The following is a 57,671-nucleotide window of genomic DNA, read 5'->3' on the forward strand; positions in this document are numbered from 1 at the left end:
CACCGACACCTTGGTTGATGATGGACCAAGTCTGCCCATTGTCGCTGCTGTAGCTCAAAAAGCCGTCGGTTCCTGCAAAAATGCGATTTCCCCAAGTCCGGAATACGCGCATATCGGCATGGATATAGTTGGTGCCAAAGAAGTTGATCCAATCGGAATACATGGACCAATTCGCGCCGCCATTCGTGCTTTTGTAGTGGGAGAGGCTTCCGGCATAAATTTCGTCGGCATTCATTCCTGACACCCCCAAAGTCATGATTCCAGAGTTCGTGGGATCTGCGGCAACGAATGTGAAGCTGAGGCCCGCGTCCGTGCTGCGAAAAATCCCCGCACTCGATCCCACGTAGACCGTATTGGGCTGTGCCGGAGTCGTCGCAAGAAACGGGTAACCACTGTTTCCAGGAACGGATTGGTTGGTCCATGTTTGACCGCCATTGGTCGTGCGGCGGAGTTGATTGTAGCTTCCCCAATCAAAAGCGTAGAGGATCTGCGAATTGGTAGGATGCTCCACCATCGTGATCATGTTGCCATTGTAGCACGAAGCCCAAGTGTTGCCACCATCGGTGCTGCGTTGGATGCCGCCGTTGGTCGTCACAAAAAAGGTATCCGCCGTGGCCATGATAAATTGACCTGCGTAGGCTTGTTGCTGCGTATAGCTCAACCCGGTCGAATTCCAGGTTTCGCCGAAGTCCGTGCTTTTGAGCAGGCCGTAGCTGTAACCTGCGGCGTGGCGGGTCAAAATCCAGACTTCGTTGCGGCGGTCAGGATGCACTTCAATGTCTACAACGCCCATGGCGGGCAATTCTTGCGTCGTCGAATGCCAGTTGGCACCGCCATCCACTGTTTTCCAAAATCCGCCGCTTCTTGAGCCGAGGTAAACAGTGTCGGCCGTCACGGCGCCACCCCAGACTGCTTCGATGCGGCCAAGACCGGCTGCCCAGCTCGGTGGCAAGATGTTGGTGGCATCAAACGGCCCGCGGAAAGTCCAGCTTCCGACGATTCCAGCCGCTTTGACGGTGGGTTGCGTCGCCTTGAAATTGCCATATTCCTGCACTGCAATGCGTGCATCAAATGAGGACCGTTCACCCGACGGGTAAAATCGCCGTTCAAATTCGTAGCGCCAGCGTTGGTAACCTTTCCATCCCGTACCAGGTCCGGTTCCATTCGCCGCAAACCACGCATCCGCCTCTTGGATCAAGTCGTTGACATTGACATTGGGGTCGTAGTATTTTTGTTTGAATGGCTGCGAAAGGGCCAACAAGGGAATCCCAACCAACAAAGTCAGAAAAATCCGGCGCAACAGTGATTTCATACCTTCGATCGAATAAGCACGAAAGTTAAGGCCAATGCTGCCACCCCGCAAAACCAATGGGCTGATGCGAGACGTTTCGGGGTTATTCTGGGTCAATCGATCTGCACATGCACATGGTCGTCGTGCCGCGCAGCCTTGCAACCATGAAATCGGATCTTCGGCGAATTCAAATTCAACCTCGTCTTCAAATGCGGTTCGATAAAAACTTTGCTGATGGCAGGCTGGGCAGCGAACAATTCGACCATGGTTTGCGTGCGTTTCTCATCAAGCGGGTAGGCATCCTTGCGTCCTTGTGGAACGAAGTTCCCCATGATGCTGTATTGCCATTGACCTTGGGCGGCGCAGATTTCGGGTTGGTTGCGTTCATTTTGTTTTGGCGAGTCGTACACCCCGTATCCCAACCATGACGGACTGCCCGACCTGGGCTTGCCTTCTAGGTCCGTGTAAAGGAATGCGAGGTCCAGCTTTTTGCCGTCGTTGTGGCTCAAGTGTGGCAGCAGCGGGAATCCATCAAAGAAGGGAAAATTGGCATCGAGGTAATACAAATGCGTACCGGGATGCCGGGTTTCGAGGGCTTGGGCAACTTCGAATGCTGCATCCCACAAAGCGGGCCGCACGTAATGGCGATTGAGCAAGACAGTATACCAACGCAGCGGATGCAAAGCGCCATCGCCCCAAATCGGCAAAGGAACCCGTCCCAAAGGCCTTGCAAGCACAGGGACAATCAGCAGGCAAAAGACAAGGTAAATCGCAATTCCGTAGGCCATCCGCGCCAATCGCCGTTTCCAAGGATGGACGATCCGACGCCGGATCCATCCGCTGGAAAATCGGGCAATCAGGTAAGGCAGGCCACCCACTTGGGTGAATACCGTCAGTGCAGCCGTCCAGAGGACAATGCCAGTGATTTGGAGGACTTTGCGAAGGACGGGGTGCATTGAGCAGAAAATTACACCGAATCCGGAACTCTGTGGAGATCCTGAAACAACAAAAATCTCTTCGTCTCCTTCGTGGCTAAACCGAAGGCACTACCTTTGCCCCATGCTGGAAAAACTCAAATCCCTCGAAGCCCAAGCGCGTGTCCTCGATCCCGACGCAGGCGCCCGGGAAACGTTTCGTGATGCGGCTGTCGCACACGGCGAACAATTCCTCGAAAAGATGGACGGCCTGCCGGCCTATCTTTTGACCGCTGACAAGGGCGCGGCCCTGCTCGATTCCCCGATTGGCGAAGCTGGCATTTCGATGGAAGAGGCCTTGGACTTGCTGGCCTACAATGTCGATCGCCCAGGACTGAACCCCGCAAGCGGGGGCCATTTGGGCTATATTCCGGGCGGAGGCCTGTATTTGAGTGCGCTCGGCGACATGCTGGCCGACATCACCAACCGATATTCGGGCGTGTTTTTTGCGAATCCGGGTGCGGTGCGCATGGAAAACATGCTCGTGCGCTGGATGGCCGAGGCCATTGGCTATCCGACGACGGCATCGGGGACGCTGCTCAGTGGCGGTTCGCTCGCCAACCTCGCCTGCATCGTGACAGCGCGCGACGCGATGGGCATCCGCAGCTCAGAAGTCGAGCGCAGCGTGATCTACCTCACCGAGCAAGTTCACCATTGTGTCACCAAGGCCATCCGGATTGCGGGTCTCGCGGAGGCGCAGATTCGCTACGTGCCCATGGACGCGCAGTACCGCATGGATGTAGGCGCCTTGCGCGCGCTCGTGCAAGCCGACCAAGGTATTGGTCTGCGGCCATTTATGGTCGTGGCAAGTACGGGCACGACCGACACGGGCGCGGTCGATCCGGCAGACTTGATCGCCGACGTCACCGAGCAATACAAAATGTGGCTGCACATCGATGCTGCCTACGGTGGCTTCTTCATCCTGACCGACGAAGGCAAGCATGTGATCAAAGGCCTCGAACGCAGCGACAGCATCGTCATGGACCCGCATAAAGGCTTGTTTTTGCCCTACGGCACGGGCGCGGCCTTGGTCAAGGACGGTGCGCGATTGGCGGCATCGCATTATTATACTGCCAATTACCTCCAAGACTCGCTGACCTCCACGGACGAAAGCAGTCCGGCGGATCTCAGCCCCGAATTGACCCGCCATTTCCGCGGCTTGCGGATGTGGTTGCCAATCAAAGTGCATGGGTTGGCACCGTTTCGGGCTTGCATCGCCGAAAAAATCTGGTTGGCCAGGTATTTTTGGGATCAACTTCCGACCATTCCCAACATGGAACGCGGCCCTTATCCGGACCTTTCGGTGGTGCTGTACCGCTATGTGCCGGAAGATGGCGATGCCAATGCCTTCAACGAATTGCTTGTAAAACGGCTTCATGAAGATGGCCGTGTCTTTTTGTCATCCACCAAAATCGAAGGAAAGTTCTACCTGCGTTTGGCCTGCCTGTCATTTCGCAGCCACCTGCACACCATCGAATTGGCGTTGACGATGCTGCGCGAGAACATTGCCAAGGTCAGGATCGAACGGGGCTTGGATTGAATTGCCACCGGGGTTACAGACCAAAAGCGCAATTCAACGTATCTTTGGGCAAGCTGCCTTCATTCGGCGAAATATGAAATCAATGTTTCTCTTCTGCTTCGTTTTGCTCGGCATGGCCTTCATGGCAGATGCCCAAGGCACCGACAAGGCTTTTCAGGCCAAGTTGAAGTCGCTGTACAATGGCACGATCACTACGGTCGAACCGTCGCAGCTCGCAAAATACATCGACGGCAACCAAGCCCCGATCCTGCTCGATACCCGTTCGCCCCGCGAATATGAAGTGAGCCACATCGCCAATGCACGTTTTGTGGACTACAAAAATTTCTCCGAATCGGATGTCGCGAGTTTGGACCGCAACAAACCTGTGGTGGTCTATTGCACAGTGGGTTACCGCAGCGAGCGCATCGGGGAACAGCTCAAGGAAATGGGCTTCAAAACCGTGTTTAACCTTTACGGCGGCATCTTCGAATGGGTGAATCAAGGTCACAAAGTGGTCGATGCCAAAGGAAACCAAACCTTTATGGTGCACGCCTATTCGGAAGACTGGGGAAAATGGCTCAAAAAAGGCGTCAAAATCTACGAATGACCCTCATTTTTGCCCTTTTCAATTGCGTTCACGATTGATCCACAATTTTCCATTTTTAATTATCCATTCTCCATTAAAATGTGCGGATTCGGAACAGATTGGATCAAGGCTGCAGCTGAAAATGCTGCCTCTCAAGACGAGGAAACGCATGTTTTGGACAATGCATTGATCATATTTGCCAAAAATCCTGTTTTGGGGAAGGTCAAGACCCGCCTTGCCAAGACCATTGGAGATGCGGCCGCCTTTGATGCCTATCAGGAAATGTTGGCCCATGTGCGGAATGTGGCGATGCAGGTGGATTGTCACCGAATCGTTTTCTATTCCGATTTTGTAGACGAGGGCGATGCTTGGAGCCGCCCTGTATTTTCAAAGGACGTCCAAACAGGCGCAGACATTGGCGAAAAGATGCACAACGCCCTCGCCTCCACACTGGCAAAGGGTTTTTCAAAAGTCGTCCTGGTTGGATGCGATTTGCTGGACCTGCAAGTACAACACCTGAAGCAGGCTTTCCGCAGTTTGGAATTCCATGATATCGTGATCGGTCCGGCCGACGATGGTGGGTATTATCTCATTGGCATGAAGGCGCCGGACCCATCGCTGTTTTTCGACAAATCCTGGAGCCATGCCAAAGTTTTGACAAATACGCTGGCCGACATCCAAAAACAAGGCAAATCGGTGCAATTGGTCGCGCAGTTGAGCGACATTGACGACGAAAATGACTGGGATGCTGCGCTGGAAAGACAACGGTTGCGCCTCGCCAAGACCTGAACATCCTTTTGAAGGGTGATTTTTTTTCTTCGAATTTGAGCGATAGAAGCGGTTTTTGATTTGCGGCCACCTATACATGGCCTTTACATTGCCCGATTTATCCCGAAAAAGCCCCAAATTTGAAAATGACTGGCACGGGGTTTGGAAAAGGAACCCAAACACTTTAATCCCTCAGTTTGAAAAATAGCACAGTTATGAAAAAGATTCTCCTCGCAACCTTTGCCCTGCTTTTGTGTGTGAAGGTTTTTGGTCAAACGGCAAACGCCATCCTCTTTACAGAAAATGGCGAACGTTTTTATGCCATCCTCAACGGCATTCGCATGAACGAAGAGCCCGTCACCAACCTCAAGGTTCAAGATCTCAACCAACCCAATTACACGCTCAAGGTGATTTTTGAAAACAAAACCCTTGGCGAGATGAACAAAACCCTGTACGTCGAGACAGGAACCGAGGTGGTATATGCCATCAAGCTCGACAACAAGGGCAAGTACAAGCTTGGCTTGCGCAGCCAAGTGCCGATCGCCCAAGCCGCACCCGTCGCGCCGCAGCAGCAAATCGTGTACTGGGGTGCTCCCGTCAATACGACGCCAGTGGTCACCAATACGACCCCCGTTGTCACCAATACCGTTCCGGTAACCGGCACCACCACGACCGTCGTCGAGCAGACTACCATGACCACCACTACGGGTACCGGCATGAATACCAACGTGAGCTCCGGCGGCGAAAACGTTTCCATGAATGTCAATACCGATGGATTCGGCCTCAACATCAATGTGAATGCGGGTGGCACCGGCACCACGACGACTGGCAGTAGCGGCGTTGTGGGCACGACCACCACCACGACCACCACCACGACCACTACGGGCGCAAGCACGGGCGTAGTCACCACGCAGCCGGTTGTTGCACAGCCAGTATATGCTGCGCCTTGCACCGAAATGATGGGTTCCGACTTTGAAAAGGCCAAGGCCTCCATCAAGTCCAAATCCTTCGAAGACAGTAAGATGACCTTGGCCAAGCAGATCACGAGCAAAAATTGCTTGAGTGCTGCCCAAGTCAAGTCGATGATGGAGCTTTTTACCTTTGAAGCCTCCAAACTCGATTACGCAAAGTATGCCTACGACTTTTGCTGGGAAAAGAACAACTATTACCAAGTCAACGATGCATTTGAGTTTGAAAGCTCCATCGAAGAATTGGATGCCTACATCGGCCAACGTTGATACTGAATGAATGAAAAGGCTTCGGGCTTTCTGGGTCCGAAGCTTTTTCATTTGTCAAACTTTCAAAATGCCTTAGATTTGCTTGCAATGCGTAAAACGGATGGAATGCGGCGAGTTTGGGTGGTGGTTTGGGGGATGTTGATCTTCCTCATAGGAGGAGCCGGGTTTGTCAAAGCTGAAAAAATTGGCGGCTTGTGTTTGGTGAGTCCGCCCAACAAGGTCGACGGCAAATGGGTCACACCCGTGAAGCAATTGAACGCCGGCTGGGTTGCGGTCATGCCTTATGCATTTGGGCAAGCCAATTCGTCAAGTCTGCGCTACAATGCCCCAAGCCAATGGTGGGGGGAGCAATTTGAAGGCATCCAGACCATCGTGCAACATGCTAAATCTCAGGGTCTCAAGGTAATGCTCAAGCCAATGGTTTGGGTACAAGGCAGTTGGGCAGGCGGCTTTGACCTCGAGTCAGAGGTGGAATGGAAAAAGTGGGAAGCCAACTATCGCACCTATACGCTGGCCGTCGCCAAGATCGCCGTTGCGGAAAAGGTGGAAATGATTTGCCTTGGAACCGAACTCAAAGTTGCCGTGCGCAAGCGTGCAAAGTTTTTCCGCAGTCTGATCGATGAATTGCGGGGCATTTATACTGGCAAGCTTACTTATGCCGCCAATTGGGACGATTATCTGATCGTCAATCTCTGGGACAAGCTGGATTATATCGGGATTGACGCCTATTTTCCGCTTTCACCCACGGAGTCGCCCACGGTGCAAGAATTGAAATTGGCCTGGATCGATCCGATTCGCAAGATCAGTCAAGTCTATAAATACTACAAAAAGCCGATTCTTTTCACTGAGTTTGGCTACCGCAGCATCGACCAATGCTGCTGGCAGCAATGGCTCCGCGAAAACTTGCCGCACGATGCCTATGTGAATCTCCAGAATCAGGAGAATGCCTACAAAGCTTTTTTTGAAAGTTTCTGGCATCAGCCTTGGTTTGCAGGAGTGTTCTTTTGGCAATGGTACATCCACCATCCGGCAGCCGGGGGGATTAAAAATTCGGATTTTACCCCCCAAAACAAGCCTGCCGCCAATCTCGTTGCGAATTGGTTTGGTAAGCAACAGTCCCTCTAAAAGAAGATTGGTTTCCATTTACCTCAAGGCTTATCTTTGAGGGATCAACGTTATCGATCTAAAGCAATAGAAGTATGCAAAAAACAATTCTACATAAACTCCTTGTGCTCACGCTTCCACTCATTTTCCTTGGAAATATATCCAGGGCACAATGTATTGATTGCGGAACAGGTCTAGACGGTGCATTTTCCGCCACGAGCAATACCACGATTGCCGGTGGACAGCACAATTTCACAACATTTTCGATTTCTCCCGGTGTGGTGGTGCGCGTGACAGGTAGCCAACCCCTTGAAATTAAGGCCACGGGGGCTGTAGTCATCGAAGGAACGCTTGATGTGAGCGGATTGGCTGGTGCAGATGGCGTCACCTATACGGCCGGCGGAGCAGGTGCTTTGGGAGTTGCCGGCGGTGGAAATGGTGGAGGTGGTTCATTTGATGTCAATAACGGACCAATTGCAGCGACTGCGGGAACTGGAACGGGTGCCGGTGGCGACGGATTGGGTTGGTCTGGCGGCGGCGGCGCAGGATATGCCTTTTTGGGCGGAAGTTCCGGCGGTGTTGGCGGGATTGGTGGTTCGATTTACGGTGCGCCCAATCTGGCAGGATTGACTTCCGGTTCTGGCGGCGGCGGCGGCTCCGGGGGCTACAACTGCGGCGCCGGTGGCGGCGGCGCTGGCGGCGGATTTGTGTCGATCTTGAGCTGCATTTCGATTTCGGTGTCAGGAACGATTACTGCAAATGGCGGCAATGGCGGTTCTGATGGAACGGGTAACTGCGGCGGCGGTGGCGGCGGATCGGGTGGCAGCATCTGGCTTGCAGCTCCACAGGTAACCAACAATGGTACGCTCACAGCCGCAGGTGGCGTCGGTGGGGCATCCGCAGTTTCGGGATCGCCTTACTTCGGTGCTGGAGGTGCAGGTTCAGTTGGCCGCATTCGCATTGATTCTCCTGCACTTTCAGGGGCTGGTGTAGTCAGTCCGGCAGTTGGTTTTTCGGGTGCATTCGGCGTGCCAGTGGATATTTCAGCCATCATTGCCACAGACGCAACTTGTTTCGGAGCAAATGACGGCTCAGCTGCCGCAACGGTATCTGGTGGAACGGGTGCCGTAACATTTGCATGGAGTCCTGCAGGTGGATCAGCCGCCACAGCGACCGGACTTGCGCCTGGCTGTTATGCATTGAATGTGACCGACTCCCTGGGTTGCACGGATACTGACAGCATCTGCATCACGGAGCCCAGCCCATTGGCGCTTTCAGTATCGCATTCGGATCAGCCCTGTAACGGCAATTGTGTTGCAACTGCCCAAGTGCTCGCCTCTGGCGGAAGTCCCGGATATACCTATGCATGGAGCAACGGGGACACAGCGAGTTCCATCGGCAACCTCTGTCCAGGTGTCTTTGAGGTGGTCGTGGCCGATTCCAATGGATGTGCCGACACAGCAACCGTAACGATTACCGAACCCACTGCCATCGTTTTGAGTGAAACACATACCAACGCCAGCTTTGGCAACAATGATGGTTCCGGCACGGTAACCGCCTCTGGCGGCACACCCGGCTACACTTACCTGTGGACGCCAGGCGGGTTTACGACGGCTAGCGCATCGAGCTTGGCCCCTGGGAACTATGCTGTCGTTGTGACAGATTCCAATGGTTGTTCAGACAGTATTTTGGTCGTGATCAGCGAATTGGTCGGTCTTCAGTCGGCGACGGGGATTCAGGTTTCGCTTTTCCCGAATCCGGCTACCGATGTTGTGAAACTTTCCGTCGAATTGCAATCCGAAAGTGAAATTTTGGTGCAATGGTTTGATTTGCAAGGGAGGCTGATTTCAGAATCCCTGTCATCCGCCACCCGCTCCATGGAGCAAGCGATCGACATCAGCGGTTTCTCTGTGGGAGTTTATCACTGCCGCATTTCGGCAGAAGGTCAAGTTTTGACCCGGAATTTGGTCGTCAGATAAGCGTTGTTTTTGAATTTTCGGCGCACAAGGCTCAGGTTTTGTGCGCCGATTTTTTTGTCATGCCCTAGAAAAAAACAGGGCGGTCCTGTAGGAGGACCGCCCTGCCATCAATCAACAAACTTAGATCTTTGAACCGTCGAGAGGGTAAATCTTATTGGGTCGGGATTCTGCCTCTAAACCAACTGCACATGGATTGGAAATCCTAATTGCAAAGCTCAAACCGTCTGTTTTCTTGAAACTTGGATTTAACTAAAACAAAATACAAAGAACGACTAAACACTTAGTATAGGTAGTATGAGAAATCAACCAAGCCAAAGGTAAAGGGGGCCGCATAGGTGGCAATGGAAAAAATCCGCAAAAGGTAACGCAGGTTTGCAGCCATGGCCTTCCCAAAGAAGGATGTTTTTCCGTCCGCTGGGCCCGAAAATACAACGGGCATGCCGTCAAGCACGCCCGTTGCCAGGAAACTTTAGCTTTTTTGGAGGCTGCCGCGTTGGGTGAGCCGCCGGCAAAACCATTGTTTACCAGAGTTTTTTGGCCAATATTCTGCCTGGCATCCACAAAAGCGGATTACCGGGATCAGAACACTGCCGAGCGCATTGACAAAATTCTAATTGCAATCAAATAAGGGATTGCCGATCAAATCGAGATGGAAAAATCAGAAGAAAGGTAACGCAGCGCACTTGAAAAAATCCGTACTTTCACCCTTAGAATCGAAAATCAAGACAATGTTGCAACAGAAATCGCTCGATTTTTTGTCAGAACTACGCGGTCACAACGACCGCGAGTGGTTTGACGCCAACCGGAAATGGTATGAGTCTACCAAAAAGGATGTCGAGCAGCTCGTCAATCAATTGATTTCCGGCCTCGCGGAGATCGATAAAAATCTGCAGGGATTGGAAGCCAAATCGGCCATGTTCCGGATTTTCAAAGATGTACGATTCTCCAAGGACAAAAGCCCTTACAAGACCAATTTGGGTGCTTGGATGGCCGGAGGCGGAAAAAATTCAATGCAGGCCGGATTTTATCTGCACGTGGAGCCCGGAGGGAATTCATTTCTTGCCGGGGGTAGCTATATGCCGCCTGCCAATGTCTTGAAAGCCATCCGCGATGCCATCGACTACGATCACGAAGGGCTGCGGGACATCCTCGCAGTACCCGCATTTGTCAAGACTTTCGGCAAATTGGAGGGAGAAACACTGCGCACAGCGCCAAAGGGTTATGACAAGGACCATCCCGCAATTGACCTCCTGCGCCACAAAAGTCTGGTGGTTAGTCACAAAATCAGTGACCAAGAATTGATTTCGGCTAACTTTGTAAAGCGTGCACTTGGGGTTTACAGAGAGATGTTTCCGCTGATCGAATTTTTGAATCGTGCCATCGCCGAGGCGCAACCGGAATAAAATCGGGTTCGCTGGATCTTAAACTTGGTTTATAGCTTGCTCATGTTCAAGAAAAAGGCCGCATTCTTCAAGGCATTTTTGAAAAAGGGAAATCGAAATGGTTCGGTAATGCCGAGTTCCATTTTCCTTTGTAGAAAGATGATCTCCACCATCGATTTCACGCAAGCCAAATGCATTGTTGAGTTGGGCGCCGGGGAAGGTGTAATTACGCGGGAAATCGTCAAAAAGCTTGGCCCAGACACGCAGTTGTTCGTTTTTGAAATGAATACGGAATTCGTAGAGCAATTTTTGAAGTTTGACGATCCCCGCATCCATGTCATCGCAGACTCGGCCGAATTTCTAGGCAAGTACCTTTCTGAGAAGGGTATCGACAAGGTTGATTATATCATTTCTTCCCTGCCTTTGACCATTTTCCCACCCGAATTGAAGGAAAAAATCCTGAGTGAATCAATGCGCGTGCTACGTCAAAAGGGGGTGTATATGCAATATTTTTATTCGACGATCGTCGGCAAGTACTTGAGAACCAAGTTTCGCAACGTACGCATGGCCTACGTTCCTTTGAATATCCCGCCGGCATTTGTTTATACCTGCCAGAATTAGGGGCCCTGTAAATTGTCGAAGGGTCTCGCATCAACAAAAATGCCCGTTCATCTTTTTGAACGGGCATTTTTGTTGGCGTAAAATCACGCTTACAGGGAAGCCATTGCGGTTTTGAGCTCCTCCTCCGAAATCTTGTTGAGATTCATGTTGGCTACGCTGCCAGCTTTGGTAGTGACATTGACGGTGTTCATGTAGGCACCGTCGCCGATGCTGTAGCCAATGGCAACGACCTTCGCCTTCATTCCTGTTGGGATATTGGCAAATGTGTATTGCCCGTTTGCGGTCATCTGTCCTTCAATGACGGAGTTGATGTCCTCAAAAACCAAGAATGCCTTGGCCTTGCCTTCGAGGTTCTTGTTGCTCACGCTTGCCATGACATTGACGCGCTCGCTTTTTTCATTGTAAAATTTGTCGCAGTTGATCCAGCCCAATTCAGTGACTGCGAATGCATTCTTGGCAAAATTCTGGGCTTTCTCCTTTTCCATGTACTCCTCGATGGCTGCCAATACCTGCGGATTGTTGAACGCATCGGCGTTTCCTGCCAAAGAGGCAAACATGTTTTCGCCCGGATCACCGTTTGGAATGATGCGGGGGTCGACATTTACAAATAGCCGATCGCGTGGCGCAGTGAGCAATGAGAGGTCAAATTGCAGCGTCTGGGCGATTTCCTCAAGTGCCAAGCGATAGCAGGGGTTTTTACCTGTCAACGTTTTTGCGCTCGTAACGCGACCCGATTCATCCGTCTTCATTTCGACATAGATGGCGTCGTTGCCCACACAACGATAGCCGGTTTGCAACATAGCGCTCATGTAGCCGGCAACACTATGATTGCCATCCGCAAACTGCATCGTGGTGGGGTTGACCTTGCCATAGTCAAGGAATAGGGGCATCGCAAGATCCTTCCCAAGGTCCATTTTGGACATCGGGCGGGTTTTGCTGCCGGGTGCCTCGGCCATTGGAACCCAGTTCATGGTGCCAGCGACGTCATATTGCCCCTTGAAGAGTTGCATGTCGGGGATATAACCACCGGGAAAGTTTACCAACACCGATTTTCCGGGCGCGAGCTTTACCTTTTTGCCTTCGGCCAAGGCCTCGATATGGATCACGCCGCCCGATACGAGCATGCGGCCGTTGCTTTGTGTAGGTAAGTTGCTCAAGATCAACTCTTGCTTGTTGGCAACCTCTGTGAGCAAAATTTCCACTTCGCCTGTCACGGGGGTCCCGTCTGCATGTACAAAAGCATCCGATGGAATCAGCAACTCCGTGCCTTCCTCTCCGATCAGAACCAGCGGACGGTGGGGTTGCTGAAAGTGATGCGTCTCTGGCGAACGGGTTTTCTCAAGCAACCGCAAGCATTCGTTTTCACGGTCTTGCTGCTTTTGGCCATCGTCCACACCACCACTTGCGGCTTGTGAACCGGGGGGTTGTGCCCAAATCGAAACTGCGACCAGCATAAACAGGCACGAAAAACCTGTCATTCGAAGTCCTTGAGGTAACCAAGCGTTGAAATTTTTCATGAGCGATGGCATTTTACAAACATTGTGAGCTCGGCTGGAAGCAACCAGCATGGACACATAACGCATTCTCCGTCGATAAATTGTGCGTAGTTGAAATTAAATCAATCGATTCGAAGTTACAAGGTCTCTAGCGAATCCATGGATCAAAATGCGGACTTTGTGACATGGTTTGTCCACCTGACGCATCACAGCGCTTCCAGTTTTTGTACGAGTTCCTGTTCGCTGACGCGCTGCATTTCCAATTTGCCGGCTTTCCCTTGTTCGGTTTGGACTCCTAGTTGGCCAAATGAAATGCCGGTGGCAGGATTGGAGGAAAGCGCAATGATTTTTGCGGACATACCTTTGGGAACACGGATGAATTCTGCTTTTCCGTTGGATCCACTTTTGCAAGGCAGGACTGCCCTCAAGGAATCAAACAGCAAGAAAACCGATGTCCCGGGCGGTGCCCCGACGATGGTTGCCTCGATATCTACAAAGTCACTGTTGCGAACGAAGGCATCACAGTTGATCCAGCCAAGATCGGTCGCATGCATCGCATCTCGTGCAAAGTTGCGAATCCGTGTTTCCTCGATTCGTCTTGCCTGTGTCTGATTCAATTGCCGAACCGCATTTCTTGTCGTTTCGTCGAGTTGGATGGAAGGATTGTCGGCCATCGACACAAAAGAAGTTTCATTCTGACCGCCCTTCGAAGGTAGTTTGATGTTCAACTGCACGGTCACCGCCCGGTGCCCATCGATACTTGTCCAAGGCATTCGTGACACAATCTCCACCACTGCCTTCTGAAAGCAGGGTTCGTCGGCCCCGGTTACCTGAATCCGTGTCGGTTTGCCTTGACGACTGAATTCGATACGGACGTCCAATCTTTCGCTGCCGACACAGGGATATTGTTCCTTCAGCATTTTGAGAATGTACTGCGAAGCGAAAGTTCGGGTCTTGGAAAAGCGTTGATTTTGGTTGTCGATGGTTCCCATTTCGGTCATGGGCGTGATCTTGGCGAGCAAGTCAGCATCGTCATAGGTAAAGCGATCATCATAGGCAGGGGCTCCCTTGCCGAAATCCCCGGATTTTTGATTCGTGCGGAATTCAAAACTGTTGTTAGTGTTGGCAGGAGCGCCGGGTGCCACCATCGGGACCCAGTTCATTGCCCCGCTTGTGTCTTGAACGCCTCCAAACAAGATCATATTGGGGTCTTTTTCTTCGAATTGCAGTTCGATGGTCTTGCCAGGGGCCAATTTGAGCGGCTTGCCTTCGGAGGTGGCTTCCAAATAGACAACACCGCCGGAGTACAGGGGCTTTCCGTCGGACACGGTCGGTAGGTTACCCAAAATCAGACCAGCCTTGGTGTTGATTTCTGTCATCGTAAATTCGATGGGGCCGGTGACTGGACTCCCGTTTTCGTGCACAAACGCCGTAGCATCTACCATGGCCACGGTTCCTGATTTGCCATTGACAAACTCGGTCTTTGCGTTTGGGATGATCGCTTTAGTGGTTGCGGGAGCGAATTTGGCCGCGGAAGCAAGTGCCTGGAAAGAGGCTTTTTGCCCAATTTCAGCATCTTCGCCATCCCCCAATCTTTGAGAAGTTTGGCCGAATGCGGTGATCGAACAGGCTGCCAAGATAAGAACGGCAACGGCATGAAAGCACGTCATTCGCAGCATGTTCCAATCGGGGTATTGAAGTTTTTTGTGCATGATGAAGGCGAATTGGCGTAGAATGGAAGTGTAAGACAACCAAGGGGATGGCCCCTGAGCCGTAAAATGGAGAACAAAACCAGGTAACAAGTCCGAGGGCCCCGTAGGATCCTTTGTTAATTGCTGTCAGTATCCGGCACGGGCGGAGGTGCGTCAGCGGGAGCATTGGGGTCCTTTGCAGGGCCGCCACCGGGACCATAAAGCTGCTTCAGGCTTTCAAGGTTTTTCCTTTCCTCGGGATACATGCGCACAAGCCATATATACTTCTGCCGTTTGATCAGCTCCCGAATCATGATTTCCTTGGTTTCTTCTTTGGAAAGCTTGTGATAGTTGAGCTTCGCTTCACCTTTTTCATTCCGGCCCAGTCCTTGGATGGTCGAGACCACGATCCGGATAGGATAGTATGTGCCCTTTTTTACCACATAATCCTCTACCACGGCCAATCCCTTGGTGGTTTCCACGACATTACCCTGTGTGACACCGCTGTAGCGGTTCTCAAGTTTGCAGTAAAGACGGTGACGCGTGAATTGGAACTTGATCTCCTTGCCGATTTTTTCCATCGCTGTCGTATGGTCGCGCATGTTCGGGTCGCAAGGAATCTTGACTTTGTTCAAATCCGCATGCCGCATCCGCAACTCGGTACACGACAAACCCGACATATCCTTGTGCTTGATGACAATTTGAGGATAACACTTCATGCTCAAATCTTGATGTGTAATCCTTACCGCCGGCTTGTAACAAACTGTGCTCAAGCTTTTGTGGCTCACTTTGTAGCGCGGCAAACAAGCAGAGGACAGGTTCTGGTGCTTGACCTTGGGTGTTGGATAACATTTGGACTGGACATCCATATGTTTGACACGCGTGCGTTGGTAGCAATTATTGCTCAGGTCTTTGTGATTGACATTCAATCGGGGATAACAAACCTGCGCGAGGTCCTTGTGGCGCATCCGAATTCTCGGATAACAAGCTTGGTTCAGGCCATGGGTGCTGAATTTTTTCCGGTCCTCACGGAGCTGTTTCTGGGCAAGATTTCCAAATGGATTCCGCGCATCATTCAGGTTCTTGTGGCGAATGCCAATGGTCGGAGGATAGTAGCGATTGAGGCTCCGGTGCCTGGAGTCGATCAATGGGGGACGCATGAGATTGAGCGAACGGTGCCTTGCATTGGCAACAGGCTGCCGCTTTTGGTTCAGGTACTGATGTCTCGATGCGACGTTTGGAGGGTAGAAGCGGTTCAGGTTACGGTGTCTGGCGTTGGCAACGGGCTGTCGCTTCTGGTTTAAATACTGATGTCTGGATGCCACGGATGGCGGGTAGAAGCGATTCAGATTGCGATGTCTGGCATTGGCGACGGGCTGACGCTTCTGGTTTAAATACTGATGCCTGCCGGCCACCACTGGCGGGCGGTAGCGATTCAGGTTTTGGTGGCGCGCACTCGCCACGTTTTGACGGTAGAGATTGAGGTTCCGGTGGTTGGCCCGCGCTGTGCGCTGCGTGTACCGATTCGTGTTGGGATGCCTTGGATTCGCCACGCGTTGCGTGTAGCGGTTGAGGTTTTGGTGCGCAGGCCTACGCGGTCCGCGCATCGTGTAATTGCTCAAGCTCCGGTGGCGTGCCTGACTTGCGCGCTGACTGTATCGACTCAGATTCTGGTGTGTATTCCTGCTGGGTTGCCTTTGGGTATAGCGGCTGAGGCTCCGGTGGGCGGTGCGCTGCGAGCGTTGACTGTACCGGCTCAGATTTTTGTGCCTGCGGCGAGGATCCTGTTGCGCATACCTGCTCAAGTTGCGGTGGGCGCGCGGACTTGCTTGTTGTTGCTGTGCGCGTCTACTCAGATTTTGATGGCTGCGACGTCCAGGGTTTTGTTGGGCATAACGGTTGATGTTCCGATGGTTGCGTGCGGTCGCTTGTTGTTGCTGCGTGCGGCGGCTGAGATTTTGGTGGCTACGCGCAGAGGCCTGCTGTTGCCGCGAGCGTCTGCTCAAGTTTTGATGACCGCGTTGGGCGGCCTGCTGTTGTCTCGACTTGGTGCTCAATGAGGCATGGCTACGGCTGCGCGTACCCTGTTGCATACGCTTTTGGCTCAGCGAGTTGTGTGAAACGCTGCGACCTCCTTGATGCGGACTGCGGCGCTGACTAAGGTTCTGGTGGCGACGTGGGCCAGACGCAGCACTGCGGTAGGACCGTTGACTGAGCGAGCGGTGACGTGGATTGCGCTGGGCTTGCACCCTTTTGCGACTGAGGTCTTTGTGGGTGCGTGATAGATTGCGCTGACGGTAATTGTTGAGGCTTTGCTGCTTGTTGCGCAGCCGGTCGGCGCGTTGTTGACGGCTGTGATTTCCTTGGGGGGTGTAAATACGGGGTTTTTGACGGGCGGATGGATCAATCCGCTGCGCCGTAAGTTCCTTTGGAACTGCCATCGCTGCTGAAATCAGCAGGCAGACAAAGATATATTTGAAAACAGCCTTGATAACCGGCTTCAATAATTACTTGATCTCACTCGTCTTGCGCCAAGATACAACATCCTTTTCAGACCACCAAGGTTTTCCACAAACGGTGTGGATAAAGTTCAAAAAACCACTCTTGCAGCACGCTGAGCGGCTTGGGCCAAGCGTCGTTTTGGTGGCAATGAACTGATGGTTTGGAAGCAAAATATCCCCTCCAACGGTTGATATCCGCAGGAGGGGACATTTGTCAGAAAAATTATTCGCGAATTTCGATCGAGCAAGTTTCCTTGCCAGTGCAAGTGCTGATCAGCTCGCCATTTTTAAAGTATTCAAGTTTACCCCAAAATTCGTGGCATTCGTCGACGCCAGGGTAAAAGTCCACTTCGAAGGTGTCGACGCCAAACGTGTCTTTGGTGACGATGTAAACGTATTGATATAAGAGACCCTTTTGAATCGTTTTTGGGCTTGTGGAGTATTTAAACGGACCAATTTTGCCATCAGAAGGGTCTTCGGAGAGGGCAGCAAATGGGCCCTGAAACCCGTTGGTGCTCAGCATGACTGACACTGCATTAGGGCGCCAGACCGTTTGCGCATAGTTTGCGCCATTGGAGTCCACCAAGTAGGTGGCCTCAAAAAACTGACCGGTTTCCGAGATCGTGATCGTGCCGGATTCCTTGCAACGGTCACATCCTTGCGTGAACAGGATCACGGCAGGAGCGAGCAGCATGAACAAAAACAAAGACTTCAATTTCATAGTCGAATACGTTTTTTGACAGTCAAGTACAGATGCAGCAAAAATCTACTGTAAAGAATGGCCAAAATGCACATTCTCTACCACGATGCCAAATTTTTTGTAGAGGATCCCGTATTTCAATCCCAGGCGTACCTCCACTCTTCGCACCGATTTACCATCACTTCAGGAAACCCAAGAATCACGATTGCTATACAATGATAGTCCAAATTCATGGATTAGTCAACAATCTGAATGAAAAAGTTGGTGTTTTTGTTGGGAATCCTCAATTGTACAACAATGCAAACGGCAAGCCGTTCCACTGTTCATAACGGCCACATCGCCACGCCCGGCAACGCTTAACTTTGTTTTTGGCCTCGACTGGAAGGTGTCTCAAAACCAATTTGTAGAAAATGGATTTCATTGCCCCTGATCTTCAGGCTTATTCAGAGCGATTTACCAGCCCCGAACCCGAAGTGTTGGCGGCCTTGAACCGTGAAACGTGGCTCAAAGTCCCAATGCCCAGAATGCTCTCAGGCCACATTCAGGGACGGATGCTCGCATTCTTTTCAAAAATGCTTCGCCCCCGACGCATCCTGGAAATCGGCACATACACCGGCTATTCTGCCATCTGCCTTGCCGAAGGCTTGTCCTCGGACGGAAAACTCGACACCCTCGACATCAACGCGGACCTGGAAGAAATGGCCCTTCGGTATTTTGAAGCCGCAGGGCTGTCCCAAAGGGTCAAGATGCACATCGGCGATGCCCGGAAACTCATCCCCGATTTGGATGGACCTTACGATTTGGTTTTTATCGATGCCGACAAGGAAAGTTATTGTGACTACCTCGACCTTGTACTGCCCAAAATGAGGGCGGGAGCCGTGATTTTAGCCGACAATGTCCTCTGGAGCGGTAAAGTCCTCGACCCGAAAATCACTGATTTGGAAACCCAAGGACTACGAAACTTCGTACAAAAGGTCGCCTCCCGTGATGATTTGGAATTTGTGCTGTTGCCGGTAAGAGACGGTATCATGGCTGTGATGAAAAAATAAGCGCATGAAAAAAATTCTCACTGCACTTTTTGCAGTATTGCTTTTTGGCAAGGTTTCCGGTTTCAATGAAATTCCGGAAAAGATGGAATACTGCGGAATGGAGCTTGTCATCGACGCAGATGCACGGGCCCTTCTCAGCGAATCCGTAACGAAAATCAAGCGCTACCCGACCTCATTCCAATCCATGGTGGATCGCGGAAATATCTTTTTCCCTTTTGTGGAGGAAGCGCTTTCCCTGCGGGGCGTTCCCGATGACCTCAAGTACATTGTGATCATGGAGAGCGCCTTTGTGGGTGATGCCGTTTCCTCATCCAATGCAGTCGGTTTTTGGCAGTTCAAGGAACAAAGTGGACGGGAATCCGGCTTGGTGATCGATGAATATGTGGACGAACGCAAGCACATTTTTTTGTCGAGTCTCGGCGCCGCAAAGTATTTCTATACCATTGCCCGCTATTTTGACAACTACCTTTTTGCGATCGTCGGCTACAACCGCGGGCCGGTAGGGGCCTTGCCATTTATCGTCAACGATGAACTCGGCAGTAAAAAGGTCAAAATCACCAAAGACACACATTGGTATGCGCTCAAGGCCATCGCGCACAAAATCGCCTACCAAGACGCCATCCACAAAGCTGATCCGCCAATGTGGTTGCAACCGCTGTCGACCAATGGGGAAACGGATGTCAAAAAGCTTGCCGATGCTGCCGGACTGTCCATCGACGATTTCCGCAAATACAATCTTTGGATCAAGGGCGCAAAGCTGCCTGAAGGAAAGTCGTTTATCTACTACGTGCCAAGGCAGGGAAAACAAGATTTGGCGGCCTTGCGTCATGTGCGTGGCAGCGCCGGCAACACCAAACAAATTGGAGGCGGGAATCCTGTCAAGGTGGAGGTGAAACCCAAAGCCAAGCCCGTTGTGGAAACGGAGGCAAGGGATACAAGACGATTCACCTACCTTGAGGCCAATCAAGATCCCCAATTGGGCGCAGAATATGTCCGCGTCAAAAAAGGGGAGAGTCTTGTCGAAATTGCCGTTCGCTACAAGCTGAAGCCCAAAAAGCTCAAGGAACTCAATGGGTTTTCAAACAGCTACCGTCCGCAGGAAGGGGATTTGGTTTACCTCAAAGCCGCAAAGTCGAGGTACTTCCACATTGTGCAACCAGGAGAATCGCTCGAAAAAATTGCTGTTCAATACGCAACTACCGTGGAAAAATTGCGTGACAAGAATCGGATGACAGGCAACAATGTTTTCGCTGGACAAAAACTGAGCCTGAAAAAGAAGGTCGCCAAAGGTTCCAAGCCGACCTTGTTGGCTGCTCCCTCCATCGAAGCGCCCTTGGAAGTGGAGGAAATTACCGAGAAACCTGTCATTGTGCCTGAAAAGAAGGTCGATGTCGTAATTCCCAATTCGGCTGGCTTGCTCGATGATCCGGCTGCTTATCGGTTGGCTGACTTCGAATCCAAATGGGTGACCCATACGGTTGCGCAGAATGAATCCGTCTGGAAAATTGCCAAGAAATATGGTGCATTTGCCGAGGTTGTCAAAAAGGTCAATGGATTGGCCAGCAATGAGGTTAAGCCCGGCACCGAACTCAAAATTCTGCAAGTCTTGGATCGAAAGTAAGCCGGCAGTTGCAGGCTATTTTACGCGCGTGGCCGTGCTCATCCAGCACTTGATCGGATAGCTGTCACCAGACTTCCAGCCTTGGAAGGAAGCCTCCTCGGTGGTCGGGCATTGTTGGAGATAAAGATAGTAGCGCTCATCGGCGACATCGGCATAGCTCGGATCTGATGACTTCAGTGTTTGGCAGAGGTCAATCAAAAGCCAAAACATGGACTTTCGCTCAAATTCGGTCATCACACAAGCATCACTCCCCTCCAGATAGAGGTTCATGAGTTGCACATAGGGTTCGCCCCATCCCGGGAGCAAGTGCATGGCCTCCTGAATATGTGCGCGGGCTTGCCGATATTCCTTTTCTGCGCGGAATGCCATTGCCAACTGCAATTGGTCATGTGCACGCAAGGCCACATTGCTTTCCAATGCAAAAGCTTCCTGCCAAAATTCCCTGCTCTTTTCAAATTTTCGACTGTTAAAAGCCTCGCTTGCGGCAAGCCGGTAAAGCCATGCATTTTTGGAATCCTTCAAAGCCACACCGAGCGCTTTGTCCCATAGGGATTGGGCATCGCATCCCTGGAGGCTGTACAAGATCAAAAACGTTTCGCAACCTTCAGCATTCAGCCTTTCTGTCTCCAGGCCTTCCGCAAAACTCCCGTGCAATTGGTTGCAGTCAGGCATCGAGGAGCGCATTTCCAATCGGATATGGGATTGCACTTTGGCCCACTCTTTTGCCTCTGTTCCCGTGTGGAGCTGTCTCCGCACAATTGTACGGTCAATGACAGCCCAATATTTGGCGGCATTGTTCAGGGTGATCAGGTTGGCTTTGTAATCCCGGGCCAGTGTATGAGCGGCCTCGGTGACAAGGTAGCTTGGTACTGTTTCAGGGGCAGCCGAGATCGCCTCGATGCTCCATCGCAGCACCAGCCTCCCATAAAATTGAGCTTGTGCTTGCGCGAAGAGTGCTTTGCGCAGTAGCCATGGTTGGGGTCCGGAGGGATCATTGGATTGTCCGATGGCGTAGATGCGCAGGAGCGTGTCGGCTTGAGCGCGTGTGCGTGCCGGGACTTGCCGTTCATAGTAGCCGTGCACTTCAGCAGCAACGAGGTAGGTCAGATTGCTGTCCAACTGCCAAAGGTCATGCAGCTTCTGCGGAACGTTGGTTTCGTCGGTCGCGGAACGGATATCTTGGAGGAGCTTCGCTGCGGGCGTTTGAGAATGAAGCCTTGTCGGCAAAGGGAAAAATGCCGTCAAAAGCAGGCCACAAAGAAGATACCATGGATTTCGGAGTGCCACGGTTGCAAAAGTAAGGATTCGCGCCGTGCAATGCCCAAATTGAGCGATATCAGTCGATGCGGCGCTTGATGAACCAGATGTCGTTGAGGTTTACACCCAATCGGAATTGGAAGGTCATTTCCTGCAGCAGGTTGCTTTCCAAGGTCCCACGGCGACTGAGATTGAAGCCGAGATTGATGCGGGAGTAGCTCTGCCCCAGTGGATTGTACAGGCCGATGGGTAGGCCAACGCCTGCCGTGATGCCGATCTCATTGATGGGGTTGCCCGACAAGGTCAGGAAGCTGGAATTGTAAAATCCTCCAAGGCGGTAAGCGACCTTCCGGAAAAACTTCGGGGAAGTCAGCTCAGGGATCCATTCGCCGCCGACGTTTACCCCCATCGAATTGTGGAGGGTATTGGTCTCGTCAAAAAACTTGAATTTTGTCCAATCTTGGAGGGTCACATCCGCACCGATCATCCATTTGTTGGGTTTCGCAAAGGTAAATCCGAATCCCGTTTTGCTCGGCAGTTTGACACTTCCCGTTCCGTCATACAGCGTATCGCGGATGCCACCATTGGTGTATCGGTAGAGCTGTGTGCCTTGCAGGGAAAAACCCGGGTCAAACGTTCCGCCAAGGCGTACCAAGTACCGCTTCGTTTTGATCGAAGTGCTTTCCTTTTTTCCGTCGGCGATGTCCTTGAGCTCTTGGTCCAAGGCTGCGACGCGCTGTGTGATCTTGTCCTGACGCAGCGCCAAACGTGATTGTGCGTCCGTGTTTTCCTTGCGTCGTGTTTTGATTTCGCGCAACAAGTCCTTCCGCTTTTTGTCGAGACGATAGATCTGATCCTGGGATTTTCCGATCTCCTTGGCGTTTTCGCGCTCGTTGGCCATCAACTGCTGCACGCTTGCTTCGAGCGTTTTCTTTTCGGCCTCCAATTCGTCGGCTTTGGCTTGTTTCCCACTTTCCCAAGCATCAATTTTTCCGGATTCTTTTTTCAATGCCTCCAATTCCTTTCCAAGAACGGCATGTTCGGCATTGAGCTCTTTTTTCAGGCCTTCGATTTCTTTTGAGCGCGCCACCTTGGCCTTGATTTTGATCGTGTCGCCATATTGAAGCCCAAATTGCGGGGAAAAGCCTTTGAGGGAGACGTTTTTCTCTGCGGTTCCAGTTTGGATGCTTCCATCGTCATAGTCCGACTCCCATTCGTAGGAATTGGACCCGAATGCATAGCTCAAATTGATGCCTGCCTGTACTCTTCGCAAGAAACGCACACCAAATCCGAAGTAAAGTTGATTCAAGCCCCCTGTTCCGGCGTATTTGGCCGTGAAGGCTTCATACGTGGTGTCGACGAGGATGGAGTCCCGCACCCGCACATCATACCCGAGCGAAGTGTAGGGAGCGATGCCGGCAACGATGCCAAAACCCTTGCGGTTGCTGAAGCCCAACTGCACATTGTGAAAGCCTGATGTACTCAAGCCCTGCTCGTTGATGTTGCTGCTTTGTTTGCTGTAGGTGGCAAATCCATTGAAGTCAAAAGTTGTCAACCGGAGGTCTGCATAGGAGGCTGGATTGAGCCGGTTGATCGAGGATTGGTCATAAGCGCCAATCCCGATGCGTCCCATGCCAAAGTTACGGGTGCCGGAAGTGCTGAAAATGTCACCCAAGCCATAATGCGAGTAAGGCGAAATGGCAACTTGGGAATGGGCTGCTGTGGCCATCCAACTCAAGGTCAATAAAAGCAGCGCAATTCTTTTATGCATGATCTCCAATAAGGGTATTGATGCCGTGTAGCAGCAAATTTGAATCGACAAAGGTGATGTTTTTCAGAAGATTTCCCAAGAATTCAGCGTCACCTCCTGTCAAAAAGACGGAAAGTGGTTGTGTGCTGAGTTGTTGGTACTGTGCGATGAAGCCTTCGATTTCCAAGACAATGCCATGGATCAAGCCCGAGCGCATGCAGGTTTCAGTGGTATCACCCACCCATTGCAGGGGCCCCTCGTGCGGGAGCAACGGGAGCGCGGCGGTATAATCGTAGAGCGCCCGGAAGCGGCTGCGCAATCCCAGCGAAATGGCACCGCCCAAATAGTCGCCGTTTGCATCCACGTAGTCATAAGTGAGGGCTGTCCCGGCATTGACCACCAAAACAGGTCCTTTTCCAGCACGTCGAAACCCTGCAACAGCGGCACAAATCCTGTCCATGCCCAAAGTTTGGGGCGTTTGATAGCGGTTTCCGATCGGCAGCGCGGTTTCCCGGCTGATGACCTTGAGCCGCAACCCGGGTTGCGCGGCAAGCAATATGTCGGTGGCCTTGACCATTTCTGCTTTACCTACGCTCGCCATTCCCAAATATTTTGAATGGCCCGAATACTGTCGCCAGGGTTCGGATGCCAGCACCGCTTGCGGGTAATCCGCATGCGGAAAGGCGGATGCGGCCAAAAGCTGATCCCCTTCGAAATATCCCAGCTTCACGCGGCTGTTGCCGATGTCGACGACGATGTTCAAAGCAGGAATTTGATTTCTTTCACGGCGTAAAAATACAGCTTTCCGCCTTGCTGCACAGCGAGTCTGCCATCGCTGTCCACGCCGACGATATGCACCGTCTGCTGCACGCCTGCGATTTCGACCAGCGTGTCTTCCTGATAGGCATAGAGATGTTGCAGATAGGCATGCTCGATGCCGGCATTTCGACCCGCCCGGATGGCCAGATAACCCGCTTCGATACGCTCCAAAAGCTGGGCAAGGACTTCTTTGCAGTCAAAAGTGAGGCCTTTGATCAATGCGAGCGAGGTGGCATGGCCATGGACGGAAGGGTCAAATGCGGTTTGGTTCACATTCAACCCAATGCCGATGATTGCCGAACGGATGCTGTTTTTGTCCAGACTTGTTTCAATGAGGATGCCCGATATTTTTTGGCGATCCACCAGAAGGTCATTGGGCCATTTGATTTGAACGGTAGACGCGGGAAGCAAGTTCGCGACAGTATCCCGCAGGGCGCAAGTCACAAGTTTGTTGAGCAAGAAAATCTGCCGTGGCGCAAGGAAATGCGGGTAGAGGATCAGCGAAAATGTGAGATTTTGACCGGCCTCCGCAGCCCAAATACTGCCTTGCTGCCCTTTTCCGGCGGTTTGATGCTGTGCCAATACCACCGTGCCCTCGGCAGGACGGTTGTCCAACAAAGCAGCCGCAAAGGCGTTGGTCGAGTCGACTTCGCCCAGTTCCACAAAATTCTTCCCGATGAAAAGCGTATTCAAAGCCAGAACTTCCCTAATTTTGCGGAAAGTTACAGGATTTGAATGAAGGTTAGCACGTTAGTCACAGCCAAACAGCTCGCAGATGCAGTCGTACAAGGATTGCAAGACAAAAAAGCCCTCGATATTGTCGTCATGGACCTTCGCAAGGTGCGCGGTGCCATCACCGATTATTTTGTGATTGCCTCCGGGACATCCGACAAACACGTGCAGGCCCTGGGTGACAGCGTTTGGACATTTTGCAAAGAGCATCTGCAAGACAAGCCGATGAACATTGAAGGCAGGCAGCAAGGCGAATGGGTTTTGCTCGACTATGTCAATGTGGTGGTCCATATTTTCTTGGAAGAGCGCCGGCAGTTTTACGATATCGAAAGCCTCTGGGGCGATGCGCCGACAGAGCATATCAAGCAGGCTTGGTAAGTCTGACAGATTCTGGTTCAAGATTTAGGTAGGTTAAAGTTTGCAAGGCATGCGGAATGTACTTTTTGCAGCGTTTGCCTTTGCGACCTTGTGGCTGTGCTTGAATTTGCATTCCCGGACGGGCTACTTCACCTACAAAAGCGAAATTTTCGGCGACAAAGCAGGGTATTACATTTACCTGCCTGCTACGTTTGTCTTCAAATTTGAGGCAAACCAAGTATCCGACACGCTCTCAGACGCTGTTGGAAATGGGTTTTTGATTCAGAACGGCAAGATTTTCACAAAGTATCCGATCGGGGTTGCCGTGATGCAAGCTCCTTTCTTTTTGGTGACCCATTTTGTGATTGCACCTGCGCTAGGCTATCCTTCGAATGGTTTTTCTCCTCCTTATTTCAAAATGGTCGATGTGGCAGCATGGTTTTACATGTTGCTCGGCTTGTGGATCATGTCCAAGGTTTTGGCGGTCTATTTCAAGCCCAAATTGGTTTGGATCGCCTTGGGTTGTTTCCTGCTTGGCACCAACCTCTGGTATTACTACGCCGTCGAATCGGGGATGTCGCACATCTATTCCTTCTTTTTGGTAGCTGCTTTGCTGAAAATAACGCAACGGATACATCAGAATGACAAGGTTGACGGCTGGCTTGCCTTTGGGCTCGGTGCGGTTGCGGGCATGTTGTTGTTGACTCGATTTACCAATGCCCTTCTGCTTCCGATTGTCCTGTTGTGGGAGGTGCGTTCGCTTGCCGAATTAAAACACCGTTTCAAATTGTTTTTGAATCCGAAGGCGATTGCACGGATTCTCCCCGTACCCGTTTTGCTGGCTGCCGTGCAAATGGCCTATTATGATTACCTCACCGGCACGCCTTTCCTGTACGCTTACGAAAAAGAAAGCTTCGATTTTCTGCATCCCAATTTGCTGCAAGTCTGGTTTTCCCCTCACAACGGATTGTTTGTATTTGCCCCGATCATGGTTTTTGCCTTGGTCGGTTTGGGGCGGATGGCCGTGAAGAAACTTCCCGGCGCTTGGGTGGGAATCGGATTGTTTTTCATTTCCAGCATTGTGTTTGCCTCTTGGTGGCAATGGTACTTCGGCTGCGCCTACGGTGCACGTTCGTTTGTCGAGTACTACCCCGTTTACATTGTCGGATTCGCCTATTTCCTGCAATGGTTAGCATCCAAAGCCTTGCTTTGGCGCGTTGCAGGCGGCAGTTTGATCGTTTTGCTTGTCGCCTTGACCTTCAAAAATGGCTATGTCTACAAACTCTGCTACGCAGGCCAAGGCGACTGGGACTGGAATTGGTTTTTGGATTTGGTGGGGTCGGTGTGAGCTCCGCTCACCCTTCGGATTTCACACTCACACTCACACTCAAATTCCCCGTTCTGCATTCTCCACCAAACTCAAAACAGCTGCGATCACCCTTTCAGGCGCTTCATACATTCCCATGTGACTGGCTTCAGGGATGCGATGCAGCAGCGCAAGCGGCAATTGTGCCAATTCCTGCCGGCTGCGCTCGGGACTCACGAGCCCGTCCAAGCCGCCCGTGATGTACATGACGGGCACCGCAAGCGCGCCCACGATGGCGCTTCTGTCCGGGCGGTCGCGCATCATGCGCAAGCAGGCGACAATGGCATCGGTATCGGTCGGCGCGGTAATGTCCGTGAGTTCCATCAGCCAACGTGGCTCGGGATCGTGAAACAGCGAGGCAACAAATGCCCTCAGAAACAATTCCTTACCGTTTTGCTCGACAAAAGCCATCGACTTGGTACGATTCTCCTTCCGCTCCTCAGCATCGCCCAACGCCGTCGAATGCAACATTCCCAATCCGCGCAAGCGCTCCGGAAATAGTTCTGCAAAGGCCGCCGCGACATATCCGCCCATGCTATGCCCGATCAGCACGCATTGCTCCACCTCCAAAGCATCCAGCAAATCCCGCAGCCAACAAGCAAAATCGTCCATGGTACGGATGCCTTTATCCCAAGGCGTACCACCATGGCCGGGCAGGTCGGGCGCCACGACACGGTAATCCGAAGTCAATTGGGGAAGGAGGGAATCAAAGATGAGATGGCTTTCGCAAAATCCATGCAACAACAGCACAACAGGTCCTTGGCCGATGTCACGGCAGGAAACCGATTCCAGAAAAGCTATGCGTTCGGGGGCTTGCAAGTGGTCGGTCAGAGCACTTCAACCGTGAGGCCGCGGTCGAGCAGGGCAATGCTGCGGTCAATCATGTCGCGCTTTTCGCCGCTTTTGACCACATATTTGCCTTTGTAGTGTACGATCATGGCACATTGCTCGGCTTGCGTCGGGGTATGGTCACAGATTTCAACCAATGATTGAATCACCCAGTCAAAGGAGTTGACATCGTCATTGAACAACATGATACTGTAGGTTTCCGTGACGACGGTTTCCAGTTCTACCACTGGCTGCACAAGCTCTTTCGTACTCATCTTGTTATCCGGTTCTAAATAGACCTTACGAATCTGTGATCAACGCTGTAATTGACCAAATATAGCAATAAAACAGGGAAAATTGCAAACGAATAAGCTGGAATTGTCACCAATTGGCAGTTGATCGGGCCTTGGCCACGAAGCAAAGCAGTTGCGCGGAAAAGAAATGTTGTGCAGGTTCCTCGCAAATAAATCCGTCTCGACGGACTATTTTCGAATTCTAAATCCGAAGCGTGGTTTTCAGCTCGATCATATTTTTGGTTTGGTTTCTGCCGATTTTTCTGCTGCTGTACAAGCTGGCGGATCGCCGGTACAAAAACGGATTGCTCCTTTTCGGCAGCATATTTTTCTATGCCTGGGGTGCGCCAATGTTCATCTTCGTTCTGTTGGGGACGAGTTTCCTTGATTTCCAATTTGTGGCTGCGATGTACCGTGCAGAGCGGATCAAAGCCAAACGAGGCTGGCTCGCTGCCTCCCTTTTTCTCAACCTTGGACTTCTGGCCTATTTCAAATACTGCAATTTTTTTCTGGAAAACCTCAGCGCAGTCCTCCAAAGCCTCGGATTGCAGACGCTCAGCTGGACATCCGTCGCATTGCCGCTCGGAATTTCATTTTTTGTGTTTGAATCGCTCACCTATGTGATCGACGTTTACAGAGGTATTCATCCGCCCTTAAAGCGGTTTTGGGACTATCAGATGTACATTCTCTATTTCCCGAAACTCATCGCCGGCCCGATTGTGCGTTACCATCAGATCGCTGACCAAATCGAAAACCGAGCGGAATCCAACGAACTTTTTCTCACCGGATTCTATCGGTTGGTGATCGGGCTGGGCAAAAAGGTGTTGATTGCCAATAAGATAGGCGTCATGATCGCGCCCTATTTTGCTGAGGATCCTTCGAAACTCACCGCTGGACAGGCGTGGATCGGCGTAATCGGCTTCATGATGCAGATTTACTTTGATTTCAGCGGCTACAGCGACATGGCATTGGGCCTGAGCAGGATGGTTGGGTTCCGTTTGCCCGAAAACTTTAACAACCCCTTCATTGCGGCAAGTATCACGGAGTTTTGGCAACGCTGGCATATTTCATTGTCGACTTGGTTTCAGATCTACTTGTTCACACCGCTTGCATTGCAATGGCGCAGTCTACGACGCCTGTCTGTCGTGCTTGCGATCGCTGTCACCTTTCTCGCTTCAGGGCTTTGGCATGGCGCCTCCTGGAACTTTGTGCTTTGGGGAGCATTTCATGGCCTGTTGCTGATTCTTGACCGCTTATTCCTTCTCAGGGTGTTGCAGCGGCTTGGACGCCTCACCGGTCTTATCTTCGTTTGGCTTGCGGTGACCCTGAGTTTTGTGATTTTTAAGATCGATGATTTGCCAAAAGCATTTCGTTACTATGGCACCATGTTCACGGGCGGTCACGGCATTCAATTCACGCCGACCTTGGAACTTTGGATCATTTTTGGGTGCGCCATCGGGTTGTCGCTGTTTGCGGCATTGCCAATTCTTAAGCGGGTTCAAGACAAGCTGTATGCTGAACAGCAGGGTTGGCTGGGGCACCTCCTTTTGTTTCCGGCATGCGTATTGGTGTTCATATTCGCGCTGAGTACTTTGAATTGGCTACCCTACAATCCATTTCTTTATTTCAGGTTCTGATGCAAAAAAGGCTGCCCCATATCTTGGTGATCCTGCTCTTTGGCTTGCTTTTTCTGCCAATGACACAGCTCGCTTTGAACCTCTTTGACGAGCCGAAGCTGGAGGGTATTGCCAAAACCGCTGTCTCTCCGACGTGGAGATGGAGCGACTGGATGAAGGGTTCCTTCCAAGACACACTCACAGAATATGCCAATCAGCACTGCGGCTTCCACAGCACGATGGTGCGGCTGAACAACCAATACTACTACACGGTTTTCAATACAGCGATCACCAACCATGTGGTGATCGGGAAACAAGGCTACCTATATGACAAAGCCCATATCGCTGCGTATACCGGAAGTGATTTTCTCGGAAATGATTCGATTTTGTCCCGTGTGGAAGCCATTCGAGATTTGAGAGAGATTTTGGGGAAGAAAGGAATCCGGCTCATGCTGGTTTTGCTGCCCGGGAAAGGGACCGGGGTGCCTGAATTTCTCCCGGAGGGTACGCCGCCTGCCGGTCAACAGACGAATTACAAAAGCTATCAGCGTCTCACAGATAGCCTTCAGCTTCCCACATTGGATCTCGTTGCCTGGTACAAGCGCCAAAAGGATGTTTCGCCATACCCATTGTATCCGTCGGGAGGTATCCATTGGAGTCAATACTGTGCGACGATCGCCGCAGACACATTACTCGGGTTCATTGAACAACAAATACAAACGCCCTTGAACCGCTTTGAGATCTCGGAAATAGAATATCCTGCGCAACCAAGAGGCGAGGACGGGGACATTGACCGTGGCATGAACCTGCTGTTCCCGAATTCTGGCTACCCGATGGCCTACCCAAAAGTCAAATGGAAGGGTATCGATCCCAAATTCAGTGTCATGACGGTTGGGGACAGCTACTATTTCAAGGCATTCACCGACTTTACTGGTGCGGCCTTCGCCAAATCCAGCTTTTGGTTTTATCACAATGAGCTCCATACGCTCGGCAACCTGGTCATTCGGTCAAATGATGAAGTAGACATCATACGGGAGATCGAATCCAATGATTTGATCATCCTTTATTGCGCTGACGCCAATCTAAAGCTTTTCAGTTGGGGATTTGTGGAAGATGCTTTGCGGGCCTATCGCGACCCCGTGCGACGGGAAGCCGAAATTGACGGGATTGTTGCTAACATCCGCAAGGATCCCAATTGGCTTCAGGTGATTCAGCACTTCGCGGATTCGACGCACCTTCCCTTGGATAGCTTGTTGCGAGCCAATGCAAGCTATGTATTTGAAACCGCGAGGATCCGGTGAGGCGAAGTTGGCAGATATCGATCTCCTGTTTTGTCTGCTGCAAGGGGATTTCCGAAGGAACTGAATTGCCCGAAGCCTTCAAAAATCAGCGCTTTTTGTAAAATTTATGGTAAAATTGCCGTCTCTCAGCTGATTTGCATGATCCACATCCTCTCTCCATCCGATTTCAAAGACTACGAATTGATCGATTCCGGCAAGGGCGAGAAGATCGAACGTTTCGGGAAATACACGCTCATCAGACCCGAACCGCAGGCATTGTGGAGTCCTGCATTGCCCGAAACCGAATGGCGCAAGATGGCCGATGCCAAGTTTGTGCAGGATGGTTCCGCCTCTGGCGACTGGGACCGCTACAACAAAACCATGCCCGACCAATGGGTCATCGGCTACAACCACGGCGAAATGAAGCTGCGATTCCGGCTGGGAATGACCCGGTTCAAGCATGTCGGCATTTTTCCTGAGCAGTCCGTGAATTGGGATTTTATTTTTGAGCGCTGCAAAGCTGCCGCACATGGCGGAAAAGTTCCCAAAGTGCTGAACCTCTTTGCTTACACGGGTGGCGCGAGCCTCGCCGCCAAATCGGGTGGTGCAGATGTGATCCACTGCGATTCGATCAAGCAAGTCGTGAATTGGGCCGATGCCAACATGCAATTGAGCAAGCTCGACGGCATTCGTTGGCTGGTGGAGGATGCCTTCAAATTTGTGTTGCGCGAGGCCAAACGGGGAAATCAATACGATGGCATTATTCTCGATCCACCTGCTTGGGGCCATGGCCCCAAAGGTGAAAAATGGAAGCTCGAAGACCAAATCGATGAACTCATGGGCCAAGTGGCCGCCATTCTTGCACCGCAAAAGAGCTTTTTGGTGATGAATGCCTATTCGCTGGGTTATTCGTCCTTGATCTTGGAGAATCTCGGCCGCAGTCATTTCAAGCCTGCCCATACCAAAAACCTCCAAATCGGGGAGCTATGCCTGCCCGAGCGATCCGGCAGGAAGTTGCCTGCAGGGATTACGATGCGATTGTTTGCAGGGTGAAACTTGCCTTCTGAAAAACCATAAATTGAATCCATGAACGAACGCCTCCACGGCTGGCTGGTACTGATCTTCTCCGCTGCATTTTTTGTATTGGACGGATTAATCGTGCTGGGCATCAGTGAATCGCGGCAGGTCGTGGTTTGGGCGAACAGTCTTTCGCTGGTTTCCGTCGTGGTCGGATTGCATTTCCTTTGGCGAACGGGGATTTATCAGCATTCGCCGCTCTCGAAACTGGCCAACTTTGGATTTGGTTTGGCGATTTTGTCCCAGCTGATGCGCATCATGCATTGGCCATTCGCAGACGTTGGCATCCTGCTTTCCTTTGCCGTGAGCCTTGTCGTCTACCTCATCCACTTCTATCTCAAAGGCCGCCGGAAACTGGGAGATATTCTCCGAATGCTGGTGATGGTCATCACCTGCGTGATGTTGCCTGCCTCGTTTTTGCATTGGATTTCGCCGGTGCAGGCCTATTGGGGCGTGATCGGGATCATCGCGTTGGCCATCCTTGAATACCTGCTCAATTCGCATAAGCCGGACGCCACCTACACCGAATACACCCAAAACAGCAATCCTTCACAGCCTGCAGCTCCCAAGACTGCCGGCTCCCAAGACGAATTGAAACAACGCTATCCGGAATTATTTGACGAGGAATAGGAGAGGTGGCGGCCAAAACGTCTGGATGTCCATTCATTGTAAGGCACGGATATCGCGGCTCGGATCGCATTTTTTCCTAATTTTCCATCCATGAAGCAACTTCTTTTTCTCGGTATGCTCCTTATCGGAGCGACGTCTTTGGCAAACGGGCAGACCAATTCCGATTCGTTGATGATCCGGAAGTTTTTTGATGCAGAGCTTACCCAAGGCACTTGCTACGAAAACCTGCGCCACCTCTGCAAGGATGTCGGCCATCGCCTGAGTGGAAGTCCACGTGCAGCAAAAGCCGTCGAATGGGCCTACGCTACCTTTCAAACGATGGGCTTGGACCGTGTCGAAAAGCAGCCGGTCATGGTGCCACATTGGGTGCGGGGCGAAGCTGACAAGGCGTTCTACAAAGGCAAAATGGGCAAAGTCACCCCGCCGATTCTCGCCTTGGGCAGTTCGGTCGGGACAGGGAAAAAAGGCATCACAGCGAATGTCGTCGAAGTTTTAAGCTTGGATGAAGTCAGAAATATGCCCGAAGGTGCTTTGAAAGGCAAGATTTGCTTCTATAACCGTCCGATGAATGCCAAGGAGCTCGATACCTTTGACGCCTACGGCGGCTGCGTCGATCAGCGCGGAAGTGGCGCAAAGGAGGCCGCGAAAAAAGGTGCTTTGGCCGTTGTCGTGCGCTCGATGACATTGCAACACGATGACCATCCGCATACGGGCAATATGGGCTATGAAGAAGGTGTTACCAAAATTCCCGCCGCTGCGATCAGCACCAACGGGGCAGATGCCTTGCACAAACACTTGCAGCAGGATCCGAATCTTGTTTTTACCCTTAACATGCAATGCCAATCCCTTCCTGATGTACAAAGCCACAATGTGATCGGCGAAATCAAAGGCAGCATGTTCCCTGATGAAATTATCACAGTGGGTGGGCACCTCGATTCTTGGGACGTCGGCGAAGGCGCCCATGACGATGGTGCAGGCGTTGTGCAGGCGATGGAGGTCCTGAAACTTTTCAAAATGGTCGGCTACCAACCCAAGCGTACGATCAGGGCCGTGGCCTTCATGAACGAAGAAAATGGCATGAAAGGCGGATTGGAATATGCAGCCCAAGGCAAGGCCAAAGGCGAAAAGCATATTGCAGCCCTGGAAAGCGACCGCGGCGGATTTGCGCCGCGCGGGATTGAAATGCAGGCGAATGCAACCAACACCAGCTTTGCCATGCGGTATTTGCCGCTGTTTGTACCTTATATGATGCACAACATCCAGCCCGGCTACGGCGGCGTCGACATCAGTCCGCTGCGGGCGCAGGGCGCCGGATTGTTTGGCTATCTGCCTGATTCGCAGCGCTATTTTGACTATCATCATGCGGAAACCGACGTTTTTGAGGCGGTGAACCAACGTGAACTGGAAATGGGTGCTGCCGCCATGGCGGCTTGGATCTACCTCCTGAGCGAATATGGCATGCCCAGCAACGAGGCCTATACTCCCAAATAGGAATCGCTGAATTCTTGGTTTGAAATTAGAACTTGCTTATTCCAAGCGGAATCCCGTAATTTGCAGCGCATTTTCAAAAAAGAAAAACTCGCAAGAAGGATGAAACAATTGACTTATGTAATGATCCTAGCGTTGGCTGTACTGTTTGTCGGTTGCGACAAATCAGGCGCTGATGGAGGCGATGCCTCGACGCTCAAGGATAGCAAAGACAGCGTAAGCTACGCCATCGGCTATGACATCGGCAAAAACTTTGCCACCCAAGGTGTCGAAGTAAACATTGCCGTATTTGCAAAAGCTTTGGAAGAAGGCATCGCAGGTACCGCACCTAAACTTGATGAGCAAACCTCACGCAACGTGATGATGGCTTATCAGCAGGAGCTTCAAAAGAAGCAACAAGAGAAGCGCGCTGCTGAAGCTGGCGAAAACATCAAAAAGAGCAACGATTTCCTCGCAGCCAACAAGGCCAATGCAGGTGTCATCGAATTGCCAAGCGGCTTGCAGTACCAAGTCATCAAAGAAGGAACAGGCAAGCAGCCTACCTTGGATGATCAGGTTACCACCAACTACCACGGTACTTTGATGGATGGTTCTGTGTTTGACAGCTCACGTGAGCGTGGCGAACCTGCAACTTTCCCATTGAAAGGCGTGATCCAGGCTTGGCAGCAAATCCTTCCGATGATGAAGGAAGGCGCGAGCTACAAAATCTGGTCCCCACCCGCACTCGCCTACGGCGAATACGGTTCACCACCCAAAATCGGTCCTAACGTCGCCCTCGTATTCGAGATCGACTTGATCAAAGTCCTCGGCCCAGCCGACGCAGCTCCAGCCGTACAGTAAGTACAGCCTACGCTGACAATAAAAACTCCCCGGAAGACGTTGTTTTTCGGGGAGTTTTTGATTTGCGCTGATGGGTTCTCGTCTTGCATCCATCATCCTTGAGGATTCCCCACAAATTCAAATTATCCTTCATTCAACCATGCTCGCCGAAAAAGATCAGCATCCCACCGCCCAAGTTGCCCGAATCATCTGCTATATCACCATGGCAACGGTTACCATTGGGGTATTGCTGCTCTACGGGATCTATTTTGACGACTTGTCGGAAACCGAACTTGTGCAAATCAGCTTCCTTTGGGTGAGCTTGATGGGATTTGGAGTCGGTGGATTGTTGCTTGCCTACAAAGGCGTCGGTGCGGCGATCGGAATTGGTTTAGTGATCGCCTTGGCGTTTTTCTTGGCCTTGCAGACGTTTTATTGGACCCTTTGGTCTGCTTTGTAGGTAGCAAAAAAACGGCCGACCCATATTGAAACAGGTCGGCCGCAATCCAAATTTCTAAGACTCAATTACAACGGAAGTGATACTGGAAGTATCCATCCACCGCATCGTTGGAGGTGGATACGACCTGTTTCATGATTTGCAGGTAAACGTAATCCAGCGTCTTGCCAACTGGCAAGTTGAAAATCTTCTCCGGCCAGATACTCCACGTGTACATGGTGCCGTCCTGTGTCATTTTCAAGTCTGGGTTGTTTCCCACTTGTGAAAGCAAGGAAGGCTTGTATTCAACACCGTCGGTGTCATAGGCGCGTGCATAGACATACAAGTCCCCTGGATTTTGCATCGAGACTTTCTCCTCGAGGCTATTGTCATAGCGCAAAGAGAAGATGTCGTCTTGGCGCAAGGCAACGGAGTCGCCATCTTGCACATCAGGAAAGGAAAACACCTTCCTTACAAGCGGCCCTGGCGGATTGACTTCAACGCTCAAGTCCTCAGTTTTCCATTCGTTTCCGGCAGCACTGCAATCGCCGCCGCCGCCGCCATCCAATGCCTTTGCAAGGAAGAAGATGTCGTTGTCATAGACATCTTGGGCTGAAACACCATAAAAATCAGTCGGCAAAATGGTGATGCTCCAGATATCCGGGCTTTCATTGACGAAGGCATGATCCGTGTTGCTTGCGCTCCAAGTGCCATTTCCGCCCACAGGGTCCACCGGCTTCCACGTCCACATGTAGAGCGGACCGGGATAACCGACGAGTCGGCTGCAATCCATTTTGGTCAAGTCGATGTAGATCTTGACCGAATCTGAAGGACTTGTCACCACCGCGGGCTCGGTCCAGACTTTTTGTGCCCATGCAGTTTGCAGCAAGAGGCCCAGCAACATGCCAGCAAATACGATTGTCTTTTTCATCATTGCCTCCATTAGTTACGTGCAAACTTGAATTGATAGATCACCGAAACCGTCGTGCCGCAGGAGCGCTCATACTGCACCTCCAAAAATTCGTCTTGCGGGCGAATGGTATGCAGCAACTTCAGATCGTACTGTGCGGTACCGTTGTTCATTGTGATCAAGGTCGGATAGTCGACATTGTCAAATGCCCACGAGCCTGCATTGCCGAGATAGTTGGGGCCGTCTTGCGGCACAAACGTATACGTCAATGCGTCTTTGTCAAAGCTGATCGTCGGAGCGCCGCCACCAGTAAAGACACTTGTGATGTCGAGGCTGTTGCCACTGCCGATCACAAACGGATCGATTTGGATCACCTCGGAAAGCGTAAACGTACCGTTGATCCCATCGAGCTTGCTCCCCGGAGGGTCCAAGACCAGATCTTCTGGCTTACAGGCTGCCAAACCGACGCCGAGCAAAAGCAAAAGCGTCCAAAACTTGATTCTGCCTTTCATATTCTTTCTTTTCAAGCTAAAAAGTTAGCGAAATCAATGATCAATTTCAATTGCATCCCCCTTCAGGATTCAGGGCGATGGTCGGGTTGCCGGAGCGTTCCTCATCGGGAAGTTGCACCATCATGCCATTGCAGTCCCAAGGAGAACCGTTGATGAGCAATGCCGGACTGTCATGAACGCCCTGCCTGCGCAGGTCGTGGAAGCGGTAGCCTTCGCCGACCATTTCCAAACGACGCTCGTTGCGGATGATGATTTTGAGCGAAGCATCATCCAAGCCCGGTGTCACATCGGCCAAGCCTGCACGGTTGCGGATGGCGTTCACGTCGTCTTCAGCCTGTGCGAGGTTGCCCAATTCGGCAGCGGATTCCGCGCGGATGAGCAACATCTCCGCAAGGTGGAGGAGCGGGACATTGAACCAAGTCTCATTGAAGCGGGTAAGCAGGACCAATTCGTTGGTTTGACCAGCATTGGCGAGTACGTAGTAGCTCTTGCCACGCAAGTCGTTGGTGTCGGCGGTGGCGGTGAGGTACAATTCATTCGAGATGCGACCCGAAGGCGGATTGGAGAGATTGGTCGAACGGTAAATTCCACCCAACTCTGCACCCGAATTGTTCAACGAACCCGTGCTGATCAGATTGAAGATGTTTTCAGTGTTGATGTTGGAGGTAAATCGTCCCATCACACTGCTGTCCAAGACAAATCCGCCGCCGCTGATGACTTCGTTGGAGTAGTCGTAGGCAGCCTGGAAATCATTCATCTGGAAATGAACCCTTGCCAAGTAGGCTTTTACCGCCCAAGAGGTTGCGTAGCCGCCATTGTTGGCTGGCAACACATCCTTGGCATCTTCCAAATCTGACAGGATCTGAGCATAGACTTCCCCGACCGTGGCACGTGGGAGTGCCTCTTGGCTCGCTTGAATGCGCAATGGAATCCCGTCATGCGAGTTGTCGCTCGTGAAGCCGTAAGGATTGGCAAACATGCGCACCAATTCGAAGTGGCCGACAGCGCGCAGGAATTTCGCTTCTGCAGTCGTCCTGGCCTTTTGGTCGGCGCTCAAGTCGGCAACCAGATCCATGTTTTCCAGCAGCACATTGCAGCGGTAGATCATGATATAGGGTTCGCTCCACATGTCGCGGGTCTCTTGGTTGAAGATGCCCGTGTTGTGTGCGTAGTAGCTGAGCCAGTTGCCCGACAGCGAACGGCCGTCGCGGTCATCGCCCATCAGATCAGAGAGGTTGCGGATTTTGCCACCCATGAACTTGGCGGAGCGCAACACGTCGTAGCAGCTGTTGAGCAAGAGTTGCACGTCGCCCGGTGTTTTGAGCGCGTCTTCTGTCGGAATTTCACCCTCCGGTGGAATCTCCAGAAATTTCTCGCAGGAGGTCGCCCCGATCAAGAGCATGAGGCAAAGCAGGATATTAATGCTGAGTTGTTTCATTGTCTTGTGGGAATTAGAATTGAACATCGACACCAAGTGATACGGTGCGCTCCTGTGGAGGCGTCAAGTAGGTGACGTTGGGGCTGATGTTGCGGCCCTGTGGTCCATTGTGGTCACGCACGATCTCGGGGTCGGAACCGGGATACTTGGTGAAGGTCAAAAGGTTCGTGGCGCTGGCATAGACGCGCAGCTTGTTGATGAACCATTTCTTCTCTTGCGTGATCTTGAAGTTGTAACCGAAGTTCACATTCTTCAAACGGGCGTAGCTGGCATCGTAGAGGAAGAGTGTGCTGTTGTAGTTCCACTCGTTGTCCAAACCATAAGTGGCCGGATCAAGTGTCAAGCGAGGATACTGTGCATCCGTTTGGCCGGGGGTGGTCCAGCGGTTGATGATTTCCTCGCGCATGTTCCAGTTGCTCACGACACCAAATTGACGCTTGGCAGCATCGTCATAGATTTTACCACCGATGGTGAAGGTCCAGAAGATATTCAAGTCAAAGCCTTTCCATTCGAAGGTGTTGCGGAGGCCTCCTTGTGCTGCGGGCTGCACGTTGCCGACAACAACGCGGTTTTCGGTGCGCCATTCCATGGTTTCGTTGCCAGCGGCATCCAAATAAACCGGCTTCCCGGTTGCAGGATCGACATGGCTGAAACGTACGAGGTAATTCACACCGACAGGGTAACCCGGTACAACACGCGTATCCCCGCTGCCTGAAAGCGCGTCAGGAGGCGTCGTGCCAACGTCTACCACCAAGTTGCGGTTGCGGGCAATGTTGAGGGTCGTCTTCCATTTTAATGCGCCGGTAAGGTTGTAGCTTGTGATACCGAGCTCAACACCACGGTTGCGGATGTGGCCGATATTCTGCCAGTATTCCTTGAAACCTGAAGAACTTGGCGAAGAAGTGCGCAAGAGCACGTCGCGTGACTCCTTGTTGTACACGGCAAATTCACCCGTGATCCGATCGTTCAACACGCCAAATTCAAAGCCCGCATCCACCGTTTGCGTGGTTTCCCAGCTGAGGTCGGGGTTTTCCAGACGAATCGGGAAGATGATCGAATCGCCGTTGTATTGGATGTTGTTGTCGCGACCGGAGAATGTGCCGAAACGCAAGAAGCTCGGGATGTCGGCGTTGCCGGTGACACCAAAGCTTGCCTTGAGCTTGAAGAAGTTCACGGCCTTGCTCAGCTTGTCTTTCCAGAAGCCTTCTTCCGAGATGATCCAAGCTGCGCCTGCAGCAGGGAAGTAGCCATAGCGGTTGTTGCGTCCAAACTTCGAACTGCCATCCACGCGCAAAGAGGCTTTGAGCACATATTTATCATTCAGCTGATAATTGACCCTGCCGAATGTCGAAACAAACGACCAAGCATCCAGCGGATAGTCCGTTTCGATCGTGTCGCTGTTTTCAGTGCCTTCCCAATCCAGGTAAAGCTGATTGTCCACGTCGCTCACCTCCATGTAACCGCTTGTGCGCTTCATTTTTTGAGCTTCGCCGCCAGCCATGAGGCTCAACTTGTGGTTTTTGGGCAGCATGTTGAAGTCGTATTTGGCCGTAGCATTCGTGTTCCAATTCACGATGTTATTGTGCCAGTTTTTTCCGATCACGTACCAATTGGTCCAGAGGCTGTCTTCGAGGTAATAGTCACCCAGATTCATATAATCCAAGCTGCCATTGGCACTCAAGGTCAAATTCTTGATCGGGGTATATTGCAGATTAACGGTGTTGATGCTGCGTTTCTCGATGCTGCGCCAGTCAATCTGAGTGCGGCGGTTGATCGGGTTGCCGCCACCAAATGCGCTGTTGGAGGTTTCTTCGTTGAAATAAGGCAATGCATTGGACTGCGCCATTCCCAACGAACCGTCCCAAGCCTGACCGATCTTGTTGTTGCGGCCATAAGCACCGGAGGCGGAAACGCCCAACTTCAAATTCTTGAGGATGTTCCAGTCAATGTTCACGCGGCCGGTGTAGCGGCGATAGCTGTTGCCGAGGAGGTAGCTCTGATTGTTCATTGCCGACAAGTTCACATAGGTCTTGAACTTTTCGGTTCCTTGCGTCATCGAGAGGTCATATTCCTGCTTGACTCCCGTACCTGTTGTCAAGTCCTGCCAGTCGGTCGTGCCGTTCGCGAGGGCTGAATCCACGCTGAATCCACCAGGCAACACCGCGGGTTGGCCCACGTTGCCATCGTTTTCCCAGGCTTCTTGATAGAGTTGCACCCATTCAGGGGTGTCGACAAAGCGCTGCAATTTGGCTGGGCGTGAGATGCCTGAGCGTGCCGAAAGGTTGAAGGTCGGCTTGCCGGTCTTGCCACGTTTGGTGGTGATCAAGATCACGCCATTGGCGCCACGCGAGCCGTAGATGGCAGCAGCGGCTGCATCCTTCAAGATCTCAATGCTCTCGATATCGGCTGGATTGATCGAGGAAAGCGGATTGTTGTTTTGTCCGCCGCGGTCGCCGCTCAAAAACGGATCTTGCGTGATCGGAATTCCGTCCACGACATACAACGGGTCACCGCCAGCGGAGACAGAGCCGGATCCACGAACGGTAATCTTGGCACCTGCGCCTGCAATGCCGCTTCCTTGGATCACTTGAACCCCTGCGGCCTTGCCTTGCAACGTCGCGTCAAAGCTCGTGCCCGGGATGTCATTCAACTCCCTGGAGGTGATCTTGGATACGGAGCCGGTCATGTCGCGCTTGCGCTCCGTGCCATACCCGACAATGATCACATCATCCATGACTTTGAGTTTCATCCCAATGTCCACAACCATTTTCTCACCGGCAGTCACGGCCAAGACCTGTTGGAACTTGTCATAACTGACGTAATTGACCGAGAGCGTGTAGTCTCCCGGCTTCACACCGTCAATGGTGTAGTTGCCATCGCCATCGGTCATGGCGCCATAGTTCGTACCTTCCAGCACAACCGTTGCGCCCGTCAACGGGGCTTTGTTTTCGTCCAGAACCACCCCGGAAATCGTCGCATTTTGAGCGGCGAGCCATGTGGTTCCTCCTAAGGCAAAAAATCCTACAAGGAAAAATAGTCTTCTAGTTAATGTCCTCATCTGCATACCAATAAGATGTAGCGGGAATACGTGGGACTGCCAAATTAAAAAAATTATTAATAAGTGTCACTATGACACTTATATATTTCGGAACAGGAATATTCCCGTTCCGATTTTGGAATAGTACAGAAGCGGCAAATCAGGTTGTTTTCTTCTTGCGAATGTTCCAATTCCAAACCAAGCGCACCAAGGCGGCCATGGCCAAGGGTATGGTTGCCGCATGAAAACTTTGGGGGAGCAGCCAACTTGTTGCCAAAAACGCTGTCATCCAGATGAGCATGACAAACGCATACCGTTGATTGAAGCGGTCATAGCGACGCATCAGCACCGTAAAGGCAAAGATCAGGTGAAGCGGAAATGCCCAGAGCATGTTCAAGTTCACATAAGTAGCTTGATGGTCGGTTCCCACCCAAAAAAGCAGCATCAGGATGCCCAACAACCCCAAGGTCAAAAACAGGACGACGTCAAACCCTCTCAGGTTGATTCCCTTTCGGTAGCCCAAAAAGGTAAACAGCAATGCCAAACCCAATATGCTCCATCCCAGGATATGGGGGCCATACTGAAATGAAACGCGATTTTGTGGCGGGATCTGCAGCAAGGTTTGCGAAGATTTGACCAAAGGCCGCCATTGACCGTCAATTTGAACTTCGGCCGTCGAAAGCGCTTGATGCAAATAATCGGGCAGGAACGTGGCGCCCTGCTGATCGGCGATTTTGTCAGTCGGGCTGCCGAGCAGCAAGTCGATCCCGAAATCTGCCCAGACATCGTTGCGCAGGTATTTGTCGATCAATTGGCGGTAGGTGCCAAAATCATCAGGCTGCGGCGGATGGAACTTTAAGTCCTTGCCCAACGCCTTTGCCACGAGGTCGCGCTCGCGCGTCGAGCAGTTGTCGTAGAAAAAGTCATATTGGTAGTACCGGTTGTCGGGCAGCTCATTCACCAGCAAAGCTTCGAAAATCGCCTTTTTCTGGGCTTCGGTGAGGTCCAGCGTCTGCTCGTAAATACTGCGCTTTTCATTCAGGTATTCCTTGTAGAAATGGCGGTAATTGTAGCTCAGCACATAATAAAGGAGCTTGCCCCTCGCGAATTTCAATACGAAGTTGGGTGTGTCAAATTCGAAGACACCGTAATTCCAAACCCAATCGAGCCGAGTAGCCGGATCCTGAATCCGCAGGGCGCTATGCCCGAAAATGGAATACAATTCGGAGCCTGGCGAGCAGGTCAAGACACTCACCTGCGCCTCTGGGCTCAGCGTGCTCACGGGCGGCTGCGCCTGCGCGGGAGCGAAGGAAATCCCGACAAATAGCAGCAAAGCCGCCCATTTTAGGGTAATCATTCGCTGAGCGGCAGTCAAAATAGGAATAGTAGACCCGGAGAATAGGTGAGGGGCACGTGGATTCATGCCCCAAAGATAAGATTTGTACCGATTGCACAGATGCCGGACTTGCAAGCGTTTACCAAAGGCCAGCTACAACTGCCTCGAGCTTGTTCCCGAGGCGCAATTCCATCGATGTGGGCTTGCCGGCATGTTGCTTGTCAAACAGCAAGGCTTTGCCGCACGGCGCCGTGCTGATCACCAAGGCCAAGGGCATTTTCCCGCCTTGCCGCACCGCAATCGCATATTGTGCCACCATGGGGCAACTTTTGACGGCCGCAGTGTCAAAAGTCAACGAATCCAACAAGGCGGCCTTGACCGCCGTGACTTCCGCAGCCAGCAACGGATGTACGTTTTTCACTTCGTAGCCATAGACATAACGCAAGTCCTTCCGCTGCTCCGCTTCCTTCGTTGGGTATCCATCCACTTTGCACGCCCACAGTGTATCCGCCTTTTCAATGGCTTTTTGGAAGTCTTGCGCGGTGCTTTGTGGTTTGCAAGCCATCAACACCAAGGCCAATATGGCAACCATTCCCAGGCTTTTGCCCCATTTATTTTCCATAGGACACCTCGGAATAATAAATGCCGTTTTGAACCGTGCAGTTGGAGCAAACACCCTTGGTTGACTTGTAGCGGGCACCCTTGATTGTGTTTTGGATCAAGCCTTTCCAGTCGGCTTCGTCTTGGTGCAGGTAGCTGATCTCGTCACGCAGGGCCTGCAAAAAGCTCACCGTATAGAATCCGCCATTGGCATTGTTGGCCCAAGAGACCTCTCCAGGGCTTGCTGCCGTGGAAATCAGGCTGCCTTTGGAGCCAAGGAAAAGCTTGCGCAGCTTTTGCGTATCATAATTGTTGTTGGCCTGCATGTTCATGAAACTCGCCGAAGTCATTTGGCTGATGCCGATATCTGAATTGCAGCAGTCCGCAAAAAAGAGGTTCAGACGTGCGCCTTTGGCCTTGATGGTCGTATAGACATCCTCCAAATTGATCGAAGTTGCCTCCGAAATGCGGGTAAACGACGAGTAGCGCAGGTCCAACTGCGGATAACTCTGCGTCTGATTGGACCAGCGGAAGCCATGGCCACGGTAAACAAAGACGACCACGTCATTGGCTCCGGGCCTGAAGTTGTTCATCGTAGCGACCAGGTTGGATTTTGTGAAGTCTTGATCTTCGAGGATGTATTGTTTGTAACCCATTCCCGTGGCATCGGCGATGCCTTTGAATTCGCTTACAAGATTGCGCTTGTCGATGGCACAACTGCCGCCGATGTCGCCAATCGCCGTATTTGCCACAACCATCAGGTGAATGGTCGCCTTGCCTTCTGCGACCGTGGGCGCCACAGGCGTAGTAGATTTGTCAAGCCCAAAAAACTTGCGCAGCGACAAATATTCGGGTTCGTTTGTCCCAAAGAAACTCTTGAGATAGGCATCCGTCACCTTGCCCTTCTGAAGCTGCGTATAGGATTTAACCTGAATCGCCTCGGTCATGTCGTACTCGGCATTGTCAGAAGTATAGGGCAGGTCATATTGGCCATCCTCTTCCCAAACCCAGATGAAATGGTCGGGATTGTAGGCGTTGCCATCTGATTCCGTGATGTAGTGGGCATTGGCACCGACCAGAAAAAAGTAATTGGCACCATCCTCTTCGCCCGTCACTGCGGCATAGTCGGTATGAACCACACGGTATTGGCTGCCTTGCATGAATTTGACACGCATGAAGCTCTCCTCTTCATTCGTGTACACAAGCAGGCCCGTGTACTGCGTGCCGTCGGCGCCGGTGTACTTTAGTTCGCTGACGTCTTGCGCACTGAGTCCGGCAAAAGTTGCCAGCGTCGTCATCAGCAAAAAAATGTAATGCTTGAGTCTCGTTTTCATTTTCCCGGGGCGAATGGAGTAAAAACCACCGTCACGTGCTGCAAAGGTACGAATTCCAAAATCCCGTCCAGAAACGCGCGGCAGATTTCCATCAGGATTTGCAAAGCAAATCACGCGCCGAATTTTGATTGTCGCCTTTTACATGAAAGCATTCGCAGAAAATTGCCGCCGATCAGTCCAGCATTCGCTTGAGGGCCATGGCGTAGCCCAAGTGAAGGGTCTCGTGGACGGGAATGAATTTTAGCGCGTCTTCAGCCGAATCAAGCCTCACACCAAAGCCGGTGGTATAAGATTCGAAATTGGCAAAAAGCCCTGCCGCATAGTCCGCCTCCAGCGAATGGAGCGTGCTGATCGAGAGGCTACGCAAAATTTCAACATCTGCGGCATTGACCTTGCCTTCAGGTTTGGTGCCACGCCGATAGCGCTCGATGATGTCAGTCTCGATATGCATCGGCTGCCCGGTTGGTCGATAAATCAACAATTGCGTGGAAACCAGGGCATGCCCGAAATTCCAGATCAAATTGTTGTTGTATCCGACAGGAACCAAATTCAGGGTGGCGAGGCTGTGGCCTTCGAGCAACTTGGCAAAGTTGACCCGTATTTGACGGAGAATTTCGAATTGCGTTTTCATGGGTGATGAGATTGAGAATCATAACCCCCGAGGGCATTTTTTGTTGTGCCTTGCGTCGAATCGAAGATGATATGAGCAAGATCATTCACCCAAAATGTAACCAATCCGCCTCATTTCATTATCTTTTCATCCTACTCAAAATTCAAAAGGCATGCGGCGAAGCCTGTTTATCCTGATGTTCCTCTTGGTTGGCAAACTTTTGCCTGCCCAAAACGATCATTTGGGTTTTCAGCTTGGATTTGGCAGCAGCTACGACTACGGCATCGATCTGCCCGAAATGCCGGGATTCAAACCCTACGGCAAGGGGCGCACAAGTGCATTTACCGTGGATGCCTTTGTGGGAATCCCCATCGGCCGACTCGTGCTGTATCCTTCTTATATGTTTTCGATTCCGATGCGCACGATGACCATCGAAAACCTGCGTGGCGACTACATCCCGCAGGGTTATGGCATCTCCTTGCCTTATTCCGAGCAGAATCCCAATGTCATCTACGGCGAAAACTACTATGATTTGAGCGCCACCGCCGAAATCTGGCAAAGCAAATTGGGGGCTTTTGCACTTTATCACCTCGGCGGCGGACTTGAAATCGGCTCGGGACTTTTCCGGCGGCAAACCAAGGTTTATACCTCCGCCCCGGTGCGCTTCGATGAATATTGGTATAGCGGCTCCACGGGAACCCAAACCGACGAATACAGCTATGGCGGCACATACACCGACCATTTCGAAACCGACGAATTCATCGACAACAACTTGGCCGTGCCCCTCGTGCTGCAATGGCGCTACCAAGGTGGCTCATTTTATACGGGCACTTCCATCATCCGCTGGGTCGGGGGCGGCGACGGATTCTGGAGCTTCCGATACACGACAGGCTTTCATTTCTAAGGCATTTTCTGGCGAATCTTCATTCGGCTCCACCTGAATTCGCGTGCAAGTTCGGTCACGACATCAATTCTTCGAATTGCATGGCCTAACTTCGCGCCTTCGATGGAAAAGCGTACCAAGGCCTATTTGCAGATTCATACTGCCGTCTTGCTTTACGGCCTGACCGGTATTTTGGGAGATCTGATCACGATTCCCAAGCCGACCTTGGTCTGGTGGCGGATGCTGTTGACCGTGCTCACCTTTGTCTTCTGGCCGGGCGTGGTGCGCGATGCCTTGCGTTTGGACAGAAAGTCGCTCCTGCGAATGGTCGGCATCGGCGTATTGGTGGCCATTCACTGGGTCACATTTTTTGGCGCGATTGCCCTGACGAATGCCTCCGTGACCCTTGCCATGCTCGCCTCGGCGACGTTTTTTACTGCCCTTTTCGAGCCGATTTTTACCGGACGCAAGTTCAAAGGCTACGAATTGTTGCTGGGCTTGGCAATCGTGCCGGGCGTCGCCTTGGTCGTCGGCAGTACACAGTTTGAGATCACCGGGATCATCATGGCGCTGTTTTCAGCTGCCGTGGCAGCCATTTTCAGCATCTTCAACAAGGGCTTGGTCGGCAAACACAATTCGTTGACGATGACCATGGTAGAGCTGGGTTCGGGATTCGTTTTCTTGTCCTTGCTCGCGCCCTTCTTCTACGGATTTTTCCCTGACCAAGCCTTTTTTCCCGTCGAATGGGATTGGTTGTATTTCGCCATTCTCGCATTTGCCTGCACCTCCTTTGCCTACGTGATCACGCTGCGCGCGCTGCAAGTCTTGCCGACCTTCAGCGTGAACCTCACCATCAATTTGGAGCCGGTGTACACGATGATCATCGCCTATTTTTTCCTGAACGACGCCGCCGAATTGAACCTCGGCTTTTACATCGGTGCAGGTGTGATCATCGTTTCGGTGTTTTTTCATCCGTTGCTGATGCGGATATTTGAAAAGGATTCGTCGAATGGATTGCCACACTAGCAGCCGATCATTTTTTATCTTTGCCCCATGCCACAGTTAAACGTTGGATTTCGTTGGATGCTGCCGCTCGTTTGTGCAGTACTGCTTTTGGTCGGATGCAAGCAAAATGCGGGCGTCGCCAACAATGGCAAACTCACCAAATGGATTCCCTACAATGAAAAAAGCACGCTTGCAGATCAAGCGTTGCGCGTAAAGTTGAAGGTCGAGCGGCGCGAAGCCATGACCAATACGGTCACCGATACCGGAGAGGTATGGTTTGCATCCGAAGTCACACTCTACAACAATTATGGCCTGCCCACGCTCAATCAAGAGTTTGATCAGGCCGGCAAAATCGTCAAGGAAACCCGTACCGATTACCGGGACAGCTTGATTGTACGGCAAGCCGTCACGGAGGGCACAGGTTATTCATCCGCCATCGAATACACGTACAACGACAAGCAGCAAAAGGCTGGCGAATTGATTTTCCAGCGCGGCGACAGCGTGTTGCGACGCGCCTATTACTTGGATGCGGCCGGCAACGAAATCAAGGTCGCTCTCCAACGGTACCGCGACAAAACAGCATTTGAATTGATCACCGACCGTGACGAATTGGGAAGGCCTGCCAAGGTCCGCGAGATGCAAGGCACCACGGCCAATTGGTCGGAGGTCTATACCATGACCGACAGCTTGTGGCGCATCCAACGAAGCGACAGCAACGGCAAATTGATCAGCGACTACGAAATGCGATTCGATCAAAACGGTGCTATCAGCCGCATGGTCAATCGCACCCCCGAAGGCAGGGTGCGCCTCCAAGTCGATTATGTCAACGACAAAAATGGCCGCCCGCTTACGGAGAGCTATTTCGGAAGCAACAACCAGGCTTTCCAGACCTACGAATACAAATACGATGAAGCCGGTTTGCTCCTCGAACGCAAATTGATCACGCCCAATCAATCCTTTGTGCTCACAACCAAATACACGTATACGTTTCGGAAGTAGCGGTTATTCACAATTGATATCGATCCAATTTTGCGCCTTCTGGGCAAGTGCGGCGGTGTCCAGTTTCAGGACTTGATGCCAATCCTTGCAAGCACCTTTGGCATCATTGAGCACACGTTTCGCCTCGCCGCGGTTCAAATAAGCCTCCGCGGAACGGTTGTCCAAACTCAAACAACGGTCATAGGCTGCAATCGCTTGTTGATACCGCCGCAATTTGAAGGTGATTTTCCCGATCAATGACCAATTGTCAGCATCCTTGGGATTGAGTTCGGCGGCCTTTTGGGCACTTGCCAATGCATCGCCAAAGTGTTCCATCTCCAGCAGGATAAAGCCCTTGTTCCACCAACTAGCTGCAAAGGCCGTGTCCACTTCGATCGCATGATTGATGTCTTTGAGTGCATCCTCCTTCAAGCCGAGGGCTAGCAGGAGTAGTCCGCGGTTCAAGCGTGCATCCCGGTCGTCGGGCCGCCGGTCGATCACCATCGAATAAGCCTTCACGGCTTCGTAGGCATGGCTTTGCCTAACTTCCACGCTTGCCAGGTTGAACCAGGCATCAACGTCCTCGGCATCGTGTTGCAGCACAAGGTTGTAATCGGTCACGGCCTCGGGCAAGTTGCCAAGGGCAGCCTGCGCATTCGCCCGCAACATAAATGCTTCCTTGTCCAGCGGATTGGCGTCGATGGCGCGGGTATGGTAGTCGATGGCTTGGCCGTAATTCCCTGCTTTGAAAAAGATACCTCCAAGCCGCTTCCAAGCCATCGAATAATTCGGGTCGATTTTGGTGGCCTGAAGATAATAACGTGTGGCCTTGGTCACCTTGCCCAAGTCTTGGTAAGCCAGTGCCTTGTGAAAAACGAATTCGACATTGGAAGGGGTCTGTTTCAGGGCTTTGTCATACCATTTAATGGCTTGTTTGTATTCCTTTTGTTGCCAGCGACATTGTCCGAAGAGATAATAAGCATCGGGATAGATCTTTTGCTGCTTCAGGACCAGCCGCAGCTTTTCCTCCGCCTGTACAAAGCGGTTGGCCATGTAGTCGTCGAGCGCCTCATTGTACAGGCGCACCACCCCCTGCGCTTGCGCAGTGTGGGTGAGGAGGGCGAGTGTGAAGAAGACGACGAGCCGTTGAACTGCGTTCATTTGGCAAATATAGGGTGAGATTGGGATTGCGGTGTGAGCATTGGGAAATCACCGGCCATTTGCAATGAGCAATTTCGCTGCCTCTTTCAAACCCAAAACATTCGTTATCTTCGTGCGTTTTTCTGGAAATGATTGAGATGACGCGCGTAGAATCCTTGACACAGACGGTGGTTGCCGAAAGCGAAGCTGGCGAACCCAGCCACATGATCATCGCAGGCCCCTGCAGTGCAGAGACCGAGGAGCAGGTGATGGACACTGCCCGGCAATTGGCCGATGCAGGCATTAGCTATTTCAGGGCGGGGATTTGGAAGCCGCGGACTTCCCCCGACAGCTTCGAAGGTGTCGGCCATGAAGCCCTCGGTTGGCTCAAGCGGGTGCAGCAAGAAGTCGGTCTGCGCACGACCGTCGAGGTCGCCAATGCCCGCCACGTGGAGGCAGCCTTGGAAGCCGGCGTGGACATGCTCTGGATCGGTGCCCGCACTACCGTCAATCCGTTTACCGTTCAGGAAATCGCCGATTCGCTGCGCGGAGTCAAGATTCCGGTCATGGTCAAAAATCCGGTCAATCCCGACCTCGAACTTTGGAAGGGCGCGATTGTGCGCATCCAACGTGCCGATGTCGGGCAAGTCATGGCCTGCCACCGCGGATTTAACGTCTATGGCAAAAGCCTGTTCCGTAACGAGCCGCTTTGGGAAATTCCCATCGAACTCAAGCGCGTGATGCCCGAAATTCCGATCATTTGCGATCCGAGCCATATCTCCGGTCGCCGCAAATACATTCCTGAAATTGCCCGCAAGGCGCTCAATCTGGGCTACGACGGCCTTATGATCGAGACCCATCCCAATCCCGACGCGGCTTGGAGCGATGCGGCGCAGCAGCTTACGCCGACTGCCTTCAAGGAGCTTTTGCAGCACCTTCAATGGCGTCAGCATACGACCGACAATCCGAGTTACAAGGAACAGGTGTCGATCTTGCGGGATGCGATCGACATTACAGATGCGGATTTGCTGCAATTGCTGGCCGATCGTATGGAGCTGAGCAAGCGCATTGGCGCGCTCAAGCAAGAAAACAACATCGCTTTCTACCAGCACAACCGCTGGAATGCCATCGTTGAGCAGGCGCAACAGCACGCTGGCAAGCTCCAAATGGACCAGGAATTTGTGCTCAAGCTGTTTTCGTTGATTCACTTGGAGTCGATTGACATCCAAGGAGAATAAGAGTTTCAGTTGGAGTTACTGAGGGAGTTCGAGGAGAAGAGTGCGGCCGCTACTTCCCGGCCTTCCCCTGTTCCAAAATCCAGCCTGCGTAGGCCATGTTTGCCTTGGAAATGGGTTTGAAGATGTGTTTTCCGCGCGGAGTATCGGTCAAGATCACAAAACTCCAAAGATTTCCTTCGACCAATTTTTCGGCGAGTTTGAATCCGTGGAGGCCTGACTCGAGGACGGCCACGATATTGCCTGCTCCATCATATTTGTCGTCTTGGTCGTAATCGACCGGCGGTTCGTTCTGCAATTTCGGCGTCGTGCGAAGTTGGTTCGGAATTGCCAAAGTGAAAGGTTTCGGCGAATTCATAAAAGGCACTTCGGTGGTGCTGACCATTTGCAATTGCCATCCCATGTGAAGGGAGTCCTCGGAATAGAAGTAGTAGTATTCAGAGATGCGATGGAGGTAGCTTTTTGCAACGGCATCGGCACGGAGGATGAATTCGAGGCCTTTGGGATCTGCTTTGAGGCTGTGCACATAGCCGGGAGCGCTGAGTTTGATCGGATAATTCATGCCGGCATCGGCGCGCATGAAGTAGGTATGATAGCCCCCACGGGCTTTGGTCGCCCCGCAGTAAAAGGCATCCAAGTAGCGGTCCTTGTTCACATCCACGAAGTGGAAGTCCTTGATCCAGGCTGCATTTTCCTCCTGACTAATCAATTCGCCGAGGCTGTCTTTGCGCAACACGTAGATGGCCATGTCGTTTTGCTGGAAAACAGGTGCACCCATTTCCTTTTTGAAGCGACTCCAGTCCAAGATGCCGGTCACAAGATGCGGCACAGTGTCACGCTGCGTCAAGCCCCAAAGCGGAGCTGTCAGTACCAACAAAACCAATCCGAACGTCAAACAATTTTTCATGCTATCATCTTGGTCAAACAGAGCGGATTTTAAACGCCTCGCTCGCGGGACAGGCGCCGTCCGCGAAGCCGCGAAGGTCGCAAAGTCAGAAAAGTCAAAAAGGCCTCCAAAATCGAAACCCAACCCCACTTTTCACTATTCACTTATAACTTTTCACTTTTCACTTCCCCGGATGCTCTCTCGCAAAATCCGTTCCGTTTCCGGGCCTTTGTTGCACATCAAGTCCAAAATGGACAAGTCGGGCGAAAATACTTCCCCGAATACCTGCAAGTAGGACTTGGGTTGGAACCATTCGGGCATGAATCCATCCTTGGGGTCAAACGCTTCCCGATAGTCGGCTTCATAATGCTCCGTGTCGAGATACTTTTCTGAAATCGTCCAAGTGATCGGCAAACGAAGGCTGTCGCGCACCATCGTGAGGATGGCGAGGTTGTAATCAAACAGCGAGTCCCATTCACCTTCATAGAATTGTGCGATGCGGTCCTCGAAAAATTCAAAGTAGGGTGACGAACGCAAGGCAGATTCGATGGATTTCCAGTGGTCGGGACGCCACGTGCCTGCCTGCGAAATCTCGCGCAGTGCGATGGGTGTGTGTTCGGCCGCTTTTTTTACTGGAACGCTGAGCCGCAACACTTTATCGGGAGTTTTGATTTCCATCCGGTTAAAAAAGTGCTGCTTGCGGTAGTATTGCCATTTCTCCAAAACGATCGTCTCGGCTTGCAACGCGGCGGCAAACCATGAAACCGAGGGGAAATAATAAACCGGAAAAATTTTCATCTTCTCCGTAAATTTACCTTTAAAAATGAGGCTCTGAGTCGGATTGATTCAGATGCTGAAGAGGTAAAATTAGGAAAATGTTGCGCTATTCGGTGCCTGAATGCAGGAATCACGCCGGAAAAGCAGATTTCGCCGCTCAATGGGAATCCAGATGAAAAGAAGTTTGATACTTTGGTTGCTTTTTGCCGTTTTCAGCCTTCCGTTTGTGGGCGCTGAAGCCAAGGAGCTGATGTACTATGTCGATGTCTGCAATTTCTATGACAAAGCCGGCAAGCCTTATATCGAGGTTTACCTCGACATCGACGCAGCTTCCGTCGCCTATGCCAAATCTGAAAGCGGCGGGTTGCAGGGATTGATCGACGTGCGGTTCACCGTAACCAAAAAAAGTGGGGCAGGGTCGAATGAAATTCCATTTGACAAGACTTTCGACCTTTGGAGCCCGGTGATTGCCGATACGACTGCCGACCAAACCCGGTTTGGGATCATGGACATCCGTCGCATCAGCCTCGAGCCTGGTGAATATGAATTTACCGGCTACCTCAAGGACAAAATTCTTCAAGATGCCCATCCGCATAAATTTGTTTTGGATGTGACCGTCAAGCCACAGCCATCGCAGCTGATGAGCATGAGCGACATCGAGTTTGTGCAATCCGTCAAACCGACCACCGAAATCAGGTCACATAGCAAATTGGGTTACGACATCTTGCCGCTCGTGACCAATGGCACCTATCAGGATATGGATTCGCTGCAGTTTTACTTCGAAACCTACAATTCGCAGATTGAATCCGAAGGCGTCTATTTTGTGAATGCCTTTGTTTCGCTGTCCAACAGCACCTCCAAAATCAAGAATCTGAGCCGCACCATCCGCCAAGCCTCCAAGCCCTTGGATTTGGTCTATTCGGGATTCAACATCAAGGACTTGCCGACGCAGACTTACTACCTCAACATCGAGATTTACAGCAAGGATCAGAAGTTGGTTGCAAGCACGCTCAAGAAATTTTTCGTGGTGAATACGCGCATGGAAATCGAATCGGGAATGAGTGCAAGCGCATTCGACGATGTCTTCAAACTCGACGAAGAGAAGCTCAACTACTACCTCCACACCTTATATTACATCAGCACCAACACCGAGCGGGACTTTGCCAATGCGCTCAAAACGACCGACGAGAAGAAGAACTACTTCTTCAACTTCTGGGAAAACCGCAAAGGCAATTCCGGGAATCCTGTCAAGGCTTGGATGGAGTACAAAGCCCGTGTGGACTATGCCAATCAGCATTTCAAGGCTTCTCATCTTGAAGGCTGGCGCACCGACCGCGGACGCGTGCTGCTCACCTATGGCACACCCAATGACATTGAGCGCAATCCAAGCGACAACAGCAAGCATCCGCACGATGTCTGGCGCTTCAACAAGATCAAAACGCAGTCCAATGTGCGTTTTATCTTCTACAACCCCAACGAAGCTACGGCAGATTATGTCTTGTTGCACAGTGACTTAAATGCCGAAATCAAAGATCCTCGTTGGGAGTTCAAACTCTACCGCAATGTCAATGATGCCAATCTTGACAGGGACCAGATCCAAGGCGGTATTCGGTAAGGTGAGGGAATTCTGTCCCGTTTCCCAACAGCGGATTCGCAGAAAGCATCAGTCCACCTGAAAGTTCCGGTCACATATTATCCTGTCAAGGCGCTGCTGTATTGTTGGAGTTTGCTGCCGATGCCGGTTTTGCACCTTCAAGCTTCCGTATTGGCTTGGTTGTTGTTCAGGGTTTTGGGTTACCGGCGCAAGGTGGTGTTGGACAATCTGCGGCAGTCCTTTCCCGAAAAAACCGAATCGGAAATTCAACGCATCGCCAAAGGCTTCTACCTCAATCTGAGCGATGTGGTGATGGAATCACTGAAGCTGCTGAGCATGTCGGCGGCAAATCTCAAGCGGCGCGTGCGGCATGTGAATCCTGAAGTCATCGGCGAAATGGTCGCCCATGGCGGGGGCGGCATCGCGATCTTCGGGCATTTTGCAAATTGGGAATGGCTGGGCGCAGGAATGGGTTTGCATCTGCCGTTTGGCACAGTCGGCGTGTACAAAACGCAAAGCAGCAGGCTAGCCGATGCTTTGATGCTGCACATCCGCTGTCGGTTGGGCAACGAAATGATCACGATGGAGCAGACCTACCGCGAAAGCTTGACTCGCCTGCAAAAGCCCTGTTACATTGCCTTTTTGGGCGATCAGGTTCCCAATCCGCAGCCCAAACTCTATTTCACGCCCTTGCTCGGCCGGCCCGCGGCGGTGCAACTCGGCATCGCGACCATTTGCCTGAAAATGAACGTGCCGCTCTACTACTTTGACATTCGCAGGGAAAAGCGGGGACACTATGCCGTGACTTTACGCAAGGTGCAGCACGAAGACCTTTTGCCCTATTCCAAGGAAAACAGCTACACCCTCACGGACCGTCATGTCGCGATGCTGGAGGAAATCATTCGCGCAAATCCGACAGATTGGTTGTGGTCGCACCGCCGCTGGAAACGGAAGCCGCAGGAGGATTCGATTCTTTCAAAAAAACTCCAATAGCTGGCCCGACAAGGCAAAAGTTCTGTCCTCGGAGGCATTCAAATTCATTAACTTTGGATTTTCATTCAATACACCAATTAAAATCTACGATTCTCTATGTTCAATCCCTTGGACTTGATGGGCAAACTCAAAGAAATGCAATCCGAAATGGAGCGCGCACGTCAGCGTCTGGACGAAATCACCATCACTGCAGAGTCAGGGGGAGGAATGGTCGTCGTCACTGCGAATGCCAACCGCAAAATCCTCAAAATCACTGTGGATGCCGATTTGATGGACCGCAATGACAAGGAAATCATGGAGGATTTGATCGCCGCGGCCGTCAACAAGGCCATGGAAGCGGCAGAAAATGTTGCCCGCGAAGAAATTGGACGCGTCAGTAACAACTTCATGCCCAACATTCCCGGAATGGACATGAGCCAATTTGGCCGATAAGCTTGAAAATGTTACCTGCTGTCACCATTGTGATCCTGAATTGGAACGGGAAGAGCTTCCTGGAGCAATTCCTGCCGTCTGTAATGGCGACAACTTATCCCAATTTCAAGGTTTTGGTGGTTGACAACGGTTCGTTGGACGAAAGCTTGCCGTTTCTCGCGCAGCACTATCCGACCGTCGAGACCTTGCCACTGGACAAAAATTACGGCTTCACGACTGGCAACAACATGGCGCTGCCGCATGTGACGTCGCCCTACTACGTCTTGCTCAACAACGACGTCGAAGTGCATCCCGATTGGCTGGGTCCGCTCGTGGAAATGATGGAATCGGATGCGCAGATTGCCGCAGTGCAGCCCAAATTGTTGTCGTTTCAGCAGCGCGATCACTTTGAATATGCCGGCGCTGCCGGCGGCTATGTCGATGTACTCGGCTACCCGTTTACGCGGGGCCGCATCTTTGAAAGCAACGAGGTCGACCTCGGACAATACGAAACTGCACATCCTTTAATGTGGACCACCGGCGCCTGCATGATGGTGCGCAAGTCGGTCACGGACCGCATCGGCCTGTTTGAAGACCGCTTTTTTGCCCATATGGAGGAAATCGATTTCTGCTGGCGGGCGAATAACTTCGGCTACAAAGTGATGTATCAGCCCAAGTCGGTTGCTTGGCACTTGGGCGGCGGTACCTTGCCCAAAAGCAACCCGCGCAAGACCTATCTCAATGCCCACAACAGCATTGCGACCTTGCTCAAGAATTTTCCGGCAAGTCAGGTTTGGTACAAATTCTATTTTCGGCTGGTTTTGGACGGCGTATGGGCGACCAAGGCCTTGGTGCAATTCGATTTCAAAACCATCTGGGCAATTTTGAAGGCGCATTGGGCTATATTCTTTGCCTTCGGGTATTGGATGAAGGCTCGGAAACGCACCTACAAGGACTTGCCCGAAAATCCCCAAGCCTCAAGCCGGCTATTATCCCAATAGTATCGTTTGGCAATACTTCATCAAGGGTGTCCGGAAGTTTTCAGGCTTGCCGGGGATCAAGTAGTTCAACCGCCAAGGCGTTACAACGACATTCCCGCTGAACTAGATCTGAAGATCAATTTGTAGTGTCTGCGGCTCAATTATAGCTCGAAGCCATCGCGCCTTCCTTGGTGCCGAGATATTCCTTGAGCGAATCCATTCCTTCGCAGAAAAAGCCACCGTTGTCAGCGATCAGTTTGCCCACTTTGCGCAAAGATTTGAGTTGATGCGGCTGCCAATGAAGTCCGTCGTCTTCGGTAAGCAGGCACATCACGGTCTTTTCGGGGCGTTTGTTGGAATCGTCGGCAACTTCAGCAATGGAATAAAATCCTTCAGCTTTGGGCGTGATCACATACAGGCAGATGTCGCAGTTTTGGCGCTCGACAAGCTCCTGTTGGTAAGCCGCCTCGGTCCATACCGGCACGATCGGATTGTAATAATCCATCCGCAGATCAGGAATCAGTTCTTCGCGCCATTGGCTGTTGTTGCAGGTACCTCCGAGGAATATTTTCATAGTGTATTGTTCAAGTAATCCGAAAATATACCGAATTCCTGAAAAAAGCAAGTGCAGCGTTGAAGGTCAGGCTGCCGATCCCTTGCGCACTTTCCGCCAGATGAGTACGATGGCTGCCACAATCGTCAAAATCAAAAACAAGGCAAATGCGTTGAATCGGCCATCTTTTTTGACCTCCTTCTTGAGGTCGACATCGCCTGCGTAGCGCTTGTTTTCGTTGAGCCTGTCTTCGATTTGACTTCTGGATTTTTTCAGAATGGCCGCCAATTTGCCCGGATCGCCTTCTTCAAACGTCGATGAGATCAGTTCGGTAGAAAATTTTCCGCCAAATCTTGCGAGTGGATCAGCATTGCCTTGAATGGCCGCAGCTTCGGCGGCTGCATGGACGGCGTTGCGTGCTGCTGCCGAATCGACATCTTCTTGCAATGCCTTTTGCAGTTGCGTGAAGCGGTATTGGTTGAAGCGGTACTCGGCTTGGCGCGGTGCTTCCAAAGCAAAAATCGCCTTGCGGTCATAGACTTCTTTGGCCGTTCCGCCCGCGAGCATCCCTGCGCGCATGTAGGCGAGCGACGCCATGTAGTTGGCGTTGAAGCGGTTGGGCTCCTTACTGAGCAAGTCGCCGAGCAGTTCCAAATAGAGCGGCTGCCGTTGCTGATCGATCCGAAACGCGAGTGCGACGACATTCAAAGCCATCAAATAGCCGTTGCCATCCGGTGCCTTGGGTTTCCAGCGCAAGGAGTCTTCGAGGTAGTTGTAAAATCCGCTGTTGAAATGCGGGAAAAGCGGTGCATCCATGCCGTAGGCCTGCAGGTAGCTCACGAGCAACTGCTCCGTGCGAATCCGGCAGGGATTGGGCATCGTCGGGATCGCGCTCGCATGGGCAAGCAGCGCGCTTGCTTCCTTGAGCTTGCCTTCCGCAAGTGCCGCCATGGCGCCGACTTCTACATCCGTGAGCAAGTTGACGTTCAGGGAAGAGTCGATCGTGGAATCATTCTTGAACGCTGCAAGGTTGGCCGCAAGCAGCTTGGAGGCTTCGGCCGGTTTCCCTGCAAAGAGGTATGCCGTCGCCAACGGGCCCAGCTTGCCTTCGGAGTCTTTTTGTAGCGCGCCGACAGTTGATTCCCAAAAGGCCTTCGACGGTTGATCGTTGTAGCCGGTGATCAGCGTGAG

At 51.8% G+C, this 57,671-nt stretch carries 53 protein-coding genes (2 of these 53 cut by a window edge); 27 read left to right on the forward strand and 26 right to left on the reverse strand.

Annotated elements, in window-relative coordinates:
* Together IPN95_30615 and IPN95_30620 are read right to left on the reverse strand one after the other, a co-directional pair.
* On the reverse strand, positions 1–1,312 hold the 5' portion of the coding sequence (locus tag IPN95_30615) for a T9SS type A sorting domain-containing protein (protein MBK9453667.1). The gene continues 1,883 nt to the left of window position 1, outside the view; the window shows 1,312 of its 3,195 coding nt (coding positions 1–1,312); the start codon lies at positions 1,310–1,312; its stop codon lies off the left edge, out of view.
* Positions 1,313–1,404: 92 nt separating this feature from the next.
* Positions 1,405–2,247 carry a hypothetical protein gene (locus IPN95_30620; GenBank protein MBK9453668.1) on the reverse strand — a complete coding sequence of 281 codons (843 nt, stop codon included), beginning with the start codon at positions 2,245–2,247 and terminating at the stop codon, positions 1,405–1,407.
* A gap of 103 nt (positions 2,248–2,350) precedes the next feature.
* Between IPN95_30620 and IPN95_30625 the strand changes: the two genes are divergently transcribed.
* The 8 genes from IPN95_30625 to IPN95_30660 all read left to right on the forward strand — a co-directional run bounded on the left by IPN95_30625 (position 2,351) and on the right by IPN95_30660 (position 11,462).
* Complete coding sequence (locus tag IPN95_30625) at positions 2,351–3,805, forward strand: aminotransferase class I/II-fold pyridoxal phosphate-dependent enzyme (GenBank protein ID MBK9453669.1); 1,455 nt, start codon at positions 2,351–2,353, stop codon at positions 3,803–3,805.
* A 73-nt stretch (positions 3,806–3,878) separates the two neighbouring features.
* On the forward strand, positions 3,879–4,391 hold the full coding sequence (locus IPN95_30630) for a rhodanese-like domain-containing protein (GenBank protein MBK9453670.1): 513 nt from the start codon (positions 3,879–3,881) through the stop codon (positions 4,389–4,391).
* Between the two features lie 78 nt (positions 4,392–4,469).
* The gene (locus IPN95_30635; GenBank protein ID MBK9453671.1) at positions 4,470–5,159 is read left to right on the forward strand and encodes a TIGR04282 family arsenosugar biosynthesis glycosyltransferase; all 690 of its coding nucleotides are present in this window, start codon (positions 4,470–4,472) and stop codon (positions 5,157–5,159) included.
* A 194-nt stretch (positions 5,160–5,353) separates the two neighbouring features.
* Entirely contained in the window at positions 5,354–6,376 is a 1,023-nt protein-coding gene (locus IPN95_30640) for a DUF4476 domain-containing protein (GenBank protein ID MBK9453672.1), read from the forward strand.
* Between the two features lie 87 nt (positions 6,377–6,463).
* A complete protein-coding gene (locus tag IPN95_30645) occupies positions 6,464–7,501 on the forward strand; it encodes a hypothetical protein (protein MBK9453673.1) in 1,038 nt (345 codons plus the stop codon).
* A 74-nt stretch (positions 7,502–7,575) separates the two neighbouring features.
* Positions 7,576–9,459 carry a T9SS type A sorting domain-containing protein gene (locus IPN95_30650; protein MBK9453674.1) on the forward strand — a complete coding sequence of 628 codons (1,884 nt, stop codon included), beginning with the start codon at positions 7,576–7,578 and terminating at the stop codon, positions 9,457–9,459.
* A gap of 728 nt (positions 9,460–10,187) precedes the next feature.
* Positions 10,188–10,862: a DUF2461 domain-containing protein gene (locus tag IPN95_30655; GenBank protein ID MBK9453675.1), complete on the forward strand. Its 675-nt coding sequence runs from the start codon at positions 10,188–10,190 to the stop codon at positions 10,860–10,862.
* Positions 10,863–10,904: 42 nt separating this feature from the next.
* Positions 10,905–11,462, forward strand: a complete 558-nt coding sequence (locus IPN95_30660) for a methyltransferase domain-containing protein (GenBank protein MBK9453676.1) — start codon at positions 10,905–10,907, stop codon at positions 11,460–11,462.
* Positions 11,463–11,551: 89 nt separating this feature from the next.
* On the opposite strand, the gene IPN95_30665 is transcribed toward IPN95_30660, so the two are convergent.
* From IPN95_30665 to IPN95_30680, 4 genes are all read right to left on the reverse strand, one after another.
* Positions 11,552–12,979, reverse strand: coding sequence for a hypothetical protein (locus IPN95_30665; GenBank protein MBK9453677.1), 1,428 nt, complete (start codon positions 12,977–12,979; stop codon positions 11,552–11,554).
* 185 nt (positions 12,980–13,164) lie between these two features.
* Positions 13,165–14,670, reverse strand: a complete 1,506-nt coding sequence (locus IPN95_30670; protein ID MBK9453678.1) for a hypothetical protein — start codon at positions 14,668–14,670, stop codon at positions 13,165–13,167.
* Between the two features lie 116 nt (positions 14,671–14,786).
* Positions 14,787–17,090, reverse strand: a complete 2,304-nt coding sequence (locus IPN95_30675) for a hypothetical protein (GenBank protein ID MBK9453679.1) — start codon at positions 17,088–17,090, stop codon at positions 14,787–14,789.
* A gap of 283 nt (positions 17,091–17,373) precedes the next feature.
* Positions 17,374–17,871, reverse strand: a complete 498-nt coding sequence (locus tag IPN95_30680; protein MBK9453680.1) for a hypothetical protein — start codon at positions 17,869–17,871, stop codon at positions 17,374–17,376.
* Between the two features lie 389 nt (positions 17,872–18,260).
* On the opposite strand from IPN95_30680, the gene IPN95_30685 reads away from it, so the two are divergent.
* Both IPN95_30685 and IPN95_30690 read left to right on the forward strand, forming a co-directional pair.
* Positions 18,261–18,899 (forward strand): O-methyltransferase, encoded by a 639-nt coding sequence (locus tag IPN95_30685; GenBank protein MBK9453681.1) that lies wholly within the window; start codon positions 18,261–18,263, stop codon positions 18,897–18,899.
* Between the two features lie 4 nt (positions 18,900–18,903).
* Entirely contained in the window at positions 18,904–20,520 is a 1,617-nt protein-coding gene (locus IPN95_30690; protein MBK9453682.1) for a LysM peptidoglycan-binding domain-containing protein, read from the forward strand.
* Between the two features lie 15 nt (positions 20,521–20,535).
* Here the strand turns inward: IPN95_30690 and IPN95_30695 are convergent, their stop codons facing one another.
* From IPN95_30695 to IPN95_30710, 4 genes are read right to left on the reverse strand one after another with little or no spacing between them, the layout of a single operon-like run.
* A complete protein-coding gene (locus IPN95_30695; protein ID MBK9453683.1) occupies positions 20,536–21,807 on the reverse strand; it encodes a hypothetical protein in 1,272 nt (423 codons plus the stop codon).
* A gap of 49 nt (positions 21,808–21,856) precedes the next feature.
* Positions 21,857–23,548 (reverse strand): hypothetical protein, encoded by a 1,692-nt coding sequence (locus tag IPN95_30700; protein ID MBK9453684.1) that lies wholly within the window; start codon positions 23,546–23,548, stop codon positions 21,857–21,859.
* Complete coding sequence (locus IPN95_30705; protein ID MBK9453685.1) at positions 23,541–24,290, reverse strand: type III pantothenate kinase; 750 nt, start codon at positions 24,288–24,290, stop codon at positions 23,541–23,543. The genes IPN95_30700 and IPN95_30705 overlap by 8 nt, the downstream gene beginning before the upstream one ends.
* The gene (locus IPN95_30710) at positions 24,287–25,039 is read right to left on the reverse strand and encodes a biotin--[acetyl-CoA-carboxylase] ligase (GenBank protein MBK9453686.1); all 753 of its coding nucleotides are present in this window, start codon (positions 25,037–25,039) and stop codon (positions 24,287–24,289) included. The genes IPN95_30705 and IPN95_30710 overlap by 4 nt, the downstream gene beginning before the upstream one ends.
* A gap of 42 nt (positions 25,040–25,081) precedes the next feature.
* Here IPN95_30710 and rsfS point away from each other — a divergent pair, with 42 nt between their 5' ends.
* Positions 25,082–25,456: a ribosome silencing factor gene (gene rsfS / locus IPN95_30715; GenBank protein ID MBK9453687.1), complete on the forward strand. Its 375-nt coding sequence runs from the start codon at positions 25,082–25,084 to the stop codon at positions 25,454–25,456.
* Positions 25,457–25,505: 49 nt separating this feature from the next.
* Positions 25,506–26,783 carry a hypothetical protein gene (locus IPN95_30720; GenBank protein MBK9453688.1) on the forward strand — a complete coding sequence of 426 codons (1,278 nt, stop codon included), beginning with the start codon at positions 25,506–25,508 and terminating at the stop codon, positions 26,781–26,783.
* Between the two features lie 39 nt (positions 26,784–26,822).
* On the opposite strand, the gene IPN95_30725 is transcribed toward IPN95_30720, so the two are convergent.
* The 3 genes from IPN95_30725 to IPN95_30735 are packed head-to-tail and all read right to left on the reverse strand — an operon-like array spanning position 26,823 to position 28,317.
* Entirely contained in the window at positions 26,823–27,620 is a 798-nt protein-coding gene (locus IPN95_30725; GenBank protein MBK9453689.1) for an alpha/beta hydrolase, read from the reverse strand.
* 8 nt (positions 27,621–27,628) lie between these two features.
* Positions 27,629–27,904 (reverse strand): ATP-dependent Clp protease adaptor ClpS, encoded by a 276-nt coding sequence (locus IPN95_30730; protein MBK9453690.1) that lies wholly within the window; start codon positions 27,902–27,904, stop codon positions 27,629–27,631.
* A 14-nt stretch (positions 27,905–27,918) separates the two neighbouring features.
* A complete protein-coding gene (locus tag IPN95_30735; protein MBK9453691.1) occupies positions 27,919–28,317 on the reverse strand; it encodes a hypothetical protein in 399 nt (132 codons plus the stop codon).
* Positions 28,318–28,320: 3 nt separating this feature from the next.
* Here IPN95_30735 and IPN95_30740 point away from each other — a divergent pair, with 3 nt between their 5' ends.
* From IPN95_30740 to IPN95_30770, 7 genes are all read left to right on the forward strand, one after another.
* Entirely contained in the window at positions 28,321–29,559 is a 1,239-nt protein-coding gene (locus IPN95_30740) for an MBOAT family protein (protein MBK9453692.1), read from the forward strand.
* The gene (locus IPN95_30745) at positions 29,559–30,839 is read left to right on the forward strand and encodes a hypothetical protein (protein ID MBK9453693.1); all 1,281 of its coding nucleotides are present in this window, start codon (positions 29,559–29,561) and stop codon (positions 30,837–30,839) included. Before IPN95_30740 ends, IPN95_30745 begins: the two co-directional genes overlap by 1 nt.
* A 138-nt stretch (positions 30,840–30,977) precedes the next feature.
* Positions 30,978–31,871, forward strand: a complete 894-nt coding sequence (locus tag IPN95_30750; protein ID MBK9453694.1) for a class I SAM-dependent methyltransferase — start codon at positions 30,978–30,980, stop codon at positions 31,869–31,871.
* A 33-nt stretch (positions 31,872–31,904) separates the two neighbouring features.
* The gene (locus IPN95_30755) at positions 31,905–32,525 is read left to right on the forward strand and encodes a hypothetical protein (GenBank protein ID MBK9453695.1); all 621 of its coding nucleotides are present in this window, start codon (positions 31,905–31,907) and stop codon (positions 32,523–32,525) included.
* Between the two features lie 90 nt (positions 32,526–32,615).
* A complete protein-coding gene (locus IPN95_30760; GenBank protein ID MBK9453696.1) occupies positions 32,616–34,016 on the forward strand; it encodes a M20/M25/M40 family metallo-hydrolase in 1,401 nt (466 codons plus the stop codon).
* A gap of 120 nt (positions 34,017–34,136) precedes the next feature.
* The gene (locus tag IPN95_30765) at positions 34,137–34,853 is read left to right on the forward strand and encodes an FKBP-type peptidyl-prolyl cis-trans isomerase (protein MBK9453697.1); all 717 of its coding nucleotides are present in this window, start codon (positions 34,137–34,139) and stop codon (positions 34,851–34,853) included.
* 139 nt (positions 34,854–34,992) lie between these two features.
* A complete protein-coding gene (locus tag IPN95_30770; protein ID MBK9453698.1) occupies positions 34,993–35,292 on the forward strand; it encodes a hypothetical protein in 300 nt (99 codons plus the stop codon).
* 61 nt (positions 35,293–35,353) lie between these two features.
* Here the strand turns inward: IPN95_30770 and IPN95_30775 are convergent, their stop codons facing one another.
* From IPN95_30775 to IPN95_30810, 8 genes are all read right to left on the reverse strand, one after another.
* Positions 35,354–36,199: a hypothetical protein gene (locus IPN95_30775; GenBank protein ID MBK9453699.1), complete on the reverse strand. Its 846-nt coding sequence runs from the start codon at positions 36,197–36,199 to the stop codon at positions 35,354–35,356.
* Between the two features lie 11 nt (positions 36,200–36,210).
* Complete coding sequence (locus IPN95_30780; protein ID MBK9453700.1) at positions 36,211–36,690, reverse strand: hypothetical protein; 480 nt, start codon at positions 36,688–36,690, stop codon at positions 36,211–36,213.
* Positions 36,691–36,736: 46 nt separating this feature from the next.
* Positions 36,737–38,128, reverse strand: a complete 1,392-nt coding sequence (locus tag IPN95_30785; protein MBK9453701.1) for a RagB/SusD family nutrient uptake outer membrane protein — start codon at positions 38,126–38,128, stop codon at positions 36,737–36,739.
* Between the two features lie 13 nt (positions 38,129–38,141).
* Entirely contained in the window at positions 38,142–41,186 is a 3,045-nt protein-coding gene (locus tag IPN95_30790) for a TonB-dependent receptor (GenBank protein ID MBK9453702.1), read from the reverse strand.
* 139 nt (positions 41,187–41,325) lie between these two features.
* Positions 41,326–42,522: a DUF4105 domain-containing protein gene (locus tag IPN95_30795; protein MBK9453703.1), complete on the reverse strand. Its 1,197-nt coding sequence runs from the start codon at positions 42,520–42,522 to the stop codon at positions 41,326–41,328.
* Positions 42,523–42,640: 118 nt separating this feature from the next.
* Complete coding sequence (locus IPN95_30800; protein ID MBK9453704.1) at positions 42,641–43,123, reverse strand: hypothetical protein; 483 nt, start codon at positions 43,121–43,123, stop codon at positions 42,641–42,643.
* Positions 43,113–44,435 (reverse strand): caspase family protein, encoded by a 1,323-nt coding sequence (locus IPN95_30805; GenBank protein MBK9453705.1) that lies wholly within the window; start codon positions 44,433–44,435, stop codon positions 43,113–43,115. The genes IPN95_30800 and IPN95_30805 overlap by 11 nt, the downstream gene beginning before the upstream one ends.
* Before the next feature lie 172 nt (positions 44,436–44,607).
* Positions 44,608–45,066 carry a DinB family protein gene (locus IPN95_30810; protein MBK9453706.1) on the reverse strand — a complete coding sequence of 153 codons (459 nt, stop codon included), beginning with the start codon at positions 45,064–45,066 and terminating at the stop codon, positions 44,608–44,610.
* 151 nt (positions 45,067–45,217) lie between these two features.
* Between IPN95_30810 and IPN95_30815 the strand changes: the two genes are divergently transcribed.
* The 3 genes from IPN95_30815 to IPN95_30825 all read left to right on the forward strand — a co-directional run bounded on the left by IPN95_30815 (position 45,218) and on the right by IPN95_30825 (position 47,932).
* The gene (locus IPN95_30815; GenBank protein ID MBK9453707.1) at positions 45,218–45,949 is read left to right on the forward strand and encodes a hypothetical protein; all 732 of its coding nucleotides are present in this window, start codon (positions 45,218–45,220) and stop codon (positions 45,947–45,949) included.
* 102 nt (positions 45,950–46,051) lie between these two features.
* A complete protein-coding gene (locus IPN95_30820) occupies positions 46,052–46,954 on the forward strand; it encodes an EamA family transporter (protein ID MBK9453708.1) in 903 nt (300 codons plus the stop codon).
* Positions 46,955–46,981: 27 nt separating this feature from the next.
* Positions 46,982–47,932: a hypothetical protein gene (locus IPN95_30825; GenBank protein MBK9453709.1), complete on the forward strand. Its 951-nt coding sequence runs from the start codon at positions 46,982–46,984 to the stop codon at positions 47,930–47,932.
* 3 nt (positions 47,933–47,935) lie between these two features.
* Here the strand turns inward: IPN95_30825 and IPN95_30830 are convergent, their stop codons facing one another.
* Positions 47,936–49,072, reverse strand: a complete 1,137-nt coding sequence (locus IPN95_30830; GenBank protein ID MBK9453710.1) for a tetratricopeptide repeat protein — start codon at positions 49,070–49,072, stop codon at positions 47,936–47,938.
* Positions 49,073–49,209: 137 nt separating this feature from the next.
* On the opposite strand from IPN95_30830, the gene IPN95_30835 reads away from it, so the two are divergent.
* Positions 49,210–50,289, forward strand: a complete 1,080-nt coding sequence (locus IPN95_30835) for a bifunctional 3-deoxy-7-phosphoheptulonate synthase/chorismate mutase type II (GenBank protein MBK9453711.1) — start codon at positions 49,210–49,212, stop codon at positions 50,287–50,289.
* Between the two features lie 49 nt (positions 50,290–50,338).
* On the opposite strand, the gene IPN95_30840 is transcribed toward IPN95_30835, so the two are convergent.
* Together IPN95_30840 and IPN95_30845 are read right to left on the reverse strand one after the other, a co-directional pair.
* The gene (locus IPN95_30840; protein MBK9453712.1) at positions 50,339–51,193 is read right to left on the reverse strand and encodes a hypothetical protein; all 855 of its coding nucleotides are present in this window, start codon (positions 51,191–51,193) and stop codon (positions 50,339–50,341) included.
* A 153-nt stretch (positions 51,194–51,346) separates the two neighbouring features.
* Positions 51,347–51,970 carry a WbqC family protein gene (locus IPN95_30845; protein ID MBK9453713.1) on the reverse strand — a complete coding sequence of 208 codons (624 nt, stop codon included), beginning with the start codon at positions 51,968–51,970 and terminating at the stop codon, positions 51,347–51,349.
* Between the two features lie 151 nt (positions 51,971–52,121).
* On the opposite strand from IPN95_30845, the gene IPN95_30850 reads away from it, so the two are divergent.
* The 4 genes from IPN95_30850 to IPN95_30865 all read left to right on the forward strand — a co-directional run bounded on the left by IPN95_30850 (position 52,122) and on the right by IPN95_30865 (position 55,948).
* Positions 52,122–53,564, forward strand: coding sequence for a GWxTD domain-containing protein (locus IPN95_30850; protein MBK9453714.1), 1,443 nt, complete (start codon positions 52,122–52,124; stop codon positions 53,562–53,564).
* A gap of 9 nt (positions 53,565–53,573) precedes the next feature.
* Positions 53,574–54,536, forward strand: a complete 963-nt coding sequence (locus IPN95_30855; protein ID MBK9453715.1) for a hypothetical protein — start codon at positions 53,574–53,576, stop codon at positions 54,534–54,536.
* A 96-nt stretch (positions 54,537–54,632) separates the two neighbouring features.
* Positions 54,633–54,968, forward strand: a complete 336-nt coding sequence (locus IPN95_30860) for a YbaB/EbfC family nucleoid-associated protein (protein ID MBK9453716.1) — start codon at positions 54,633–54,635, stop codon at positions 54,966–54,968.
* 8 nt (positions 54,969–54,976) lie between these two features.
* Complete coding sequence (locus tag IPN95_30865) at positions 54,977–55,948, forward strand: glycosyltransferase family 2 protein (protein ID MBK9453717.1); 972 nt, start codon at positions 54,977–54,979, stop codon at positions 55,946–55,948.
* 136 nt (positions 55,949–56,084) lie between these two features.
* Here IPN95_30865 and IPN95_30870 read toward each other — a convergent pair whose 3' ends face one another.
* Both IPN95_30870 and IPN95_30875 read right to left on the reverse strand, forming a co-directional pair.
* Positions 56,085–56,501 (reverse strand): hypothetical protein, encoded by a 417-nt coding sequence (locus IPN95_30870; GenBank protein MBK9453718.1) that lies wholly within the window; start codon positions 56,499–56,501, stop codon positions 56,085–56,087.
* 66 nt (positions 56,502–56,567) lie between these two features.
* Positions 56,568–57,671, reverse strand: partial view of a hypothetical protein gene (locus tag IPN95_30875; GenBank protein MBK9453719.1) — the 3' portion only. Its footprint extends 120 nt past the window's final position; the window shows 1,104 of its 1,224 coding nt (coding positions 121–1,224); its start codon lies off the right edge, out of view; the stop codon is at positions 56,568–56,570.

This window comes from Bacteroidota bacterium (assembly GCA_016718825.1).
In the GTDB taxonomy this organism is placed as follows: domain Bacteria; phylum Bacteroidota; class Bacteroidia; order J057; family JADKCL01; genus JADKCL01.

Excerpts from the sequence above, each read along its gene's own strand:
- IPN95_30620 (MBK9453668.1), bottom strand. The coding sequence starts at position 2,247 with ATGCACCCCGTCCTTCGCAAAGTCCTCCAAATCACTGGCATTGTCCTC.
- IPN95_30625 (MBK9453669.1), top strand. The coding sequence starts at position 2,351 with ATGCTGGAAAAACTCAAATCCCTCGAAGCCCAAGCGCGTGTCCTCGAT.
- IPN95_30630 (MBK9453670.1), top strand. The coding sequence starts at position 3,879 with ATGAAATCAATGTTTCTCTTCTGCTTCGTTTTGCTCGGCATGGCCTTC.
- IPN95_30635 (MBK9453671.1), top strand. The coding sequence starts at position 4,470 with ATGTGCGGATTCGGAACAGATTGGATCAAGGCTGCAGCTGAAAATGCT.
- IPN95_30640 (MBK9453672.1), top strand. The coding sequence starts at position 5,354 with ATGAAAAAGATTCTCCTCGCAACCTTTGCCCTGCTTTTGTGTGTGAAG.
- IPN95_30645 (MBK9453673.1), top strand. The coding sequence starts at position 6,464 with ATGCGTAAAACGGATGGAATGCGGCGAGTTTGGGTGGTGGTTTGGGGG.
- IPN95_30650 (MBK9453674.1), top strand. The coding sequence starts at position 7,576 with ATGCAAAAAACAATTCTACATAAACTCCTTGTGCTCACGCTTCCACTC.
- IPN95_30655 (MBK9453675.1), top strand. The coding sequence starts at position 10,188 with ATGTTGCAACAGAAATCGCTCGATTTTTTGTCAGAACTACGCGGTCAC.
- IPN95_30660 (MBK9453676.1), top strand. The coding sequence starts at position 10,905 with ATGTTCAAGAAAAAGGCCGCATTCTTCAAGGCATTTTTGAAAAAGGGA.
- IPN95_30665 (MBK9453677.1), bottom strand. The coding sequence starts at position 12,979 with ATGAAAAATTTCAACGCTTGGTTACCTCAAGGACTTCGAATGACAGGT.
- IPN95_30670 (MBK9453678.1), bottom strand. The coding sequence starts at position 14,670 with ATGCACAAAAAACTTCAATACCCCGATTGGAACATGCTGCGAATGACG.
- IPN95_30675 (MBK9453679.1), bottom strand. The coding sequence starts at position 17,090 with ATGGCAGTTCCAAAGGAACTTACGGCGCAGCGGATTGATCCATCCGCC.
- IPN95_30680 (MBK9453680.1), bottom strand. The coding sequence starts at position 17,871 with ATGAAATTGAAGTCTTTGTTTTTGTTCATGCTGCTCGCTCCTGCCGTG.
- IPN95_30685 (MBK9453681.1), top strand. The coding sequence starts at position 18,261 with ATGGATTTCATTGCCCCTGATCTTCAGGCTTATTCAGAGCGATTTACC.
- IPN95_30690 (MBK9453682.1), top strand. The coding sequence starts at position 18,904 with ATGAAAAAAATTCTCACTGCACTTTTTGCAGTATTGCTTTTTGGCAAG.
- IPN95_30700 (MBK9453684.1), bottom strand. The coding sequence starts at position 23,548 with ATGCATAAAAGAATTGCGCTGCTTTTATTGACCTTGAGTTGGATGGCC.
- rsfS (MBK9453687.1), top strand. The coding sequence starts at position 25,082 with ATGAAGGTTAGCACGTTAGTCACAGCCAAACAGCTCGCAGATGCAGTC.
- IPN95_30720 (MBK9453688.1), top strand. The coding sequence starts at position 25,506 with ATGCGGAATGTACTTTTTGCAGCGTTTGCCTTTGCGACCTTGTGGCTG.
- IPN95_30730 (MBK9453690.1), bottom strand. The coding sequence starts at position 27,904 with ATGAGTACGAAAGAGCTTGTGCAGCCAGTGGTAGAACTGGAAACCGTC.
- IPN95_30745 (MBK9453693.1), top strand. The coding sequence starts at position 29,559 with ATGCAAAAAAGGCTGCCCCATATCTTGGTGATCCTGCTCTTTGGCTTG.
- IPN95_30750 (MBK9453694.1), top strand. The coding sequence starts at position 30,978 with ATGATCCACATCCTCTCTCCATCCGATTTCAAAGACTACGAATTGATC.
- IPN95_30755 (MBK9453695.1), top strand. The coding sequence starts at position 31,905 with ATGAACGAACGCCTCCACGGCTGGCTGGTACTGATCTTCTCCGCTGCA.
- IPN95_30760 (MBK9453696.1), top strand. The coding sequence starts at position 32,616 with ATGAAGCAACTTCTTTTTCTCGGTATGCTCCTTATCGGAGCGACGTCT.
- IPN95_30765 (MBK9453697.1), top strand. The coding sequence starts at position 34,137 with ATGATCCTAGCGTTGGCTGTACTGTTTGTCGGTTGCGACAAATCAGGC.
- IPN95_30770 (MBK9453698.1), top strand. The coding sequence starts at position 34,993 with ATGCTCGCCGAAAAAGATCAGCATCCCACCGCCCAAGTTGCCCGAATC.
- IPN95_30775 (MBK9453699.1), bottom strand. The coding sequence starts at position 36,199 with ATGAAAAAGACAATCGTATTTGCTGGCATGTTGCTGGGCCTCTTGCTG.
- IPN95_30780 (MBK9453700.1), bottom strand. The coding sequence starts at position 36,690 with ATGAAAGGCAGAATCAAGTTTTGGACGCTTTTGCTTTTGCTCGGCGTC.
- IPN95_30785 (MBK9453701.1), bottom strand. The coding sequence starts at position 38,128 with ATGAAACAACTCAGCATTAATATCCTGCTTTGCCTCATGCTCTTGATC.
- IPN95_30790 (MBK9453702.1), bottom strand. The coding sequence starts at position 41,186 with ATGAGGACATTAACTAGAAGACTATTTTTCCTTGTAGGATTTTTTGCC.
- IPN95_30795 (MBK9453703.1), bottom strand. The coding sequence starts at position 42,522 with ATGATTACCCTAAAATGGGCGGCTTTGCTGCTATTTGTCGGGATTTCC.
- IPN95_30800 (MBK9453704.1), bottom strand. The coding sequence starts at position 43,123 with ATGGAAAATAAATGGGGCAAAAGCCTGGGAATGGTTGCCATATTGGCC.
- IPN95_30805 (MBK9453705.1), bottom strand. The coding sequence starts at position 44,435 with ATGAAAACGAGACTCAAGCATTACATTTTTTTGCTGATGACGACGCTG.
- IPN95_30810 (MBK9453706.1), bottom strand. The coding sequence starts at position 45,066 with ATGAAAACGCAATTCGAAATTCTCCGTCAAATACGGGTCAACTTTGCC.
- IPN95_30815 (MBK9453707.1), top strand. The coding sequence starts at position 45,218 with ATGCGGCGAAGCCTGTTTATCCTGATGTTCCTCTTGGTTGGCAAACTT.
- IPN95_30820 (MBK9453708.1), top strand. The coding sequence starts at position 46,052 with ATGGAAAAGCGTACCAAGGCCTATTTGCAGATTCATACTGCCGTCTTG.
- IPN95_30825 (MBK9453709.1), top strand. The coding sequence starts at position 46,982 with ATGCCACAGTTAAACGTTGGATTTCGTTGGATGCTGCCGCTCGTTTGT.
- IPN95_30830 (MBK9453710.1), bottom strand. The coding sequence starts at position 49,072 with ATGAACGCAGTTCAACGGCTCGTCGTCTTCTTCACACTCGCCCTCCTC.
- IPN95_30835 (MBK9453711.1), top strand. The coding sequence starts at position 49,210 with ATGACGCGCGTAGAATCCTTGACACAGACGGTGGTTGCCGAAAGCGAA.
- IPN95_30840 (MBK9453712.1), bottom strand. The coding sequence starts at position 51,193 with ATGAAAAATTGTTTGACGTTCGGATTGGTTTTGTTGGTACTGACAGCT.
- IPN95_30845 (MBK9453713.1), bottom strand. The coding sequence starts at position 51,970 with ATGAAAATTTTTCCGGTTTATTATTTCCCCTCGGTTTCATGGTTTGCC.
- IPN95_30850 (MBK9453714.1), top strand. The coding sequence starts at position 52,122 with ATGAAAAGAAGTTTGATACTTTGGTTGCTTTTTGCCGTTTTCAGCCTT.
- IPN95_30860 (MBK9453716.1), top strand. The coding sequence starts at position 54,633 with ATGTTCAATCCCTTGGACTTGATGGGCAAACTCAAAGAAATGCAATCC.
- IPN95_30865 (MBK9453717.1), top strand. The coding sequence starts at position 54,977 with ATGTTACCTGCTGTCACCATTGTGATCCTGAATTGGAACGGGAAGAGC.
- IPN95_30870 (MBK9453718.1), bottom strand. The coding sequence starts at position 56,501 with ATGAAAATATTCCTCGGAGGTACCTGCAACAACAGCCAATGGCGCGAA.